Here is a 57,671-nt window from a genome sequence, read left to right as displayed (position 1 = left end):
TTCTGCCGCCACTTCCTGGTCAGGGGCAGTAATCTTACTTATTAAATGCTCCAACACCTGTTCATTATTCATACAACCAGCACTTCCTTCATCAAAATATGGGTTGCCCCGCTTCATTTAATCGATGTCCCGCCGCAGCAGCAGTTGAGGTATGGCATGGTCGGGATGAGAGACAATCGCGGGTTTGACGCGAAATATGTCCTGGATGTTCTCATCGTTGATCAACGTATGAGGTGTGCCCTTTCCAACCGTCAATCCCTCACGCAGCGCCAGAATGTGATCGCAAAATAACGCGGCCAGATTCAGATCATGCAGCACAGCCACAATCGTAATGTTATTTCTCTGTCGCCATGCCGATAACAATTCCATGAATTGCAATTGATATTTAATATCCAGAAACGTGGTCGGCTCGTCCAGCAGCAGTAACCTCGGCTCCTGAGCCATAACTTTGGCTAGTGCGACCCGCTGCCGTTGCCCGCCGCTGAGTGCATCCAGCGGTCTGTCCGCCAGCTCTGTCAATCCAAGGTCTTCAAGCACCCTGTCCACTACAAGTGCCCCATCGCCCACTTCCCGCCCCAGCCAGTTCTGGTATGGATATCGCCCCATCTCCACCACGTCTCGCACGGGATAGGAGATGGCTGGTAAGCCATCCTGCTGCAATACAGCGATCATGCGCGACAGGTCCTTACGGCTGTAAGAGCCGATGTCTCGACCATCGATACGAATCTGACCTTTGCTTAACTGTTCCGTTCCGGCAATAAGCTGGATCAGGGTGGACTTGCCGCTGCCGTTTGGTCCAACAACTCCCCACCAGTCACCTTCGCCAACATGCCAGTCTACATTGCGCAGTGCCTGATGATTGCCATATAACTTCCCTGCTCCCTTAATGGAGATAAGTGAAGTTGAGTTGGAACTGGTACTGGAATTCATGGCATCATCCCCTTCTGCAACTTTTTGTTCCGGTGCAGCAGGTAAGCAAAGAACGGCGCACCAACAAAGGCGGTGACAACACCGAGCGGAATTTCAGTTGGCGCCAGCAACGATCTTGCGATGGTATCTGCCCACACCATGAAGATCGCTCCACCAATGGCAGACAAAGGTACCAGCAGTCGGTAATCCGGCCCCACCAGCAGCCGCAACATATGCGGGATCACCAATCCAACGAATCCGATGACACCCGATACCGAGACAGCCCCTGCGGTTAGCAGTGTGCCGACTGCCAGCACCGACAGCTTGAGCCTGTCCACTCCGATCCCGATATGTGCCGCTTGACGTTCTCCCAGTGCAAGCACATTCAACGAGCGTGCACGGCTCCAGAGAAAGACCAGTCCTAACAGAAAATACGGGAAAAGGATGGCCGTATACGACCACCCACGCAGAGCCAGACTTCCCATCGTCCAGTATATAATTTCATTAATCGTCTGTTTCGACATGGTCGACAGGAAGGAAACAACTGCGCCCAGGAAACTTTGCATGACCACACCAGCCAGAATGAGGCTATGTGTAGGTATTTTACGCCCTTCACGAGCCAGTGCCATAACAAACCATAACGTGATTACACCCGTCAAAAACGCCACCAGTGGCAACGTCCAGATTCCGATCAGTGCATACTGCAATCCGAAGAAAATCAGAAAGGCTGCACCCACCGAAGCACCGGATGATACGCCCAGGGTGAACGGGTCTGCCAGCGGGTTCCGAAGAACCCCCTGGAATCCCGCACCGGCAATCGCCAACGATGCGCCCACGAGCACGGCAAGCAGTACACGTGGGAATCTGACTTTCCAGATAATCTGTTCGGCTGCCTTGTTCCAATCCGGTGTAATCCAATCGCCCACCCAGGGAATTTTGTGAATCAGGATGCCTGCAATATCACGGATCGGCAACGCTACTGAACCAATGCCCGTGCAGATGAGCACGGTGAGCACCAGCAGCACCATGCCCATCGTTCCGAACAGGATCAGCTTTTTACTCATTGGAACAAGTCAGGGTAGATCGCTTTGGCTACTTCTTTCAACCCTTGGGTTACACGTGGACCCGGACGGCTCAGCAGGTTGGCATCCAGGCCAATAACCGCGTCATTTTTCACAGCCGTAATTTGATCCCAGCCGCTGCGCGCCTTGATGATCTGATCCAGTGTTTTGGAGTTTTCGTCAATGACATCATTAGCATACAAAATCACATCCGGGTTGGAGGCGATCACATTTTCTTCATTGATCTGGTACCAGCCTTCTTTGTCCGAAGCAATATTGGTTCCTCCGGCTACGGTGATCAGTTCGTCCATGAACTCACCTTTACCTACCGACCAACCTGGGGAGAATTCAACGTATACTTTTTTCTTCTCTTCCGGTTTAACTGCCTTCACCGCTTCGGTTACATCCGTCACGTCCTGTTTCATCTGAGTGATGATTTCTTGTGCTTTTTCCTGATGATCGGTAATTTTACCGAAGGTTTCGATATTGTTCATTACATCGTCAATGGATTTAGGATCCGTTTTGAAAATGGTAATGCCCAGCTCACGCAGTTTCTTCACTGCATCTTCGCTCATGGAGATACCTGTGAAGACGATGTCGGCTTCAGCTGCAATAATAGACTCTTCATTGGGCTTGGTGATACCGCCCATTTTAGCTTTGGTTGTTGCCGCTTCCGGATAATCGTCATAGTCGGATACACCAACGATCTGATCGTCCAATCCAAGGGCAAACAGGGATTCCGTCTCAGCCGGAGACACGGATACAATTTTGGCAGGTGCCTTTTCAAAGGTGAATGATTCACCCGTTGCATCCGTAACTGTCAGTGGATATTGTGTTTTGAGGTCCGTCTGCGCTTGGCCTTGGGACTGCTCCTGTGCCGGTTGCTGTGAAGTACCTGTGCCCTCGTTTGTTGTTGCATTGCCACATCCGGCCAAAGCCAGTGCAAGTGCCGCTGCACTTAGCAGGGACGCTACGCTTTTCCAATTTTTGAAATTCATTCTGTTATTCTCCCCTTCTCTATTTGTACTATTTTCTTGCATCATGCTCGAACTCTTACTTCCCATGTCTTGGTGTTCCTGTACAAGTTAAACCCATCAATTTCACACAAGTCCACTCCGATTGCAGCACCATCTTCCGATCGCTGTTATCCCCAGATTTTTTTGATTCCCTTTTCGAAAGGGAAAATCCGGGGATAAGCGTATGCTTCCGATGTAGCTTTCTTGTAGAAAGCTTTAAGCGAACACTCCGTTTCTTCAGATCGGTTCTGCACTCTTCGTTAACGTGTAGAAGTTCGGTTTATCTTACATGACAATACAAAATCCCCAATCCTTGGACAAAGATTAGGGATGACGTCTCGCATATGGCGATCTGTACATGTTCAACCAAGGGTTGTCCATGCGCATAGAATAGCCCGAAACGCTGTCCTTTCCTCGAAGGAACACCGGTTTGTACGTCCAGGGCAGGTAACCTGACTTACAGGAATCATCCTGTTTTACAGTGGCGGGACCGTGCCGGATTTGCACCGGCTTCCCCATTTCACCCTTGTGTGTTCATGACTCGTACTAATTTGCCATGAAAAGACAGCCTTCACACGCGGGACCCTTGGTCGCTGATATGGTAAACCATTGCCGTGTAATTTCTGCATACTACATACTCGTTCAGGCTTCACACCTGCAGCGTATCTGTATCCATGCTGAAGTCACACTTCTGTTGTGATTATAGGGTATATTGTACATCCTTACAACCCGATCGGCGGAAAAGTCATTCTGCTGCCAAACCACTCATTCCCCTGTTGTTCAAGCTGAACCTGAATCGCCTGTCCCGGTACGACATGTGTATCCCAGAACCCAAGCCCGGCAATCAGACGGGACAAGGCATATCGGATGACACCACCATGCGTAACCACAACTATGGTTGGCACTTGACCCTCATTAACGTGCGTCGAAGGACAGCCCTCCAACAACATCTGTTGGAGAAAGGAGTCCAACCGTCCGGTAAACTCCTGCCACGATTCCCCGCCGGGCGGAGTGACCTCCTGCGGGGTATCAATCCAGTTTCGGTACACAGGTTTATCCTTAAGCTGATCATACGTCAGCCCTTCCCACTGTCCAAAATCATTCTCGCGCAGACGCGAGTCGAACTTCACCTGTCCGATGGCATCAGGAAGAATCTGTTCCAGCGTCTGTCGGCAGCGAAGCAGATCACTGCAATATACCTCATTCCACGAAACACCGCTCAATTGTTCATGAAGCGGAGCCAGTTCTTCTTTGGCATTTGGCAGCAGACCAATGTCGGTATGCCCCAGGTATCTTTTTTCCACATTCCACAGCGTTGTCCCATGACGGACCCACAGAATGTTTCGTTTCAGCGGCTCAGGCTGATTCGTATGTACTTCATTGCCTGCATTCCCTTCATTTATGACCATAACAGCCTACCTCCTGCCAGCCACACACCCAGCGTTATGAACAAGCATAGTACCACAAAAGCACCTGCCGACCAGAACATCAGACGTGACGTTTGCACAATATCCTCGGCTTCCATCGGCCGTGTGGCTTCACCCATGTAGGCACGAAATGAAGCAACGCCGTGATACACGTTATGTCCGCCAAGCCGGATGCCCAGTGCTCCAGCCACCGCTGATTCGGGAAAACCGCTATTCGGACTTGGGTGTAATCTTGCATCCCGTGCAACCATGCGTGCTGCTCCTTTGGCGTCCAGCTTCATGACCCAGGCACCCACGATTAACAGAATCACGGTCAGCCGGGCAGGTATCCAGTTCGCCACATCATCCAGACGGGCCGAGGCCCAGCCAAGATGCAGATACTTGTCATTTTTATATCCGACCATGGAATCCAGCGTGTTGACGGCGCGATAAGCCATGGCAAGCGGAGCTCCTCCAATGAGCGCATAGAATAACGGGGATACAATGGCATCCACGATGTTTTCAGCAACCGTCTCTACCGTTCCCCGCACAACCTCGGGTTCATCCAGATGCGCTGTATCACGTCCAACAATCATGCCCAGTGAACGTCTGGCCGCCGGCCAATCCTGCTGCTTCAGATGACGATACACTTCCATGCCTGCATCCTTCAGCCCTTTTGAAGCAATGGTCGTTGCAATGAGCACCACTTCAGCTGCCGCTGCAATGACAGGGTGGATTAGTCCAAGCAGATATACGAATCCCCACGTGATGGCAAAAGAACTCCCCGCGATCACCATCGGGAATAACAGCCCGGCTCTCTTCAGCCCCGAATCTGTGCGCACACGTGAGCGAATGACTCGCTCCAACGCCGAGATGCCTTTTCCCATGCCAATCACCGGATGGGGAATCCAGCGTGGATCTCCGATACATCGGTCCAACAGGTACGCAATTATAATAATCCAGGCTCCCGCCATGCCTGTCCAGAACGGCCAGGTCCATAGATGCTCCACATCAAAAGTCATTTGTACCTGATCCTCTCTTTCCATAACAGTCCGGCCTGAAGGCTCTCTGTCACCGTGTCGTATACCAATCTGCCAATCGCTGCCCCTGCCGTAGTCGCTGTTCCGGCATAAGTGATCATCGGATGAGGTTCCTCCACTGCCATTGCCTGACCTACTGCAATCACAATGGCATCGGTTGTGGTGCCGGTGGCGGGCAACCCGTTCTCCGAATCTAGAACACCCGCATCCGCCAGCGCTGCCGCTTTGGCTTCCACCGCCGTCTGTACCGCATTCACCATCGCCCCGGTGGTCATGCGTCCATTCAACCAGAGCATGATGTTAATTGTACCCGGGACATAGGGGTGAATCGTTAGATTCCGTGCTGAAGGAGCAGAGCGCTCCCTGCCGGAAGACATCGTCTTATTTCCCGCCGCATCAAATACCGTTCTCTCCGACCCCGCGCGTGCGGCATTCGATACGCCCGCAGTGGTGCAGCACAAAAGGCCAAATTCATTACTTGTATATTCCTGAATGGAGGTATGCTCCAGTCTGACGGCCGTCAATAATCCGGCACATTGATCACGCGGCTCTTGCCATTCGTTCAGCGCTTGTTCGATATCACGCGGCGGATCATCACAGCGGTAATGCCTGTCCACATAGATGTTAAATATGCGATCCAGTTCAAGCATCCCGCAGCCATATACCGCACTCGACAGCGCTTTGACAGCCCTTGGGCTCTGTGCTTTGATATGTCTTTCATGTGCGGATATGTTCAGTCCGGGCCAGGAAGAGGAAGCATATTCATTCTCTTCTGTTTCTCCATTCGTAAAGTAGTTATAAAACGGGAGTGTCATTGCCGCTTCCCTCCCTGTTCCTCATCTTTCGTCTGATCAATATTCGGATATCCCTTGGTTTCCAGTACGCTGCCCAGCACTTCGAGTAATGTAGCATTGGCATCTGCATCCTTGACCGCGAAACGTACATGCCCTTTGTCAAGCCCCGGATACATGGCACAGCTGCGAATCAGAATACCTCTTCGGCCCAGCGCCTCCTGCATTGATGCCGCTGTCCAAGAGGCCGGCACACGTGCCAAAATAAAATTCGCCTCTCCCGGTGTCACCGCACATCCGTACGCCTTCAGTCCTTCGATGAGATGACCCCGTTCCCGCATGATCTGTGATATGCTCTCCTGTTCGTACCGTTCTCCGCTGCGCAGACAGGCTTCACCTGCCATGAGCGCCAGACCGTTGACACTCCAGGTCACCTGTTTCTTTGTCATCGCCTGAATGTATTCGGCACGGCCCAAAGCATATCCGAGACGCAAGCCCGGAATGGCATAAAACTTTGTCATCGAGCGAATGATGATCACATTAGGATAGTCATTCAGATGTGCTGCCAGGGACTGACGCCCGGCTACCGGAATAAAATCCATAAATGCCTCGTCAATGACAAGTACGGTTCCCGTTTCTTCCGCTTTGCGGGCAAACCTTTGTAATACCTCAAGCGGATATTGTACACCATTTGGATTGTTGGGCTGGCCAAGGAAGAGCAGGTCTACCTTTTCCATGAGCTGCTCGATGTCCTCGGGTTCCGCTCGCCACGCCAGTTCTTCTCTTCCTTCCGTATGCACAACCTCGGCACCGAATTGTCGTGCCAACGCGCGGTACTCCGAAAATCCCGGTTCCACCGTACCCACCTTGCGCGGGGCAAGCCCCAGCAGAATGAGCGCCATGCTTTCGGCTGCGCCGTTGCCCACGGAAATCTGCTCCTGCATCACACCAAGACGCTCGCTCAGCAGCGCTTTGAATCCCCGATGCGCCGGATCGGGATACCGAATCACCGACTGCAATCCTTGCTGTATAGCCTCCAGCACCCCTCCCGGCGGACCGAGCGGATTAATGTTGGCACTGAAATCCAGAAAATCAGCGGCTTGCCTCCCAAATCGTGACGCAGCCGTCTCCACGTCCCCGCCATGTCCGAACACTTCGATATAACCGGTCATTCTTCCGTCATCCTTTCTGTATGTCCTTTTTATTATGGATGGCACGGGAGGTGTGGGTCAATCCTGTTTTCTTTGTGTCCCAACCATAATTCGTTTACAATAGAAGAGGAATTTCGGTTCCTTTTGATATACAAGGTTCACTACATAAGGGACTAGCAATCCCTCACATACATTAATGGAGGAATGACCATGCTGTTTGTAGACAACCAGGGCATTACAGATCCTTCTGTAAACCTTGCCATTGAGGAGTACATTCTGAAGCATCTGCCGATGGAGGATGACAGCTATCTGCTGTTCTACATCAACCGTCCGTCGATTATCATCGGAAAGCATCAAAATACGATTGAGGAAATTAATATCGAGTACGTTCAGGATAACGGTGTGCAGGTCGTTCGTCGTCTTTCGGGAGGCGGAGCGGTATATCACGATCTGGGCAACCTGAATTTCAGTTTTATTACAGCGGATGACGGTCAATCCTTCCACAATTTCCGCAAGTTCACCCAGCCTGTGGTTGAAGCTTTGCACGAGCTTGGTGTAAATGCCGAGTTGACCGGGCGTAATGATCTGCAAGTCGGCGAAAAGAAAATTTCGGGCAATGCCCAGTTTTCCACACGTGGGCGTATGTTCAGTCATGGCACATTGATGTTTGATCTGAATCTGGAGCATGTTCAGGCTTCCCTGAACGTCAATCCCGAGAAGTTCAAATCCAAGAGCACCAAGTCCGTCCGCAGCCGGGTCGCCAACATACGGGATCTGATTGACACCAACCTGACGATTGAGCAGTTCCGCGATGAGCTGTTACGTCACATTTTCAGAATGGAGCCACAAGACGTCCCGCAATACAAGCTGACTGACAAGGACTGGGACAAAATCAAGGAAATTTCCGCTGAGCGTTATAACAACTGGGACTGGAACTATGGCTTGTCTCCGGAAAGCAATGTGAAGCACACTCGTAAATTCCCTGTGGGCATCATCGATCTGCGCATGAACATCAAGGATGGACGCATCGAAGATATCAAAATCTTTGGCGACTTCTTCGGTGTAGGCGATGTGGCGGATATCGAAAATATGCTGCGCGGCAAACGGTATGAAGAAACCGAGGTGCGTACAGCACTTGAGGGCCTGGATGTAAAACATTACTTCGGCAACCTTGAGCTGGAAGACTTTATTGGCCTTGTTTTCCTGGAAGAGTAAAATTTAGATGTAAGTATAGTTTTAGAACGAAGTCTAAAATTACACGTTAACGGAGAAGACAGAATTCATCGGGAGAAGCGAAGCGTTTGCTTAAAGCTTTTTGAAAAAAAGCTACATCGGAAGCATACGCTTATCAACGGATTTCCCCTTGGGGAAATGGAATCAAAAATCCGGGGATAACAGCGATCGAAAGATGAATCTGTATTCGGAGTGGCCTCGTGTAAAACTTTATTTCTTCGTTCGTTAATATAGATACAGATAAAAAAGGAGAGAAACACAGATGAGCTACAAATTGATTGCAATCGACATTGATGACACCCTGATCAACGACAACAAGGAAGTAACCCCTGCCACACAGACTGCACTGGAACAAGCGGTTGCCCATGGTGTAACTGTAACGCTGGCGACTGGACGTGCTTATGCTTCCGCACAAGCGCTTGCTCGTCAAACCGGACTTAACGTTCCGATCATCACGTATCAAGGCGCATTGGTGAAAAACCTGCTGGACGAAAAAGTACTTTATGAGCGCTACGTTCCACAGGAAGCTTCCCGCAAATTGTATGATTACTGCCTGGAGAACAATCTCCACCTTCAAACATACATTGACGACAAGTTGTATGCCCGTGAGGAAAACGACAAGCTGCGTGATTATGCCAAATTAAACGGCACCCAATATTACATCGAATCTGATTTCATCAAAGTCATCGAACAAAAGACACCGAAGCTGCTTATTATCGATGAGCCAGACTACTTGGATAAGGTTGCCGTTGACCTGCGTGAATTGCTCGGACCACAAGTGCACATCACAAAGTCCAAACCTTACTTCCTGGAAATCATGCACAATGAAGGAACTAAAGGTCATGCCCTGACCTTCCTGGCTGACCATTTCGGTCACCAGCTCAGCGAGTGTATTGCCATCGGCGACTCCTGGAACGACCATGAGATGCTCGAAGTTGCTGGTCTTGGTGTAGCGATGGGGAATGCCATCCCTGCCCTGAAAGAGCTGGCAGACTACATTACGGCAAGTAATAACGAAGATGGTGTAAAAGAGGTTATTGAGAAGTTTGTGCTGAACGCAGAGTAATTAAGATCAACGAACAGCCCAGTCGGCGAATTTCGCCGACTGGGCTGTTTTTTTGATTTTAAAAATATGTTCATTATCCTGTTTAAACGATTATATTAGGTATATTTCTCTCTTATTTTTTATGTTTTGAGAGCAACAATGCGCTGACTTTCACGCACCTCGAATTATTATCTTACTTGCTCATGGCATGCTGGAAAGACTCCAGCAGTTTTTTGATTTGCCCATCAAATTCCAGTTGAAATGACGGAATGATCTCATCTATTCTTTGCTGAAACAGCTCCGGATCTTGGACACCAAGCTCCGCTCTTAACTCCATTTCTTCTTCGGAACCATTGTCGTTCAGGATCATGTTCAGGATTTCACCCTTAAAGTATTCACTTGGAGGAAGGATTAGAGCATTCATCAGGAACTGGGTAAAAAAGAGATGTTTATTATTTTCCTGACTCGCCTTTTTCATCGCCTGCTTAGTAAACAAGTTTATATACTTCTGAGCAAACGCAACCCCTTTCATTCGGGAAGGCCCAACATGTTCGACCCCTTTCCAACGCAGATCAGCCACAGAACTAAGCCACCAGGCCGGTTCAATAGCCTGCTGCATACGAAGCAACACTTGGCGCTCAAACTGCGGCTCAGGATGCATTCGCTGCTCATCCAAACATTTTCCTATGGTCTCGGCTTCAATTGCAGCGACCGTCATGCCTTGACCATGGATCGGATCGAAGCTGCAAAATGCATCGCCAAGGACAAGTAATCCGGAGGGCCAATTCTCCATCAGTTCAAAATGTTGACGAACAGACTCGGAAATACGGTATCCACGAGGCCCTTGAAAAGGCTCCAGCTGGTCTGCCAACGCTACGATTTCATCCGAAGCAAACAGATGTTTGATTTGCTCTTGGAACTCATCCGGATGGGTTGAAGGATATTCATCTCCTCCTGCGTTGAACAGTAACAGTCCAGCGATATCATTTTCAATTCGCCACAACATGCCTGCACGAATTGCTTTTACAGGATCGGACTCTGTTATCACCGTTCCCCAGTCATTTTGAATAGAGGATGGTATTTTATAATAGCGGGTGCTGTAACCAAGAGACACCTTCAGCACTTCCGGCTCAGGCACGGACAACCCTATCTGTTCAAGCCGTCTGATCAATTTGGAAGAACGCCCCGCGGCATCAATAACCATATCTGCTGCAAGCATTTCTTCCCGGTTATCCCTACCTCTTATTTTGGTATACACGCCTGTAATCGAACGCTCATCTTCTGATGCCATTAACCCGGTAACTTCCGTGCTCGTTAAGAAGCTTATATGATCTATGCTCTGGACTCGCTGACGCAGTACCCACTCCAGCAGGGCTCTGCTGCTCGATGCAATTTTGAATGAGGAAGCAGCATTCGCTTTATTAACTAATGTACCGTAGCGATTGGCAATCATAAACTTCTCTTCTTGTGAAGGAATGGCACCAAGCGCGACCAATTCGTCATTGTATCCGGGAAAGTAATGTTCCAGAATAAGTCCGCCGCGCGGTAATACACGATGTGGATGAAAGGATTGAGGCACACCCTGCCGATTCGCCGGCTCAGAAGGCAATTCATCTCGCTCAATGATACATACCTCATCATAATAATCAGATAACATCCTTGCAGTGATTAACCCTGCAATACCTGCCCCAATTACCACAGCTTTTTTCATGTCGGACATCGCCACTTCATCCTCTCTAATCCATCATATTTTATCTACACTTGTAGCCCTATCAAAAAATTACTTATAATACCAATATACACTTGAAATCTCGTTCCATGTAAGAATCAATGTGTTGATACTATATAGCTAAACTACAATAAGGAACTGATGTAGATGAAAATGATTGATAAAAAGGTGGATTTGAGAGTTACCCGAACTCATAAATTGTTAACGATGGCGCTACTCGATCTGTTATGTGAGAAAGGCTACCTATTTTAAAACAGATTCGGAAGCCTGCACTGTCATCCTCGCACGACTTCTTTTCTTCAACCAGCCGCTCACCTTCTCATTCATCGCCAGCAGACCTGAAACGACCAGCACTACACCGATCCATGTAACCCAGCTGACATGCTCACCGTAGACAACAGCACCAAGCCCTACGGCAATGGGTGGTGAAATGTATAACCATGTTGCTGGAAACAACGGGTTGGTACGCGACATAATCCAATAGAACAGACTATGCCCCACCATGGAGCCGATGACAGTCAAATAGATGACCGACGAGACGGCAGGCACCCAGTCCAGAGCAGACATACTCCACGATTCCGTTCCGACCGAGAGCAGGGATAACAGCAGTCCCCCATACATCATCTGCACCGCATTGATCGCTACAGGACTAGCCTCCTTGAACTGATGAATGACCTTTTTGGAGTACAATGCACCTGCTGAATAACAGACCTCCCCCACTAGTACCGCGATACAACCCCACATGAACAGGGAACCTGCACCAAGCGATACACCTGGCAACACAACCAGTACCACACCGGTGAACCCGATCAGGCAGCCCACAATCATACGGGCAGATGTTTTTTGCCGTAACAGCGCCGTCTGCATCAACATAATCATCAGCGGCCCTGTCGCTGACAGAATGGCACCCACACCCGAGCTCACATGCTGTTCAGCCCAATATAATGTGGCAAAAGTGCCGAAGGTCAGCCCCGCTCCCGTTAACAACATCTCCTTGCGGAACAGGAGCGACCAGCTCACTTTGCCCTTCATCCTCATCCATGCAAACATCAGCGCTCCCGCGATTAAAAATCGCAATCCGGCTGACAGAAAAGGCGGCATGCCTGCCTCTACTCCAATTTTAATAGCCAGAAATGTTGTACCGAAAATAAGACACATAACCGTAAATGCAATCCCCACCATGATAACCACTCCTTTATCTGTTCTCCATCATATCTCATGGTCTACAGAACAGAATGAACAAAACAGAACAGTTTTCTCCCATTAGCTGTTACAATAGAGTTCAAAAGGAGTGTGAGCCGGGTGGGCAGAACCATGATGATGACAGATAACAGCCTGAAATTATATGAGCAAGTAATCCATTATCTCGTTGTACGTATAGAAGCGGGAGAGTGGGCTGAACATGAAAAACTGCCATCTGTACGAAGCCTGTCCGAGCTACTCGGCGTACATCGCTTGACCGTATTCAAAGCCTATCAGGAGTTAAAAGAACGTGGGAATGTTTATGTGAAGGATAAGTCTGGCTATTATGTCAGCCCAGCGACTCCATTCTCAGTAACGGATCAGGCGGATGATCCCGCCGTGTCTGCCTGGCTGCATTGGGATTCACTAGCACGGGTACAGTCCCTTGAAGCAGAATACCAGTTTTCCAAATCGTTAATCGATCCCTCTCTGCTGCCCAACCGTTATTGGGGAGAACTAATGCGTGATCTTCTAGATCAATATCCCCGTTTGCTCGGAACGTATTCCACGATTCAGGGAGATCTGGAATTGCGAAGTGCGCTGGCAAGCCATCTAACGAAAAAAGAACGCTTCTATCTCTCCGCAGACGAAGTGCTCATTACTTCGGGGGCGCAGCAAGCGATTGATGTCATCTCGCGGACGCTGGTCAAACCCGGGGATCGGGTGTTGATGGAACGGCCTACGTATGGACCAGCAATGGAGATTTTCCGTAAACAAGGTGCTCGTCTGATCTTTACGGATATTCACTCGGATGGGTATGATCTGGAGCAGATCGAACATCTGATGAAATCGGAGAAACCACGCTTATTCTACACGACGCCAACTTTTCATAATCCAACCGGCGTTAACGTTCCAGTAGAACAGCGCAAGCAGTTACCTGAACTAGCAGAACAGTATGGTTGTTTTCTGCTCGAAGACGACAGCACCTATGATATCTATTTTAAGGAGAAACCTCCTGCACCCATTTTCACCTACGACACCACTGGGCATACCCTGTACATCCGCAGTTACAGCAAGTATGTTGCACCCGGGCTACGGATTGCAGCCATCATATGCCGTCAGCGTTTCATGCCAGGACTACAGGCTGTAAAATCACTGACAGATAACGGATCGCCCCTTCTGAACCAGAAGCTTTTTCTCCGTTATTTTCAGTCAGAACGTATGCATCAGCATCTGTCCAAGCTGCGGACCGCCATCCAGCTACGGATGGAAGTGATGGAACAATCTCTGCTGGAAACGGACTGGACGTGGACCCGGCCGGAGGGCGGACTCAACTTTTGGGTAGAGCTTCCTGAGGGTGTGGATACAGGGAGACTGCTTCACCGATGCATGGAACAATCCGTTGCCTTTGTACCCGGAACCGTATTTGATTCTTCGGATAATTCAGCCAGTCGCAAGCTGCGCCTGTCCTTCTCTTATGCACATGAGCAGCAGATTCGGGAAGGCATGAGCAGGCTTATTACGCTTGCAAAAGAAATGTAAGGTTTGGTTATAAATCGAAAAAAGCCCGGAAGGTCACATGACCTTCCGGGCTACTGTTATGAGCTGGATATGACCTTATCCACCAATCCATATTCGACTGCTTCAGCAGCGGTCAGGAAATAATCTCGATCCGAGTCCTTCTCAATCCGCTCAATTGACTGTCCTGTATGGTCGGCTAACAGCTTGTTAAGACGTTGACGGTGCTGAATGATGCGGTTAGCATGAATCAACATATCCGACGCCTGCCCCCGCGTACCGCCATGTGGCTGATGGATCATGATCTCACTGTTGGGCAGCGCCATACGCTTGCCTTTTGTTCCACCTACCAGCAATATCGTACCAAAGCTTGCTGCCATCCCTGTACAGATCGTGGAGATATCCGGCTTCACAAATTGCATCGTGTCATAGATCGAGAATCCCGCAGTCACCGACCCACCAGGGCTGTTGATGTACATCTGGATATCCTTCTCCGGGTCCTCTGCAGTCAAAAACAATAACTGGGCCACGATGGCATTTGCCATCTGATCCTCGATCTCTCCGGACACCATAATGATCCGGTCTTTGAGCAAACGGGAATAAATATCATAACTCCGCTCTCCGCGAGCAGTTTGTTCCACTACATACGGCACTACATTCATATGTGTCGCCTCCTCGGTTTAGGCAACCATGTTGACCGTGTATCCGCCTCCATACGACATCGAGTTCATGCCAGAAGTGGAGTACCCGTACATCATTGGCTGCGTGGATGGAGACGGCAAAGTCTGCTGCAAAATCGTCCCCGCCACAGCCATCGGATCATCAGTCCGATTCAGGCACAGATCAATGATTCGGGCTGTATCCCCATTACGAAATGCCAGCAGATAGCTGCGCAGTTCCTCCCGATTGTCCTCCACTGCGCCTTCCTCATACTGCAATTCAGCGTCCGATTGTCCCAACCTGTGCCTCACTTCAGCTATGGCAGAGCGTGCACGACTTAACGCTGCTTTCACAGCACCTTCTGTCGTATCCAGCATTTCCGCAGTCTCTGCCGCCCTATAACCCATTAATTCACGTAATACATATATCACTCGCTGCCACGGTGGTAGCTTATTTACAAGAAGTTGTACGGCAGACTCCAATTCCTCGAATCGCCTTTCCTCCTCCATCTCGTGTAGGAGCGGCTTCAAGCTATCCAGTTTATAAGCCAATCTCTCCCGCTGACGTAAGATATCAATCCAGCTGTTGCGTGCAATACGGATCAGATAAGCTTCCCAGTTTATATTTTTATTCATCCCGGAAGATCCAACCACACTCGACGACAATACTTTGAGACAGGTCTCCTGAACCAGATCTTCCGTCTCTGGAACTGATTTCGTCAGAGATAGACAATACGCATACAACGAACCCATCAGATCGGGTAATACGGCATGAATGCTTTGGTTCAATTGATTTTTTCTATCGTTGCCATTGAATTCAATATCGAATTTATCTTGTTTACCATCATCATGTGGTCTGTTGATTCTGCAATCCACGGACTTCACAAAGGCCATCTTGGGGGCCCCCCCTTTGCTGGTTCCTGATTGATTTTGACTTACACTATGTAAACGAAGAACCCCTTGTAAAGGATACGCTCTTCTGAATTTATTTTTATTACGCTATATAAATTGAACTAAAGAATATTTACACTGCACACTCCGATGACAGAACAACCTTCCGATCGCTGTTATCCCCAGATTTTTTGATTCCTTTTATAAAGGGGAAATCCGGGAATAAAGGCGAACGCGCTGCTTCTTCAGGTCCTTTCTGTCCTCTCCGTTTTGTGTAAATGTTTAGTTCAATTTATATAGTTAAATTGGGTTACGCATTCGTTTCCAGCTTTAATGTTCCCAGCGGCACCTTCATCCCGGTAAGGGCAATCGTAATACCTTGATCCAGATTATCATTCTGCCGTACATCAACGTCATGAGACATATGTGTAAAATAGGTATGGCCCGGCTTCAGTTCCCGCAGCAACTCTTGCGCCTCGCGCATATCGTACACGGAACGTGTTGAGAATTCCGCAAGTTCATGCACAAAGCTCGTTCCAAGCACCAGCAGATCCAGTCCGTGCAACGGCTCTTTTTCGGATGGCTTCAGGTCAATGGTATCTGAACAGTACGCCCAGCTATACCCTTCCCGTACGAGTCGATACGCATAGGAATAACCGTTTTTACCGTGGCAGACCTTCCATGAATGTACCTTCCAGCCGCCCAGTTCAATACCGTCATCCGTTTCCAGAAAGTCCATATGACGACCCAACCAAGGAAACTGTCCCTGAATCGTAACAATCACTTCACGTGGCGCATACAAACGTCCCTTCACGCCCAGCCAGCGACACGCATCCGCCCATTCCGGTAATCCTCCAATATGGTCAAAATGCGCATGAGTGACAAGTAGCGTATGCACCATACGCAATCCCTGATCCTCCATCTGTGATCTCCAGTCTGGTCCGCAGTCAATCATGAACTGTTCGTTAGCACCATCACCGTCAATCAGAACAGAAGAGCGTTTCCGTTTATTCTCTCCCGTAAGCCTCGCCTCTGTACATACGTCGCAATCACAATACACACGTGGAACGCCCATCGCATCGCCTGTGCCCAGAAATGTTAGCTGATCCAATCCGCATTCCCCCTGAATTAATGATATGTAGATTGTAATCGTCAACCTCTGTTTTTGCAAAAAAAGACCATCCCGCTGCAGTTCTCCACTGCAATTCGGGACAGTCTGTCGTCTGACCGTTCACCGTCAGACTTCATCTCCATGTTTTGCTCCATAGGAGCTTACGCTTCGTCAGCATGTGGTGCAACCTTATAAGCGGGTCATCCGCATGAAGATCAGGACTTACCTTTTAAACAGGCCACGACTGATTAATTCGAGTCACATCCACTCGGCGCTGGAACTATACCAGTGCCCGCAGCTTCAACGTCAGTTCCTGACCCGCAGGTACATCCTTCGAATCCGTAATCACCCAGTTCGACGCAAGCCGCTTCGCCAGTACCTCTGCCTGCTCTTGTTTTAACTGCAATCCGGTGATGATTCCTTCACCCACTGTGAAGTCTCTCTCTGGCTGTACCTTGAAGGCCTTTTCCAACCAGATTCCGAGTCCACCACGTGTGTTAAAGGTAATCCGGTACCCATCTTTTACTGCTGCCTCCAGATTTTCACCATGCTCGTCCGCATACGAGAAAAATTCGTTATATCGGTATTCCTCTTCAGACACGGCGTCAAAAGCGGAAACATCTTTGGCTTGAATGGCTTTTAATATTTCTTCCTCAGGCATACCCTTACCGCGGGCCTGCTCCAGTCTAATCGCTGTACTTTGGGATAATTTGATCTCTGCACTCATCCAACTCACACCTTCCTGCACTATGTAACAATCATGGTCTAGTATACCTCTATTATAACCTTTTGGCAGTAAAAAACCTCCATCTCTACTTCCATTGAAATGAAGGTTTAGTATCCACATGTTCGGTCACCTATTCGATTACATCAGCAATACTCATAATCCAGCGAGCACCTGATACCACACGCCGCCTTTGGAGTACAACGTGCTGCGTACCTCATCCCATCCACCCAGATAGTTGATATCAAATAGTCCTTCTGGCGTTGGGAATGTCGACTCGGTCTGTGCAAATACATCAGGATCTACTGAACGAAAACCATGCTTGGCAAAAATGTGCTGTGCTTCTGGTGTACGCAGATAGGCGACAAAAGCTTCCGCCAGTTCACGATTCCCATGTTTATCGGCATATTTATTCACCACAACTGCCGGGTTTTCAATCAGGATCGTATTTTTCGGAATGACGATGTCATAATCTACACCTTTGGCGATCCGGGCAAGCAATTCATTTTCATACGTGACGATTACATCACCGACACCATACTCGAATGCCGCCATCGAAGAGCGCCCACTCTTGTCCAATGATTCAACGTTACGATGTACCTGTTCGAGAAAAGCCTTGGCTGCGGCAGGATCTTTCTTCCCCTCTTGCTCCTCCGACAGTTTCAATCCGGCACCATAAATGGCATTAATGTCCCATTGTGCGCCTCCGGATGTCTTTGGATTGGGGTACAGTACCTTCACTCCTGGCTTGGTTAAGTCCTGAAAATCACGAATACCGAGCGGGTTGCCCGCTCTTGTGCCCAGAACAACAATTGAACGGGTGATCATGCCCTCATTAGGGGTCTGTTTCCAATCGGAGCTAACCAGATCGGCTTTGACCAGCTTCTCGATATCACTCTCCATCGCGAGCAAGGCCACATCAGCCTCAAATCCACCAACGATGGCTCTTGCCTGTGTACCCGAAGCTTCGTAGGACTCCTGGAAGTTAATCGTCTGTCCGGTTTTTGCCTTCCACTCCTCCTGGAACTTGGGCAGCATTTCGCCTACAGCATCTTTCGCTACACTATAAGCACCAATCACCAGCGTATTGGATGAATCGTTACCAGCGGGCTCGTTCTGTTCGCTTGCCCCCTCCTGCTTGCTGCATCCAGCGGTCATGCAGACGAGCAGAAGCATGAGGGCAACATATAAGAGTATGGCTTTCTTCTTCCTCGTCTGCATGGGCAGCCCCTTTCTTCCACTTGATCTAAATCATCACCGGCATCGGATCTTCCTTCAGTCGGTTCTCTACCACCCAACTGTTGGAGTCATTGAACAGGTATGCACGGTGTACAAGGACTCGAATTTGTTGACCGATCTCCAATGTCGTTTTCTCCAGGGAACGATACGTGATTAACTTGTGACCCTGTACGTCCACCTCTACCATCCATTCACTGCCGCGGAAATGAAGATGTTTGACTGTACCTTTTTCGGTTGCAGACAACATGGTGAATTCGTTTTTCAAGCCGATCTCAATATACTCCGGTCGAATCAGCGCTCGTGTACTTTCACCCTCAACCGCATGTTCGAATCCTTTCAGCTGGGAGGCATCCTCCACAACCGTAGACTCCCCGATAAATGTAGCGACAAACGGTGTCTGCGGGTTTTTGTAGATATCCCAAGGTGTGCCCTTCTGTTCGAGACGACCTTGGCTGATAATCATGATTTCGTCCGCCACTTCAATCGCTTCATCCTGGTCATGCGTTACAAATATCGAAGTAATCCCTACCCGTTCAATCAACTCACGCAACCATGAACGCAGTTCCTGACGGATCTTGGCATCAATGGCCGCGAACGGTTCGTCCAGCAATAACAGCTGCGGCTCCGGGGCGAGTGCTCTGGCAAAAGCAACACGCTGACGCTGCCCACCAGATAACTGATGTGGATAGCGCTGTTCGAAACCTTTTAACCCGGTCAGTTCAACCAGTTCCATCACCCGATCACGGATCTGGGCTTTTGGCGTCTTCTTGACCTTGAGTCCAAAGGCGACATTCTCAAATACCGTCATATGTTTGAACAAGGCATAGTTCTGGAATACAAATCCGATGCCCCGCTCCTGTGGAGGCAGATGGTTCACGACTTTTCCGTGAAAGCGAATCTCACCGGAACCCGGATTCTCCAGACCTGCCAGCATCCGCAGAATGGACGTTTTCCCACCTCCGCTGGGTCCAAGCAGACCGATCAGATGGCCTTTGGCAATATCGAATGAGACATCTTTTACCGCATGAAAATCACCGAAATGTTTGTTCAAATCACGGACTTCTACATGCATATCAATGCACTTCCTTTCGCTTCTTGGCCCATTCCATCATAAGCAGCAGCCCGACGGAGAAGGTGACCAGCACCAATGCCACACCATTTGCGGCAGCCACATTAAAATTCTCAACATCCTGATACACCAGGGTTGTTGCGGTCTGTGTTTTGTTCATGATATTCCCGGATACCACCAGCACTGCACCGAATTCCCCAAGCGAGCGCGCAACCGTCAAGACTAAACCGTACACTACCGCCCAGCGGATCGAAGGCCAGGTCACACTCCAGAACGTTCTCCAGCCGTAGGCGCCAAGTGTAGATGCAGCCTCTTCTTGCTGGGAACCGAGTTCCTGCAGGACAGGCATAACCTCTCTGACCATCAGTGGAAAGGTAACAAATAACGTTGCGATCACCATACCCGGGAAGGCATAGACCACATTGAATCCAATCCCTTCAAAAAAAGCGCCCATAATGCTGTTAGGTCCCAACATCAACACAATCATCAAGCCGCCAATGACAGGAGATACGGCATAAGGCAGGTCTACAATGCTGTTCAGCAGCCCTTTTATCCGTTCACTCAGCCATCCGGCACGAACCAGATACAGAGCCATCATGATGCCAAACAATGTATTTAACAGGGTGACCACCAGAACCACCAGTCCGGTCATCATCAAGGCATGTAGCGCCTCAGGGCGCATTAACCCTTTCAGGAATCCACCTGCCCCGTCTTCAAATGCACCAATAAAAATGCGTCCAAGCGGGATGATCAACAGTACAATAAATACTGCAAACGTCAGTCCGATTAACAGTCGTCTCATCGTCTTCTCCCCCGCATCTGCACCAAATTGATCAGCCAGAGGATCAGGAAGGAGAGCGTCAGGAGCAACACGGATACAGCAGCAGCTCCCGTTGGATTATCACTTTCAATCTCCCCGTAGATAAATACGGAAGCAGTCAGTGTTCTTCCCGGAATGTTACCAGCCACCAGCACAACAGCCCCGAATTCAGCCAGTCCTCTCGAGAAAGCCAGCATCCCCCCACTGATCATGCCAGGTGCCATAGAAGGCAGAATAACCTGCATGAACGTGCGAGCCTTGGAGGCCCCCATCGTGTACGAGGCCTCTTCCTCGGAAGGATCAATTTCTTCCAGCAAAGGCTGCACCGCACGGATAACAAACGGAAACGTGACAAAGGTCATCGCGATAACAATGGCCGGCTGGTGAAATACAATCTCAAATCCCATGGATTCTGCCAGTTTCCCGATGACACTGACCGGACCCAAAAGCAGCATAATCATCAAGCCGCCCACCGCTGTTGGCAGTGCAAACGGGAGATCAACCAGACTGTTGAGAAACGATCGGCCCACAAAGCGATACCTTGTCAACACCCAGGCGATCATCGTGCCCAAAACTACATTAATCAGCGTGGCAATGACGGCCAGCCGAATGGTCAGCAGTACGGCTTTCCACGCGATGGGGTCCATAATGCTCTGAACAAAGTTGCTCCATCCTTCGGAGAAGGAATTGACGTACACACCGATGATTGGAAGTACAATAAGTACGATAAAATATAACAATACGGTACTGCGGAATCCCCAAGTCCATCCCTTATGACGAAGAACGGTATTCATTGCTGCGTTCCCTCCCAGCCTCCGGCTTTAGCTCCAGTCGGCAGTCTTCCTGGCTTAATACGACATTTTTCCTAAGTTGGATGATATTACTTTAATATTATTCCCATTAGTCTACTTGGTTTTGCTTTTCTGATACTTTACCAGTTTGCAGTGCTAATCGTCAATGCTTTTATTGAATATAATTGGGCCACATATGAGATTAATTAATTAAATAGCTTCAGGTTATTTCTGCTCTCTCCGTTATGATGCGATTTGCTTTTTCACCTTGCATATGTGGTTTGTTTGGTATGTAGTGGTTAAGGTACAATCGAGGGTAAGAAATGAGATCCTAAGGAGTGATTTAACATGTTACACAAGAAGAATATATCCACTTCCATACGAGACGAAATGAAGGATATCACATGGGATGTAAAGCAGGTTGTCCAGAGTAGCGGGGTGCAGAATGGGACGGTGCTTATCTACTGTCCACATACGACGGCGGGTATTGCCATCAACGAAAATGCAGACCCGGATGTGAAACATGATGTCTTGTTGCGCCTTGATGAAGTGTACCCTTGGGAGCATCCCGAATATCGACATGCCGAAGGCAATACAGCCTCTCATCTCAAATCGATTACAACAGGGCCATCACAAACGGTGATTATTCACGAAGGCAGGCTGCTGCTTGGCCGCTGGCAAGGCATTTACTTTTGCGAATTCGATGGACCACGTGAGCGGGAGTACTTCCTCAAAATCATGGAAGGTTAGTTAGGTCCAATAGGCCTGCCACCCACTCGTTCATTTTTGATAAACACAAACAGGCGGTCCACCCTCATTCCGGGTCGGAGCCGCCTGACTTGGTTTGCTGCGCATACTAACTTTCGCGAGACAACGTTATAAAGAATTAAAGTTATGACAAATCACCGCCCTGAAGTGTAGGGGTGCAACAACAGCGCCATTATTGGTCGCCAGGCTGCTGACCCAGATTGCGGCACAGCACTTTGACATGAGACAGCGCAGACGATTCAATCTCCACAAACGTTAAACGGTCCTGAATGTAATAAGAAATGAATCCGTGCATAGCCAAAAATAGCGTACGCGGTACCCTTTGAATATCCTCTTCCGTACAGTTCTCTTCATTCATATACTGCCTTATAATCGATGCAAACAATTCGAAGCAACGTCCCTGTTCGGTACGACAATAAGACAACAGTTCTTCGTCCCTGATCATAAACATAATTTCGTATTGATATGGGTTCTCCAGACCAAAGCGAATAAACTCCATCATAATGTGCTCTACCTTGCTCACATCATCACGAACCGGCCTGACCATGGCTTGCAGCAGCAAATGCCCCAGATGATTAAAATCTTCAACCACGATGGCATAGAACAGCTCTGCCTTTTCCTTAAAGTGATAATACAGCGACCCATGACTATAGCCCAGATGCTGGCCGATGCTTCGCATCGAAATGGCGCGGTATCCTTTGGTAATAAAAAGGTGCCTCGCCGCCTCCAGTATCCGCTCCCTCGACAACTCCTGTTCGACTGCTCTTCTAGCCATATATTTTATTCCCCTTCAATAAAATAAAGCCGCTGTCCCTCCGTGATCCGGGATTGCCCTTGCGTCAAATCCGTGATCCAGGCTATAAAAGCCTCGGTTTCACTATCCGGCGGAAGACAAGTCAACGTAACCTTATCGGTGAATCCAGTTTCACCTGTACGGACTTCCCGGCTTCTTAACTCATTTTCCACTTTACCCAGCCACGTATAATCCAGTTCAACAAACACTTCACGATGCAGCACGTTGGTAATGGCTTCTCCGGCTTCAATGGCTGCTACAGCTCCATCCGTATAAGCACGAATTAACCCGCCAGCTCCAAGCATAATTCCCCCGAAGTATCGCGTAACCACAATTGCCACATTTTTTAATTTCTGATTTTTGATCACTTCAAGAATGGGTTTCCCTGCTGTTCCACTGGGTTCACCGTCATCGGATTGCTTCTGGATCTCGTCCCGCTCCCCAATCATGTATGCAGAGCAGTTATGAGTGGCATTCCAATGTTTTTTCTTGATCTCATCGATGAAGGCAACAGCTTCTTCCTCTGTCGTGACCGGCATAATATGACCGATAAATCGCGACTTCTTGATTACAATTTCCAGATTGCCCGGTCCTCGAACCGTACGATAACGTTCAATCATCCTAAATCCAACTTTCTGATCTTTTCCTGAGTCCATTTTACAAGAAAGCAGTTCACCGCGCGAACGCGGACGAACTGCCCTGGTTATCTACATCCGGGAACCCTGCCTCTTACACGAACAGTGATTCCCGGTTAGATTTACATTACCTTATTCAACTATATGAGCAGACCGATGAATTATTCGGAAAGTCTCGCTTCGAGCGCTGCTTTCTCTTCTTCAAAGCCTGGTTTGCCCAGCAATGCGAACATATTTTTCTTGTAAGCTTCCACGCCTGGTTGGTCAAATGGATTGACGCCCAGCAAGTAGCCACTGATACCGCATGCTTTTTCAAAGAAGTATACCAGATATCCGAAAGAATATGGAGTCATATCTGGAATGTTCACAATCAGGTTTGGTACTTGACCATCTGTATGTGCAAGCAGTGTTCCTTGGAACGCTTTTTTGTTTACAAAGTCCATGGTTTTGCCTTCAAGGAAGTTCAAACCATCCAGATCGTCCGGATCGGATTTGATTGAGATATGCTCAGCAACTTCAGTAACCTGGATAACAGTTTCGAAAATATTCCGGCTACCTTCCTGAATGAATTGACCCATGGAGTGCAAGTCTGTAGAGAAATCAACGGATGCAGGATAGATCCCTTTGTAGTCTTTACCTTCACTCTCTCCAAACAGTTGTTTCCACCACTCGGATACGAAGTGCAGGGAAGGCTCATAGTTTACAAGAATCTCAGTTCCTTTGCCTTTGCGATACAATGCGTTACGAACAGCAGCATATTGATATGCTTCATTCTCAGCTACGTTCGGGTTGCTGTATTCTTTGGATGCGTCAGCCGCACCTTGCATCATTTCTTCGATGCTGATACCCGCTGCTGCGATTGGCAGCAAACCTACAGCTGTCAGAACGGAGTAACGTCCGCCTACATCATCAGGGATAATGAAAGATTCGTATCCTTCTGCATTTGCCAGTTCTTTCAATGCCCCGCGCGCTTTGTCTGTTGTAGCATAAATGCGTTTGCGAGCTTCTTCTTTACCGTATTTCTCTTCCAGTGCTGCACGGAAGATACGGAAAGCAATTGCCGGCTCTGTTGTTGTACCGGATTTGGAGATGACGTTAACGGAGAAATCTTTGCCTTCAACCAGATCCAGCAAATGAGTTACATATGTGGAACTGATATTGTTTCCTGCAAAATAGATTTCAGGCGTTTTGCGTTTGTCTTTTGGCAGATTGTTATAGAACGAGTGAGTCAGCATTTCGATCGCTGCACGTGCACCCAGGTATGATCCACCGATACCGATAACGATCAGTACTTCGGAGTCGCTTTGGATTTTGGCAGCCGCTTTTTGAATGCGAGCGAACTCTTCTTTGTCATAAGCCGTTGGCAGGTCAATCCAGCCCAGATAATCGGAGCCCGTTCCTGTTCCGTTGTGAAGCTGCTCGTGAGCCAGACGAATCGGTTCTGCGAAATAATCCACTTCGTGCTGATTTACAAATTGCAATGCCGTGCTATAGTCAAATGTCACTTTTTTTGCCATGATCTCAAAAACCTCCTGATTTCGGTTATATTTTTTCCGTATCCGTATTCCATTCTAAACAACTTGCCTTAAGGATACTTCAAATCCACGGGGCTGACAAGCTTGCAGCTCGAACTTTGTCGTTAGAATTCAAGAAGCAAAAAGGGTAAACCGAATCCGCGGGTTGCGGTTCTGCTTACCCTTCTTATGTTATTCCGCCGGGTACGAGCAGACGTAGTCAGTAACGCTGCGTATCTCCAGTTTAAATTTGGATTCGGCAGGCACGTGGAACGTAGCTTGGCCTTGAATCTCTTGCCACTCTTCTTCTCCGGGAAGCAATACTTTCAGATCTCCGGACAGAATCTCCATAATTTCACGGGAATCCGTACCGAACTCATAACTGCCTGGAAGCATGATGCCCAGAGTCACTTTGCTGCCATCCCCCAAAATAACTGTTCTGCTGGTTACCTGACCATCATAATAAATGTTGGCCTCTTTCACTACACTGACTTGATCGAATTGTGACATGCGTACCCGCTCCCCTGAAGTTAATGAAAACAAAAGGCAAAACAGATCAGGGCGATAACAAGTTACCGCCCATGCTCTGCGGAAATAACTTGCTGCCATGGATCAGGACAGCATGACGCCCTCCCAACCATAGCAGCGCTTATGAAGCTATAATTGCGTGTTCAAAAAGTCAGGTTTTCAGTACTTTTCGGCTGAATCCCATATTCGACGCTGATGATGCCGTGAGGCATCCTTCGTAATCAAAAGCAGACTTTTTGAACAACCTCTATTACAGCAGTGCTTTTACGCGGCTAACCACGTTGTCCACTGTAAAGCCATATTCTTGGATAACACGGTCGCCAGGCGCGGATGCACCAAATGTGCTGATTCCGAGAATGTCACCTTGATCTCCAACATATTTCTCCCAGCCCATTGGATAAGCCATTTCAATCGCAAGACGAGCTTTAACATCCGGAAGAAGAACGGACTCTTTGTAAGCTTTGTCTTGTTTCTCGAACAGATCCCAGCTTGGCATGCTGATTACGCGAACTTGGATGCCTTGTTCAGCAAGTGCTGCTTGAGCTTTAACAGCCAATTGCACTTCAGAACCTGTAGCAATGATTTGTGCTACCGCTTTGCCATCTTTTGCATCAGAGACAACATAAGCACCACGTTTCACGTTCTCACGTGAACCTTCAACCGTACCTTCCAGGATCGGCAGGTTTTGACGAGTGAGTACGAGTGCAACCGGGTTGCTCTTGTTCTCAAGCGCATAAGCCCAAGCAGCCGAAGTTTCATTACCATCAGCCGGACGAATAACCGTCAGGTTAGGAATGATACGCAGTGATGCCAGTTGCTCGATTGGTTCGTGCGTAGGACCGTCTTCACCAACAGCGATACTGTCGTGAGTCAGAACATACGTTACAGGCAATCCCATCAGGGCAGCCAGACGAACAGCCGGACGCAGGTAATCGGTAAATACGAAGAACGTACCTCCGAATACTTTCACACCACTGTGCAGTGCCATACCGTTCATTGCTCCAGCCATACCGAATTCACGGATACCGAAGTAGATGTTACGGCCGGAGTAATCTTCTGGTGTGAAGTTCTCCAGGTTGTTCAGGTGAGTCATTGTGGAGCTTTCCAAGTCAGCAGATCCACCTGTCAGTTGTGGCACGTTGTGTGCCAGACCGTTCAGAGCGTTACCGGATGCTACACGAGTGGAAAGAGCTTTGTCTGTTGCTGCATATTTAGGAAGATCACGGTCCCAACCTTCTGGAAGGTCGCCGTTAATCGCTGTTTCGAATTGAGCTGCCAGCTCAGGGAAAGCTTTTTTGTACTCGGCAAATTTCTCATCCCAAGCTTTGTTAGCAGAGATACCACGATCTTTCACTTGTGCAAAGTGATCGCGAACTTCAGCTGGTACGTGGAAGTTTTCTTCGTAAACCCATTTGTAATACTCTTTAGTCAATTTGGCTTCGTCTGCACCCAGTGGAGATCCGTGAGTACCGCCGTGGCCGCCTTTACCTTGTTTGTTCGGGCTACCATAACCGATAACCGTTTTAACTTCGATCAGTGTAGGACGCAGTGTATCTGCTTGACCTTCCTGAATTGCTTTTTCAATTGCAGGCAGATCGTTACCATCTTCAACGCGCAGCACTTGCCAGCCATAAGCTTCAAAACGCTTCGCGATGCTTTCGGAAGAAGACAGATCCAATTTACCATCCAACGTGATGTCATTAGAGTCGAACAACATGATCAGTTTGCCCAGGTGCAGACGTCCAGCCAGGGAAGCTGATTCATGAGATACGCCTTCCATCAAGTCGCCATCACCACAGATTGCGTAAGTGTAGTGGTCAACTACGTTGAATTTGTCTTTATTGTATGTTGCGCCCAGTTGAGCTTCAGCCATCGCCATACCTACAGCCATTGCAATACCTTGACCCAGTGGGCCGGTAGTTGCATCAACACCTGCAGTATGTCCGAATTCCGGGTGACCCGGAGTTTTGCTTCCCCATTGACGGAACTGTTTCAGTTCTTCCATTGGAAGATCATATCCGCTCAGGTGCAGCAAGCTGTACAGCAACATGGAGCCATGTCCTGCAGACAGGACAAAACGGTCCCGGTTAACCCAAGTTGGGTGGTCCGGGTTATGAGTCATCGTTTTTGCAAAAAGTTGGTACCCCATTGGAGCGGAGCCCATCGGCATACCCGGATGTCCGGAATTTGCCTTCTCAATTGCATCAATCGCCAAAGTACGTACGGTAGTAATCGACAGGTTGTCGATTGTAGTGTTCTCGTCCTTTTGAATCGCTTCGTTCTTGTCAGTCATGGTTTGTCCTCCTCATGTCTTTAGATAAGTCGGGTGCGCAAGCGAATCCCTCTCATCATACAAGCAAACCGAATTTCACAATAAGTGAATCCGCTTGAGTGTTTCATTTTGACTTATTCACTTTTGTATTGTATCACTTGGCGTGAAGCTTTTCCATAACCTTCTTTTAGAAGTTCGTGAAAAATTGGTTGTTTGTGATGAATATTCCTTGGCCTATCAAGCAAAAATCGTACTGTACAAGGTACTAAATTCCAAAAGCAGACTTAAGGAGCCTCGCAAATCCATCGCATGAAGTATAACCTTTAACCTGAAAACCATGCATTTTTTAGATATTCATCCTCAATTCACATATAATGTTCCTTAATATGGATTCGAAAGTTGGGCTGTGGTTTACTTTTTTCAGATGTACACGCGTCAATCATAGGAGGTCTCGATCATGCCAGATCCTGCTGCTCACCCATCCCCATCCGTAAAACAATCATTACCCTGGATATCCGGTATTTTAACGGGAATTCTCTCGGGAGTTGTCCTGGGATTTTTCCTCAAATTGATTCAGGCCAACACTGGTGAACAAGTATATACTCTGCTGCTGAATATTGATTTTGTGCCTGGTCTTCCGCCAACCTTACCCGAATTCATTGAACTTGCTTTGCATCTCATCGTGTCCGTTGTCATCGGTATCTTCTATCTGTGGTGGGTAAGGCATTCAGGCCGCCCTATGATCAAAGGAATTTTACTTGGTGCAGTCTCGTCCCTGCTCTATATCCCACTCTCTCAAATGTCATCACGTGTGCCAGACCTGTACGATGTGTCCGCCATTCTCTACTGGATTGCAGGACATCTGCTATTTGGTATTGTGCTTGGCTTGTGCGGAAAATATATCAACACAACAAAAAAAGCGACTCCCGTTTCGTAAACGAATTGGGGTCGCTTTTTTGTTAGTCTATTACGTGGTTCCGAATCAACCTTGCACAGTATTAAAGCGTGAGCTTAAAATACAACGGTTTTATTTTCGTGAACAAGAACACGGTCTTCGACATGCCATTTCACGGCACGTGCGAGCACAACACGCTCAATGGTACGTCCAATACGCTTCAGCTCGGTTACATCGTCCCCGTGGCTTACACGCTGCACGTCCTGTTCGATAATTGGTCCGCCATCCAGTTCTTCCGTAACATAGTGCGCTGTCGCACCGATAATTTTAACACCACGGTTGTACGCTTGCGCATACGGTTTACCGCCCACGAAGGCTGGCAGGAACGAATGGTGGATATTAATGATTCGATTACGGTAGTGCTCAATGAACATGGGAGAGATGATCTGCATGTAACGAGCCAAAATGATCACATCCACATCGTTGCCGATGACGTCCAATTGGCGCTGTTCCGCTTCTTTTTTCGTATCTGCTGTAACTGGGATATGATGATATGGAATACCGAATGATTCTACATAGTCTTTCATGTCCAGATGGTTGCTGACCACAAGAGCAATATCGGCATCCAGATCGCCTGCCTGCCATTGCCACAATAATTCAACCAGACAGTGATCTTCTTTGGATACAAAGATAGCCAGTTTCTTCTTGCGGCTAACCGCAGATAACGTCCATTCCATTTGGAAACGGCTTGCCACTTCTTCAAAATCAGCTTCCAGTTTCGGCAAATTGACCAACAATTGCGGAAGATCAAACTCAATTCGCATAAAGAACATGCCGCCAGCAGGGTCCATGGTATACTGGTCCGACTGAACAATGTTTGCACCATGCTGGTGCAGGAAATGAGATACGGCAGCTACAATTCCTGGACCATCCGGACAGGAAATAAGCATGCGCGCACGATCGGCGCGGTTTTTAGAATCAGGGCGTACTTGTTTAGCGTGGATCTCCATCGGGTTATTCTTCCTCCTTCAATTAAGCCATGACCTGCGGGATTAACCCGCAAGCCATGCAATCAAGCGATGATTCAGTTGTTCTTCATTCAAATGCGGGAATAGTGCAGCTTCAGTCACCATGTCATAGAGGCGTTCCAGCGGTTCGCGCGGATCTGCCTTTTTGGCTTTGGCATCATTTTTGAGCAACGTCCACACATCCAGAATATACGAACGAGACTCAATCTCTTTACCTTTGAAAAAGTGTTGCAACTGTTCTACTTCTGTTAGGAAATCCTGGCCGAATCGACCGGCAACATCCCCACGAAGCAGGGCAATCTCCACCTCATACATTGGACGCTGTGTCTTGGCCTCTTTGCCAATCCAAGGTGTCTCCAGAATAAATGGACGTCCTTGAAGCTTCTCATGGTTAACGATGCGGTTAATCGCTTCAAACCCGATCCAGCCAGAGCCAATTGGTGTATGACGGTCCTTGTGCGCACCCACAGCATTCTTACTATCATTAATATGCATTACGGCAATGCGGTCAAGTCCTACCGTACGATCGAATTGTTCCAGTACACCGTCAAAATCATTAACGATATCATATCCGGCATCATGAATGTGGCATGTATCCATACACACAGTCAGGCGCTCGTTATACGTTACTTTCTCAATAATCTGAGCGATTTCTTCGAAACTGCGACCCATTTCCGTACCTTTGCCAGCCATGGTTTCCAGAGCGATGTTTACATCCGTCTCTTTCACACCTTCCAGCACTTCATTCAACCCTTCTGCGATCCGTCCGATCCCATAGTGGGCATCTTTGTCTGTAAATGCGCCGGGATGTAATACGATGTTTTTCACACCAATAGCATGTGTCCGACGAATCTCTTCCTGAAGGAAATCTACAGCCAGTCTAAACGTATTATCTTTGTATGAGCCAAGATTAACAATGTACGGTGCATGGACAACGATATCTTCCATTCCACCCTCTTGCATGGCAACCTTGCCTTCTTCAATATACATGGACTCAATTGGCTTGCGACGTGTATTCTGTGGTGCACCCGTATATATCATAAACGAACTGGAACCGTACGAGGACGCTTCCTTCGTTGCACTCAATAATCCCTTGTCCGAAAAGGACACGTGGGAGCCGATTTTCAGCATTATTGATCCCCCTTATTCTGAATTATCCCTTATTCTAACGCGATTATCGAAATAAATCTAGAAATGCGCTATAATTCGGGATAGAGGCTATTTTTGACAGCTAATATGTGGAACATGGGTAGGCGGAATCCGTCTTTCCGTGAAAATCAATGAACCGAGGTGACTCCGCAATGATTTTCGACTCCTACGCGATGATACTGACCAGCAGTTCCCCCAGCAATTGGTTTATGAATACGATCGCATTCTGGACTTTTTTATTGCTTGGCAGCATGTGTATCGGTGGATTTTTTATGATGCGCAAGTTTTTGAAAGTGCTACCAAAAGCGGACGGAAAGTCCAAACTGGATTGGCAGAATTATTGGGTTGAAACCAGCCGTCACTTATGGACAGATGAAGCCAAAGCTTTTTTGGATCAACTAGTGGAGCCTGTGCCCGGGCCATTTCGTGACATCGCCAAACATTCCATTGCTGCAGAGATCGGTAAGATTGCAGTCGAAGACAATGCCACGGAAGTATCGAGAGATCATTGCATCAAAGGATACATTATTGCCACACCGAAGCGGGATAATAAGTTTTTGGTAAAATTTTTGGAGAAAAACAAAATCGATTATTCCCCTTATCAACATTTGATTAAATAAAATAAAAGATGAGTTAAGTGGCATATAGATTTGGTTAATTAGATACAGATATGCTCCGTCAGGTAAGTTGTTCCCAACAGGCATTGCTTACCGTACGGGGCTGTTTGTCGATCCAACGGTATATATTAGCGCAGTGAAAATACAGAGAGGATGTTTGATATGAAAATTGCCATTTGTGGAGGTACCGGATTTGTGGGAGGAGCACTTGTAGATTACTGGCTGCAAGCCGGGCACCATGTGAAAGTTATTACACGAAAACTGCCTGACTTGCATAATCCTAGTAAAAATCTTACATATATATCGTGGGAACAAGTCGAAGAACAACCTCACTTGCTGGAAGGTATGGACGCTCTCGTTAACCTTGCCGGAGAAACGCTGAATCAACGTTGGACAACCAAGGCGAAGCTGGAAATTGTTGAATCCAGAGTCACGACCGTAGCGCGGGTAGCCCGATTGGTGGAGTCTCTGGAACAAAAGCCGGAAGTGGTCGTTCAGGCTTCTGCCATGGCCATCTATGGAACCTCCCCTAACGAAACCTTTGACGAGAGTAGTCCGCAAAAGTCAATGAATTTCCCATCCCGGGTCTCAGAACAATGGGAAATAGCTGCAGATGCCATCAAGCATGTCAGACTCGTCAAAATCAGGGTTAGCCTGGTACTTGGCCATAAAAAAGGAGCCTTTCCATTGATGAAACTCCCTTACATGCTCGGTGTTGGCGGCAAGATCGGCAGTGGCAAGCAATGGACCAGCTGGATTCACATTATGGATATCGTAAGGCTGATTGACTTTAGCATTCAAAATAAACAAGTGTCAGGTCCGGTCAATGCTTCCTCACCGAACCCTGTCACCAATGATGAATTCGGTCGTACGGTCGGTAAAGTGTATCATCGCCCTCACTGGTTTCCCGTACCCAGCTTCCTGATTAAAACCTTGGTCGGCGAACTATCCGTTGTCGTGCTTCAGGGGCAGAGAGTCATTCCGCAAAAAGCTCTCGACCACGGATTCCAATTCACTTTCCCTACCTTAACCCAGGCACTGGAAGATCTGAAGCATCGCGGCTTATCTGACTGATTGAACTATGTCTTATCCAACCGACCGATAAGTGTAGACTGATTCCGCAAGTGTAAATGTGTCTCCATCCGCCAATGGATACTCCTTATACGGAGCAAGAATATTGCCCTGAAGAATGGTGCCATTGACGGAACCCAGATCCTTAATCACATAGCCCGATTTGTTCCGGCTCAATTCCACATGAGCACGGGACACGCCGGTCGCTGTGTCCACCCACTGAACCATGTCTGCTGATCTTCCGATGACAAAAGATGCTCCTTGCACATCCATCCGTTCATGTTGGTCACTGCTTCCCGAGCTTCGTTCAAGATAATAAGACGCCATCACCGGGCCTGCCCCTGTAACATTACCTCCACTCAGATTCTGCAAATTCACGGTTGCTTCTGCAACTGCATCCTGTCGAATTAGCTCTGAAGTTGAAGCTACCGTTTCCACATGGCGCTGAACGAACGGTGATTCGGAGTGTTCAGATGTCATATGCAAATTTTGATAACGGGAATGCTCGCTACCACCTTCTGAGGCGGATGCAACCATTTGGTTTATGCGTTCCTCTTTCCTATCAGCTGTATTCCAGCGCCAACTTTCCTGAAATTGTTCCTCTTCAGCTTCCATTTGCTTGCCTTTGTTCTTACCTAAATTGAATGAAAAAGACCGCTTATTTTCTGAATCATTATGAGGGCTTCCCTTACGTTTCCACGTCCATCCTGCTATACCAAACAAGCCAAGGCTTAGTACCATGCACAGGATCATCTGCGTCTGTCCCGGTTGCTCCATGTAAATAAATCTCCATACCAATGCCATGGCAACCATACAGCCCAATATGATATAGGTTACTTTGGAAAATCCGGGCTTCTCCTCCACTTCCATATCAACACGCTCTAGCGAATCATACGGGTTACTTCCTCTCTTATCCATACTATTTGAACTCTCTAATGAAGATTGCTCAGGTGAGCGCCTGCCTGGAAAGGTTCGAGATCTCACCGGAATGTCTTCCACCTCAGATTCACTCGTTTTCTGCGGCTGACGGAAATTTAGTTGCGGCCCCACAGGAGCATTTTGAACGTGAGCACCGGATTGATATGGCCGAGAAGTACCAGTGGCTAGCCTGCTATCTCGCTCAGAAATCGACGAATGAAGATCACCTCTAGAATCATTGGGTGTTTCCGAAGTTCTGGACGAGAGAAATGCTGCGCCTCCTCCATTCTCTTGCTCATCAGCGTATAATTCCAGCAGAAGCTCTCGCAACTGCCTGATATCCCAGCGTTCGTTGTCACATAACTGCAAAACACGCTGAATGCCTTCTCCCTGCAGTTCCTGTACATGTGCCATCAGCCTGATCACCAGCTCACGGAATTGCTGAGGCGTTGGATCAACTTCAACCGTATCCATGATTGGTACATATACCATCCCAAGTTCACCCTGTTCAAATGAACCATTAATGAACAAGTACTCCTCCTGAATCAATAATTTACGAGGTTCCAGCATGTATTGCCGGCATTCCGTGAAGGCATCAGCTAGTTGGAACAACAAACCATACAGAACACGTAACTTGATTTTGCTTGACTTTAACATCTGGGATAACATCTTGTACCCTGATATGTCGTACTGCAAAGTTACATTTCGATCGACTTCCCGAATATGAACAGGAAGAAGTCGCGGAATCTGATTGGAGGACAACATCCCCATCTGTACCCGGCTCAATTCCTCGATTCGTAACCCTTCTGCTTTCTCCAAAACCATGAACGCTCCGCCGTTACGAATAAAATCTCTCGTTAATCCATACATGCCAATCCTCTCTTTCCATTGTTATTTAGGTCAACTAAAGAAAGTTACACTGGGAACTTCGATGACAGAACAACCTTCCGATCACTGTTATCCCCAGATTTTCTTGATTCCCTTTTATAAAGGGAAAAGTCCCGAGACAAGCACCGTGATAAATCCAGGTAACACCGCCAGCATAAACGGAAACTTCAATGTCTTCTCCTTGTTCACCAGCTTGAGGGAACCAAGCATGAAGAACCCCGCAAGATTGCCTGCCATGCCTCGAATCCGTTTCGCTGAGTCCTTTCGGAATAGAAGTATCACTAGACCAATTGCGCCCGCGTACAAAACGGAGTAAATAATGACATGAATGCCAAAAGCAAGTCCCGTCCATGCGCCAATCCCACCAAACAATTTCACATCTCCTGCCCCTACGGCTCCAATCGCATACATCAGAAACAAAATGCCAAAACCTGCTGCAAATCCAGCGGCTGAGAACAAGAAACCATCCCAACCTCCCCATATGATATGGGCCAATACGCCAGCAACAGTCACGGGTAAAGTCAATCGATTTGGAATTTTCATGGAACGAATATCTGTAATAAAAGCTGCAATAACGTATATGCAACAGGCAATATAAAACCACTCCACCTCCATCATCTCCTCACTTATTTTCTGGAGGCCACGTTAAACGTAGTCTCCGTCTTGGCACCGTCCCCTGTCTCGACAACAAAACTCCATGTTCCTTCTGTTGTCCGAGTACCAACAAACCAGGTCCATTCAATAATTCCATTCTCATCTGCGGTGGCCCAGCCAATGTGCTTCGCAGAACTTTCACCTGACTTGTAAAATATCGTTAAGTTGGCTGTCGCTCCTGGTTCTACCTTCACCTTAATCGTTGCATTGTTGCCTATGTATGCCGGGGCAGGCTTCGACAGTACCGTTGCTGAACCCGCAGTATCCCCGTCCCCTGCGCTGCCATCTGATCCTTCTCCGGTATCTCCAATCCATACCCGTTCTGCCGCAGCAGCCTGAATCCGAAGCGGTTTACTGAGAAAGGGGACTTTTATAGGCAATTCATAACTCAGTTCAAGTCGGAAATATGGATTTGTTTTGTTTTTGAGATCAGGTATCGAAATACCATTCACATGAACACGTTCCATATTAAGCAGCGTTGGCTCGATAAAAGGCTGAAGCAGCGGTTTTACCGTGGGATCAAGTACGGTTTCCAAGACGGATGTTTTGATCTCCTGTAGTGGCTGTTCACCACTGGCCGCCGCTGAACGTACCCAATCACTTAAAGGCTCGGGTAGAGAAGAAGCATAACCTTCTGCCCATTCCGTCAGTGATAACTCTGGTATCTTCCAGCCCCCTCCTGAACCTTCTCCGCCGGCAGAATCAGAAGGTGTGAATGCAAGCGAAACGGGATATATTTTCGTTGACAATTGCTTCACCGCTTCACCCGCCGTGCTCTGTAACGCTGTGGAGATTAGAGTCATTTGCACTATGAAGATGAGAAACATGATAAAGAATAGAAAGACAGGTAACACCAGTGAAGCTTCCAGAACCATGCTACCCTGTTCCTTTTTTGGAGAACATATCTGCTTTTTGAGAGACTTCAAACGCTGCAATCTGATTATTCGTGTTAAACGAATCTGCTTTTGTGCGCTTTCTTTTTCATAATGTTGCTGCTTATCCATAATCCCTCCACCGAAACGATCCTGATCATTCAATAGGAATAATCCGCCTTCCGCTCAATGAAAAATCGTCCATCTTCAACTTGGTCCGCACTACCCATAACTGCACCTATGCTTCTAACCACCCCTGGTAAAAACCACAACTCGATGCTACTACGCATGTTACCCGAAGCATACGTCTGTTTCTCATCTGGATTCACACCAGTATTCAATCGAATTAGCGCCAGCATTCTGGACATTTTGCGTTCATTGTTGCTATGCATCAATAGGAACAATCGGAGATGGTCCCTGTACGTCAGTTTGACTTTGATATACTTGGACAATTCCACACTGCCCTCTTTTGCTAGTTTCACCATATCCGTGATGGCGTTTGTAATCCCATATAAGATTGCCGCCGATAATACCAGAAGTGGATTCCCAAGCTTGCTGTGCTCAATTAACCCTTCTGCCGTCCGAATTGCCAGCCGCATCCCAAATATCTCCGCATATGCCGCAGCGATATTACCCGAAGGATTATGAAACCCGTAGACGATATACTCCAGTTCCTGATTCTCCAGTTTGAAAACATCACCAGCATCTCCATCACCTTCAGTCCAGGTAAATAACTGACCAAAATCCATGGAATTGAAATAGGCTAAAGCATATTCATTCTGAAATAATTCGTCGCCAAGACTGTCCAGCAGATCGGACATCCCGCCAAACAAACTATCCATTCCCTTCATGGCATCGCCACCAGAGTCGTAGGGGTCACCCGCAATCTCTGTCTTTTGGGCTTCCTCACGACTAGCCTCATTAAAAGAAATATTAGCGTTGTAATATTCCTCCAACTGTTTGAAAGCGTCCATGGAACCCGAACTTCCATTCTTAATCTGCGACAAGATTCGTTTGACTTCCTTCAATTTCCCTTTGGATTCTTTGTCATTTGCTTTGCGCTGGGCATCCGACCCACGACCACTCTCCAGCTGCTGCTTACTTTGGAGGATGAGATTGGCAGGACCGCTACGTACATAGGTGTCCATATATCGTTCCGTAACCTGACTTGCCTGTCTGACCGCCGGTTTAATCGGAACACCGCTCATGGCCGTAACGCTGCGAAGCTGATTATTCAATTCCATGTTGTCTCTTCTGACGTTAGAAAAGTCCGAATTCTGTGAAACAACCCGCGCCTTCAATTGATCAAATAGGCTATCTGCCCTCACAAGCTCCGAAGCAAGAGAACGTGTACTTTTAGCTTCAGTGCCTGATCCAGTAGATGCAGGACTCGTCCCAGGCAAATTCGAGTTGCCAACGTTGTCATAGCTCGCATTCTGCGAACGGTTCTCCCCCTCCGCGATCACACGTTTCATTTCCTCATTAATCTTGCGTGCTTCTTCGATTTTGGACTGCGCTTCCTCCAGCTTCGTTTGATGGGCCTGTAACGCGGGCTGTATGATCATGCTGATGCCTGTCACCACATTACCAACACCAGTCCGATAACGAGCCAGTTCCAATATGTATTGTTGCTCTCTGAACGGCAGTCCCTCATCCGCCTGTTTCTTGTTCAGATAATCTGCATAACGTGCAGCTGCCTCGGCAGCTGTCTCTGGTGTATCTTCCAGCATCTCTTCATAGATGGCCGGTGAAGGCGGGTCCATGATCAACTTCGGAAGATTCTTCAGTTTCTCCGCGGATTCCGTCTGATTAGCAATGGCTTCATCCAGTAATTCTTCACGTTTGTCATATAACTTCTGTAATTTTTTCAGCAAGTCTACCGTGTGTGCAGCTTCCTTCATCTCGTCTGATATCGGTTTGAACCGATTGATCACTTCAAGGGTAAAATCAACCGGAGCCCGATACTTCATATCCTCCTGAATCTGGCGATTAAATATATCGTATCTGCCCAGTTCACGCTCCATGCTCAGCGAAGTTGTATCCCACTGGATATCCAGAATGGGAAATCCATCTTTTACAGCTGAAGGCTTTACGCTATCATTCAACACTTTAGCCATAATTGCATCCCCACTGCTGTCCCCATACCCGAATAAACCATACTCCCGGAGTGATGTGTCATAGGCTGACATGACGGATCTCATCGCAGCATGAGTCATGCGTTCGGTCTGCACCTTGAATGCCACTATACGAGCGTAATCAATAAATATTGCGACAAACATATAAACTCCGGCCAATATTAATATTAAAAAAAGGGTTACGGCTCCCGACTCACCGTCTTTTTTTCTAAACAGCTCCGCCCTCCTCCTTTTCTCACTTTTTGCTTTTGCCAAAATGCTGCACAACCTGTCCGGCTTCTGCCGCTGTACTGGTCGCCGCACCGCCTTTGCCTTTAAACTTGGCTGCGTAATAACGGACCAGATCTACCGTTCGAATGAATTCAACCGGTTCAACAACTGCGGACGATCCTTGAGTGAGGACACGGTTACCTGAATCGAACAAAAAAGAAGGAAGAGGCAAAGAAATTACTTGTTCCAGCTTGGTTGTTATTTTCCGCTGAATCAGAGAATTCTGATACTCAATCGTTCCTTTCATAGCTGAGGGCATATGTTGCACCGCTTGTGATAATTTCTGTTCCGAGAGATTTCCGCCTTCACCAGCAGGTATAGAAACGCTAACCTGATTATCCGCTCCCGCCCAGCCAAACAGCGCTCCAAGCATACGATCGTCCATCAGTCTCCAGTACAGATTGTCATGTTCTCCAGCGACAAATTCACCCGTCATCGCCTGTTTGTGGCTGTTTTCCCAGCTATAGGCTGCACGTTCGGAAGCTGCATAAGCATGTTGATTCAAGAATGTCTTTTGATACATGTACATGGTAAAGAAGAGCAACAACACAAGAATAAACAGCACGACAGGGAAGATCAGGGAGGCTTCAACGGTGAAGCTCCCTTCTTCCTTCTTCAGCCTGTTAACCCGGGAAAAATTCATTACTTTTTGTATCCACTTTGCTAAGAAGAGACTTGATTAGTGCCGTTATTTGGTCTTTAAAAATCAAAGCAATAATGATAATAACCCCGATAATCAGAATCAGCTCCAACGTGCCGAGTCCGTCCTCTTCCTCCCAAAATACATTTACCTTGTTCTTCAATACTTCCATCATCCCAATTCCTCCTACATATTCATCATCATAAAAGCAGGTGCCCCGATCATGACCACAATCGTAAAAAAGATCAGTACCATCGGAAACACCAGTTTGGAAGAAGCCTGTTCTCCCTTCGCCCGACTGACAGCCTTGCGTTTCTCCCACAACACATGTGACAGATCCCGCAGCGCCAATACAAAGTCACCTCCCCCACGCCGGAAATTCAGTAGCACTGTTGTCGTAAAAATCGTCACTTCCTGTACACCGCAGCGGCGACTGAACTGTTCAAATGATTGTTGAAACGAGTAACCATTATTCCAATCTCCCACCGTCTTTCTGAGTTCGTTGTACAGCGGATGATCCCGTTCCCCCTGGCTTGTGACACAGTGAACGATAGCACGTTGCACGGTCTCCCCTGCGCCAACCAGCAGTACAATTCGGTTCAGCAGCTCAGGCAGTTCCATAAGAATATCCTGGTCTCTTCGCTGCACCTTTGTATTGAGGTCTTTGTAGAGCGCAAAAGGCAACGCTGCACCGAGCGCGAGCCCACCCACCATACCTCCGATGCCCATATCTCCAACGAGTGATAACAGGCAGCCCACCAGCAGCATGAGCCATGTATAAGTCAACATTTCAGCGCAATACAGCATCGTTTTCTCTCCGCTGTGCTGTATGCCGTACATTTTCTGAATGGCATGTTGCATTCGAAACATGAGCACTGGCAATCTGCGTCCAATCTCGAACTTGTCCAATATAAACAGGAAGGGACCATGCAATTTTTTCAGTCGTAATCCTTCCATATCCAGCTTGCGCAGATGCCGGTAGGTCTGCCCCCGGGTTCGATCCAGCACCAGCCATCCCGCTCCGAGCATCCCTGCGACTATAACGGGAAGCAGCATCGTTTCAGCTCCTTATACTTTGATATCCATAATGCGATTAATCCACAGATAACAGCAGGCGAGTACTACCAATGCTCCACTAGAGATGAGGTACCCCATCCCGCTATATAACGGCTCCATAAAGTCCTTGGCGGTCAGATTGAGGAATATCAGAAAAATAAATGGAGCGGCAAACATCACCTTTGATTCGAACTTTTTCTGCGATACCGCGACCATAATATCCTGCTGAATGTCCAACTTCTCACCAATCACCGCAGAGGTACGACGCACAACCTCAACCAGATCCCCGCCAGTTCGTTTGCACGTAATGAACACATCTGCAAAGTTCGTAATATCTTCAATCTGCGCCCGATCCGAAAAATCCTGTAGTGCCTCTTCGATTGGTTGTCCATACTCCATCCGTGTCCGCAAGATCGTGAACTCACGAATCAGGTCAGTATCGGCTTCCGGGTTCAACATCCGCAGATCCTCCACGGATTCCTTGAATCCATTTTCCACCGATTTTCCTGCGGCCAGTGCCGAAGATAATGCATATAATGCTTGCTTAAAATGTAAACTGAGTGTCATTCTTTTTCGTTCCAACAGCACTTTAGTCCAATGTTTTGGCACCCATATGCAACCCGCAGCCAGGATCGCTCCAGCCAACCAGTGATGGTAGAACAGAATTCCGATGCCAAAAAACAGCAGACCACTAATCAGCATACAGACCATTCGTTGTCTCCGGGAAAGCGTATATACGGTGTAATCCGTCAACATCTGTCTGGCTTCACCCAACAGTAATCACCTTCCAATGTCTTTAATTCACGTTGTTATCTGATGAATCTGTTTCAACACTATATTGTTCTATGTATTCATCTAGCCATTCCCCAAGCCCAGCCATCTGAATTTTATCCACCTGATTCAACTTTCCAACCTGCACTAACCCGCCAATAATTTTGCCTTCACACTCTTCTTGTTCCTGGAAACGAAACAGTGGATTCAGCATAACCTCACCGTCCTGCATGCCAATCACTTCACTAATCTCAGTCACCCGCCGTGAACGATCTCGTAGCCGGGACAGATGTACAAAAATATCGATTGCTGAACTAATCTGCTGCCGTACAACCACAATCGGAAGATCCGCACCGCTGAGCACCATCGTTTCAAGTCTGCTGATCATGTCGGAAATCGTGTTTGCGTGCCCTGTAGACAATGATCCATCGTGGCCAGTGTTCATGGCCTGTAACATATCCAGCGCTTCTGCGCCCCTGACTTCCCCAATCACAATCCGGTTTGGACGCATCCGTAAGGAAGATTTGATCAGATCCCGAATAGATATCTGTCCCTTGCCTTCAGTGTTTGCATTCCGCGTTTCCAGTGATACCAGATTGGGTACCGTGACAATCTGTAACTCAGCCGAATCCTCAATGGTAATAATCCGCTCATCGGCAGGGATGAACTGTGATAATGCGTTCAGAAAGGTCGTTTTTCCCGATCCGGTCCCACCTCCAATGAAGATGTTGTATTTGCTCCTTACCAACTGCTGCAATAATTCTGCCGCTTCTTCATGCAGGGCTCCCTTTTCAATCAGATCGGACATCTTCATCGGTTCACTGGGGAATTTACGAATCGTCATTGTGGGGCCTTTCAAGGCAATAGGAGGCAACACGATATTAACCCGCGAACCATCCTTTAAACGGGCATCTACGATTGGAGAAGACTCATTCACAATCCGGTTTACCCCGGACACAATCATCTGGATAATATCCTCGAGTCGTTCCCTCGACTCAAATTCAAGGGTGATCTGGCTGACTTCACCTTCCTGCTCCACAAAAATCTCCTTGTGACTATTGATCATAATTTCCGTAATATCGGGATGATCTACAAGCGGTTGCAAAATATCCAATCCACGAAAGGAATCAAACAATCGCTGTACCAGCGTATGACGCTCTCCTGAGGTCAGATCATCCAGCTTGGGGTCGGTGAGAACTTTGCGTTCTATTCCCTGCCATAGTTCATCATCTCCTGCGGAAGAGGTTAGATCGAGGCCAGCCCTGACTTCCCTGCGCATGATCTGAAACTGTTCTTCCCGATCCAGTATTCTATTGGATGAATCCGTCATAGTGCCCACCGATCCTGCTTCTGAATTCGTCCCGTCTGCTTCAATTCTTCTTCGCCATCTTGTACCAGCAAGGCACATAATCTCTTCACTTCACGTTGGAAGATCGGAGAACTAAGCATGACTTCCTCCTGACTGAGTTGCTTCCAAGAAGGGATATAGGGCAACACTGCATCCAGATGCAGATCAGGCCGTGGAAGTGCATTGACGACATTATTCCGATATTTGTTAACCACAAAGCGTGAACGCTCGAGCATACTTTCGTACAGGTCTGGCTTCGTACGCTCAGCATGCTGTAACCATTGTCCCCATCGATGCATGGCAGATATATCATCCTCAACCAGCCAGACAAATGCATCTGCTGCATCCAGCACCCCTTCACTGCGCCCATCCCAACCGGAATCCCCATCCAGAATTAACACGTCATATTGTCCACATTCCGTTAAATAACGAAGCAGATTCGACGTATCCTCACGAGTCATTTGCAACAGTTCTTTCCGATTCGATAATGGCCAGAACACATCGGATTTCAGTGCTTCATGCCGGACCACATATCCATCTATGCCCTTCGATTGCACCTGTAACTGCTTACCGGATTCCTTTCTGCCCACCTTCAGATCGTATAACAGGCGGGACAATCCCGTCTCCGCATCCGGGTGACGCTGCCCACTTCTAGTGAGTCCCTTTTCCAGAAACGGGAGCGTACTGTCCAGCGTCTCCAGATTCAGATAGAGAACAGCATATCCTGCAAGTCCCAATTGCTTCGCCATATGCAGGGCCACTGCCGTTTTGCCACTTCCACCTGAAGCGGATACTACACCGATGGAGAGAGTCTCTTGCCCCGGATGGTGAACCTTCTTACGGCGTGGCTGCCGGCAAGCATGCATCACAGCATCCAGCAAAGCAGGCAAGGGTTGATATTTCATCAGCCGCTTGGCCTCATCCACCTCTTCCATCCCTTCACTAAGCATTAGCCAAGGTACACCTGAACCTTCTCCCCCGTTATTCAGCCAGTCATTCAGAAACTCCGGTTCTGCAATAACCAGATCCGGTAATTCTCGACCTTCTTGCTCTTTCATGTGATCCTTGAACGAATCCCCTTGGGAGAATGCCGTGAAACGCACATGAAGACCAGACGAATTTCCCTGTACATAATCAAGCCAGGCGCTAATGTAATCTCTATCCTTTGAAACCAGAACAACCTTCAGTACAATCAATTTCTCCTTCCCTCCCTGTCAAAAAGCACAAAAAAGCACCGTCCAATAACCGCATGAATGTGCAGTATATGGACGGTGCTTCCGTCACGTGCTATGAATGTATGGATAATATAGCATACAATTTCTGGGGGAGCAAGGGATTTGTTCTAACCCATTTTCCCTTAAGAGTTATACGGTGAATCGAACTCAATAATGTTACGGTCTGGATCAAGTACAAAAATCTGTGCGAATCCAGCCACACTGTCAGGTCTCGCTTCATACTCAATTCCCTGCTGCTCCAGCCAGGCTATAGTCCCTGAATAACTGGTGACCCAGATCGCAAAGTGACCGTCTGTAGTATCAATACCAGCTTCGCGTAACGTGTGACCCTCCGGGTGCTGTAACAGATGAAGCTGCTGGCTGCCGATAGCGTACCATGTACCCGTGGAGCGGAAGGCTGGACGTTCAATCTCCTGCATGCCTAGTAACCCCGAGTAGAACTTCTTCGCGATTTCCAGATCACGTACAGCCAGACTAACATGGTGGATGTGTGCATATTCAATCATCTTTTATCTCCCCTCTCTACTTCAATATGACTATACTATAATACCTTGAACCCTGACCATAATCTCCGCTAAACAGAAAAACACCCCTGATTCTAATCCGGTAAACCTCTCGGCTCGCACAGATCTAGTTCAGAGGTGCCTGTTTTATTTAGCGCTATCCAATGCTTCTTGTGGAATCTTGATCTCTTCCACTTGATCCTGGTTAGAAAATGTACTGTTCATCTTCATGTCCATCGTCATTTTCTGTCCATTCTGTTCCATCTCCATGACCATGGTTACGTCCGTACTTGCAGGCAGATAGGTTTCTTTGTTGATCATGTATTTCATCTTCATGCTGGTGATATTCATCTGATCAAGCATGGCTTGCATCTGGGCATCCGATCCGTTCTGCTCCATCACGGCTTTCGCCAGTTCCTTCACATTATCACCGGATACGTCTGCATTAATCACATAATTGTCGCCTTCTTCGGTCACTTCAGTATCTTCTTCAATCTTTTTGAATTGCTCCAATTCACCTTCCGGATTCATGCTTGCCTTCATCTGCTCAATCAGTTCCTTGGTTTGAGCTTCAGGAATCGCAACCCATTGATCCCCAACTTGAGAGTAGATTTTATCCGAAGTGATATACTGCTTCACGTTCTGAGCTTCCTGTCCCGACATTTCCATTTTCATCTCTTGATAGATCATCATTGGATCTTTGATAATATCCATCTTGAGCGATGTTTTAACCTGTTGATCCTGGGACTGTTCACCAGCATCCAGTTTTAGATTCTGATCAATGTTTGCTTCAGTTGTGAAGCTTTTCATTTCTTTGGTTGCTGCATTGGTTTTGGTAATCAATTCGTCCAGGGTTGGGACCTTTGTTTCCTGCTCCGCAGGTGTATTGCCCTCGTTAGATGTTTCGTTGTTAGTCGCTGGCGGCGTTGCCGTATTATCTGTATCGTTACCGCATGCTGCCAAGCTCACTGCTAATAATGCCCCGATAAATAATGTAGTCCACTTCTTCAAGTTGTTTTCCTCCCAAAATAGATATGATCTGTAGTCATTACCCAATTATTCCCGTTATTAATCACACTCACAAAAATCGATCTTTGATCTCCGGTGTAGGCAACATACACGCTTCATCCTTGCCAAACCAGCGATAACGGTTGCGAGCAACCCAGTTATAGACTGCATTACGAATAAATCTCGGCACAATAATGAACACATATAACAACGGATAAGGAAACTTCAAACCTTTGGCCAATCGCAGTGCGGCGGTTGAACGTGTATAGTATTTTCCATTTTCAATCAGAACAAAGGTGTCCATGCTGTCTGTCGACAAATTGCCCTTCGCCAGCAGTTCCTTGGCTACATCCGATTGGAGCGATGCAAAATGATATTTCCCTTCCGGGTCACGCTTGATAATCCATTTGGTTAAGCCCTGGCAGAAGTGACAGACACCATCCACCAGTACGATCGGATGTCCCTGATGCACATCTGTTTGATTTGCTGTCATATTGGCTGCCTCCTATTGTTGCGGTTAGAGTAACTTACCCAATCTGGGCCTTCTTGTTCACTAATTCTAAATTTATTTCTGGAGGTTGTTCAAAAAGACTGAAAACCGCTCTTTTTGAACACGCATTAATGGGAAATAAAAGAAAAAGAGCGCAGGCACTGTGCCCACGCTCGTATCTGTCCGACAATTACTCCGTAACTGCCTTTTCCATCCATTGGTCATCGATCATCTGTTGATGCAGGTCACTTGCCCACTGGTCCATACATTTGCAAATGAAATCTTTGCGACATACTGGACAAGGCGTTTTCTGCAGACGGCTGATATTGGTCATCTTCCATTCCGGGGAACGGGTGTAGAATACACGGCATTTTGTACCGTCTACCAAATTCATTTTGAATTCATACAATCCGTCTTCCTTGTTACCATAAGCTAATTCTAAATCTGCAATACGCGGTCTATAAGACATGGATATCACCTGTTTAATTCAAATTTGGTTCATGCAATGACACTACTCAGTACTAAGTTATATTAAAGAAAATTCAGATCAATGTCAACTCGCGCATGTCTACCCGCCAAACAGAATATCCAGAATCGTCCCTACCTGTCCCTGTTTTTTCCCTTTCAAGACATCCGGATCAAATACTTCAACATACCCGCAGGAAGCACACGCCACGAACAAGTAGTGATTATGCTGTATATCAAACATCTTGCTCAGGCCTGCTCCTGACATGGAAACTTCCTTAATGTTACAATCTGTACCCCTGCATTTTGTACACACAAATCTCCGCTCGATCATCTCTTCAATACTCATCTTTGTTCCCCCTTTATGGAATGTGTAGCATGAAGTGGGAGTGCAATTATGTAAAATAGTACGCGATCTGGCATCTAATCTCCTGCATCATGTCCTTATATGATAATCAACACAAAACCCTGCCGATTGCCAGCAGGGCTTTGTAGTCGAACAAGGTATCTGAGATACCCTGCTCTATATGTTCCCTTTACTTGCCGGGAGTCAAATCTTAGACTACGTTTAAAACAACATCAATGTTGCCGCGTGTTGCTTTGGAATATGGACAGAAATCATGCGCCTTGCGGGCCAGTTCCTCTGCTTGACTGTGATCCACACCAGGCATACTCACGTCCAGACGAACAGACAGCTGGAAACCGTCATCCGCAGGGTCTTTACCAATGGATACGTTACTTGTAACGACCACATCCTCCAATTTCACACCTGCTTTGCGTGCTACATTGGCAAGGGCACTTTCATAACATGCTCCATATCCAGCGGCAAAAAGCTGCTCAGGGTTAGTACCCTCACCACCGGAACCTCCAAGCTCTTTTGGCATTTTCAGATCATGCTTAAGCACGCCATCCGAAGAAGTCACAGAACCTGTACGTCCACCTTTAACTGTCGCTACTGCTGTATATAAAGCTTCCATTAAGAATCTCTCCCTTATCCATATAGTTTTTTACTGCCTTCCTTTCAATTTAAACTTCTGGCTCATTTTGAAACGCAATTTTGTATCTTTATCAGCTTTTACAACTTTATTATTTTCATGCATTTCAATGCCATGGCTGTATTTTCCCTAAGGTTGGGTAATATACGAAGGGGTATATTCAAGCTACAACCGAAATTTTGTGCTGATACATAAAAGTTGCACTAGACAAAAATAATTGAAGGAGTACAATGTAACAATAAACATAAAAATTTATATATATCATGAGCGGTTTGTACCGCATCAATATCTCCAAATCAATCATTCAAAGTCAGGTGATTATCGTATGAGTAAAAAAAATCCGTTCAACGCTCCTTCAAGAGAATCATTGTCTACTGCGGGCATGGCCCCTTCCCTTGGAGAAGCACATAGTTCCATGAAAGTTCCGCAGAATGCTGCATGGTGGAAGAAATTCCTCGCCTTTGTAGGCCCAGGATACCTCGTTGCCGTAGGTTACATGGACCCCGGGAACTGGGCGACAGATATCGCAGGCGGCTCGCAGTTCGGGTATACCTTGTTATCGGTTATCCTGTTATCGAACCTGATGGCCGTTGTCCTTCAGTCGCTGGCTGGCAAGCTTGGCATCGTCACTGGACGGGATCTGGCTCAAGCCTGTCGTGAACGATTCAGCATGCCTGTTGTCATAATGTTATGGATTCTGTGTGAACTCGCCATTGCAGCTACCGATCTGGCTGAGGTCATAGGTTCTGCCATCGCGTTAAAGCTGTTATTTAACATCCCCATGTTATACGGCGTTATCATCACCGCAGTTGATGTACTCCTGATTCTTGTACTGCAAAACAAAGGTTTCCGCGCTCTGGAAACACTTGTCATTGTGCTGATGGCAACCATAGCCCTCTGCTTCGGGATTGATCTGTTTCTGGCGAAACCGGATATGGGCGGTGTTCTCCATGGTTTTGTACCAAATGTTGAGATTCTGCAAAACCCGGCCATGCTCTATATCGCTATTGGTATTATCGGAGCAACCGTGATGCCGCATAATCTGTACCTGCATTCTTCCATTGTGCAGACCCGTCAGATCGAACAGACCCCACAGGGCAAAAAAGAAGCCATTCGGTACTCGACCATGGATTCTACAATCGCGCTGACACTGGCCCTGTTCATCAATGCAGCCATCCTGATTGTATCTGCAGCTGTATTTCACAGTGCTGGTATGACGCAGGTTGCTGAGATCGCTGATGCCTATCATCTGCTGACACCTCTATTAGGTACTACGGTTGCAAGTATCTTGTTCGGTGTGGCGCTGTTAGCATCAGGTCAGAACTCTACCCTTACAGGTACACTCGCTGGGCAGATCGTTATGGAAGGTTTCCTGAACATTCGAATTCCGGCTTGGCTGCGCAGACTGGTCACACGTCTGATCGCCATCATCCCAGCGGTAATTGTCACAGCGATTGCAGGAGAACACGGCACAGAAGAACTGCTCATTTTGAGCCAGGTCGTGCTGTCTCTTCAATTGCCCTTTGCTGTAATTCCCCTGGTGATGTTCACGAGTGATAAAAAAAGCATGGGTGCATTCGCCAACAAATTGTGGCTCAAAATCATCTCATGGTTCATTGCAGCTGTTATCGTTGTGTTGAATGTATATCTGATCATTCAGACGATTCGGTTATTCTAATCTCGTTCTTATCGACTAAATACTAAAAAGGCTGATCAACTCCGGTATTCTATACCCAGGTTAATCAGCCTTTATTGTTGCAATACAGCAAGGTGTTTCCTTTTATAGTAAAACTCAAACTCCAATAAACAATCATCTAAACCTGATTTGGTATCAGTAACGGCAGGAGTTGATCCAATGAATCAACAGTCCAATCCGCACGTTGGTCATCCGATAGATCTGGTTGGAATCTTCCGTAACCCTGCATAATTCGAATCGTACGCATGCCCAGCTTCCGTGCAGGTATAATGTCGTTATCGATCCGATCGCCGATCATGACGGCTTCCTCCGGTTCACAACCGGCCTGCTTCAAGGCTACAGCGTATAACTCAGGGTCTGGCTTGGACACTCCTTCTTCAGCCGAGCAGGCCAGAACATCAACATACTTCCGCAAGCCGTAACTCTCCAGTCTCTCTTCCGTTCCAGGACTCTGATTGGCAATAATGCCAATGTGATAATGCCGTGACAGCTGCTGAAGAACAGAATCCGCTGAAGGAAAAGGACGTTCAAGATCTTTTTGAAACTTCAGCTTGTCCTGAATCTGTTTCTGGTGTCCCTCGTCTTCAACGAATGTGCGAATCGCCACTCTCATAGGCCATTGCTCATATTTCTGGTAACAGTTCGCGAACAGTTCGCGTACCGCCTCAATCTTCACCGGATACCCCAATGCACAGGCTTCGCGGACGAACTGTCCGATAATATCATCAACCGGCTCCCATTCATCCACCAGCGTATCTCCAACATCAAAAAACAACCATTTCAATCCACCTACATCCGGCACGCCAATTCCTCCTTGTAAGCATAACAAAGAAGACTCACCATCATGCATGAGTCTCCTCAAACTTCCGTTTATCGATACATTCAATTATAACAGGCACCTTACACCTGAGCAATCACAAGCTATGGCATTAACCATTGAGGAGAAAGCCAACTTCCCCATTGAGCGAATATACAATCCGGTCTGCGCCCATGCCCCGATAGATGCCCTTAGGATGACTCTGCTCCGTAATCACGCACAGGGATTTCGATGTCCATGAACGGCAGATCTGTAAATAACGACAGGTCAGATTCAGGCTGTTCTCGAAAATAAACACGTTGCCTACGCTGCCCTGCGGCAAAAACCATTTTTGAGCTGCAGCCGTGTTCATGCGAATGACATGTTCTACTCCGATTCTACGGAGTCTGCGCTCTTCCCCTGCACTGTTGGTTAGAACGGCAAACGGCATTTTTTTATACATCAGCAATTTAATAAATTTGCGTCCTGCTTCATTTGGAGCAGTCACTAAGATCATCTCAGTATCCATCATTCGTTCCTCCCTTGGTGTGAAAAGACAACAAAAAAGAAGCGTGGGGGACCAAGGCCTCCCGAACGCTTCTTAAATAATCCATGGCGAAAACACCATGAACCAGCGTACGGCTTGTTGCCTCTCCCTTTAACGCTTACGAGGTTAGCTGACGGATTCGGGCGCGAGAGTCGCCCTATTTCCGGCTGTCACCGGAAAATTCACCCCATGAATGCCACTGTCCTGGACAGCACATTCCGTTGGTTCCCCCGTTTCCCATTCATCAATGAATGGAAACTCAGCGATTAAAACATCGTTCGTATATCTTAAGGATAAGATCGAGCGATATTATCGTTTGTTTCGTTTTTCAAGTACAATTTTAGTTTAAATTGAAATTACGTAATGAATCATACACCCGTGCCATGTCGGTGTAAAGTCCGCCCAGATCACCGAATCGGCAGATTTTTGCCAATTCCCATCCATAATAACGCTTACAACAAAGTTATACTCTATCTATCTCTTCAAGGCTATCTAATTCTCACTCTAACGATAATCACATCCCAATTCATTCACGTATTCTGCACAACTTGCCTGTTTTGATTCTTTTAACACCATATTAGTTTTGCAATATTTAATTGTAACCAATATAATAGAAGATATAAGAGTAAATAAATGGAGGCGATTTAGATGACAGTCTACGATTACAAAGTGAATACCCTTCGCGGTCAAGAAGTTGAAATGTCCAACTACCGTGACAAAGTGTTACTGATCGTGAATACGGCAAGCTCATGCGGCCTTACCCCTCAATTCAAAGGACTGCAAGAACTGCAAGACAAGTTTCAAGATGCTCCATTTGAAGTTCTTGGTTTCCCAAGCAACCAGTTTGCACAGGAAAAAGGATCTTCCGACGATATTGCCGAGTTCTGTCAGATGAATTATGGCGTAAGCTTCCCTATGTTTGAGAAAATTGATGTGAACGGCTCAAGCGCTCACCCTCTTTTCCAACACCTTAGCACAGAAGCTCCTGGCCTGCTCGGCTCCAAAGCAATCAAATGGAATTTCACCAAATTCCTTGTGGATCAGAACGGACAGGTAATCAAACGTTATGCTCCCAAAACAACACCTGACAAGATTGAAGAAGATATCAAAAACTTGCTGCAAAAATAATACATTGGCCACCCGTAGCCGGAAGGTAGAGCACCATTTCCCCGGTAATGGATGGCCTTTTTTTTCTCAACTTTGATGTCAAACTGTTCAAAAAGACAAAAAAAGAAGCTTTCCATTAATGGAAAGCTTCTTTTTAATCGTTCATATGATGCGGTCGAGAGGACTCGAACCTCCACGGGCATACGCCCACTACCCCCTCAAGATAGCGTGTCTGCCATTCCACCACGACCGCATGTCGTAAATAATCGGCAACAGAATTGATTATACCGGGTTCAGAACCAAAAGTAAAGTATTATTTAATACTTCTTTTTCAGCTAGGTATTTTCATCAAAAATCGCATAATCTCGTCATCTTTACCCATGAACTGCATATGATTAGATTTAATCCCCTCTTTTTCGGTAAGAGCCGATCTTGTTGATTCATTTATATATAGTCCTTCCTTATATATAGTCCACCCTGCACTTCGCCATATAAATAACACAATAAGTTATATAAAATAACACAATATTAAATTATAGATTTAATCCATTAATATTCACGGATACTATTGACAAAAAGCGGACATTTATGGGATGATAACTATCATATAATTCGGATTTCCAAACACAAAGCAAACAAAAAGGAATACAAATGTCACTTTAAGTGACATTTAACGAACACAGGAGGCGAATGATTGTGAACCGTGGGAATAAGCTGCTCGATTATGTCAAACTGCTTGATTCCTCTATTCAGGTCGGAGGGTTCACCCATTCCTTCGGCATGGATATCCACATCAGGGAGGGTACCATTCGTAATGCTGAAGATCTCGAATCATTCATGCGTTGTCAGTTGCATCCCAGCATTGTTCGTCTTGAAGGTATGGCCATTAAAGGCATCTATACCGCAGCAGATCACAAGGATACATGGCGGATAGCTCTGATCGACAAGCTCGTCCATGTTCAGCGAACCCCTGGAGATCTCAGAAAACAAGCTGCCGCGATGGGTAAACGATTAATCAGACTTGCACGCGCTCTGCACCCCTGGATTGAATTCAGCCAGCTCGAACAGATCTTTGCCAAATACGATTCGGTTGGTTGCCTCTCGACTGTTCACGCCTGGATTAACCACCACCTCGACATCCCGGTCGAGGAGGCGGTCCTTGGTTACCTGCATTCAGCCATGAATGCCTGCATAACCGAAGCCTCCAAAGTCATTCCCCTGAACAATGATACAACCAAGGATCTGATGGTCCGCCTGGCCACAGATCTGGAGAATGAATGGAAGACCGTCAGCGCCTCGGCTGCGGATGGACTGGCACAGCCAACCTCGATGTCCATGAAATCGTTTTTCCCCAGTTTCCATATGCTCGGAGCTGGACTTCATGCCTACAGGGCCTAATCCTCTTCCTCCTCATACCTGCTCCCCTTCATTCAAACAAACTAAAAAACACGCGGCAACCTCCTTGCCGACGTGTTTTTTGTCATTTTATTTGTTTCATTTACGTATTTACGCCATTTATCATCACAAAATACACTTTTTTCCGTCTTTTTTAATTGTTAGATGACGAATTTACGTATATAATGAAACATACAGCTCGCATTTCTATATATTCTACATGAAGAAAGGGCGGCTGAATACTACATTCTAACCAGGGGTGAACCCTTTTGAACAAGAAGAAACCAGTTACTCCGTTCGGATGGGCCATCAAACGACGGCTAACCGAACTTCAAGTGGACCAGAAGACCTTTTGTGAACAGCATGGCATCCCACCCTATCGTTTATCCAATCTTATTCACGGCACACGCAAAGCAACCCGATTCAGGCACCTGGTCGCTGATATTTTGGATATTCCAGATGAACTGAGATAAGATTTCTGCCAAAGGAGGGTCTCATCCATGAGACATGTTACATCCGATCTGGAGAGGCTGTCGTTCCAGTCCATACGTCACCAGCTCATCATCGTTGATCACAATTGGATTATCCAAAGTTGTAACCGTGCCTGGCAACAGGGACTCGGTCAATGCTCACCAAACCCGGATACACACAGTAGTTATAGACATTACCTGCATCTGACGGAAGCCTGGGCAAAACGAAGCAAAAACGCTAACATGGCACTTGTCGCACAGAATTTGAAAGAACGCGGAATACCCTTTAATCGAAATCATACATATGACATCTGCGTGTATACTGTATACAACGAAAAGAGGTGGTTTCGTGTAGAACTCACCCCTCTATCTTATGCGAATTCAATTCTGGATACCGATCTCACTTTAATTGCGCACATGGATATTACCGAACAAAGAAAGACAGAACACCAATTGAAGAAGGCATTGTCTGAAGTGCGTACATTGCGCGGACTGCTGCCTATTTGCGCCGTCTGCAAACAAATCAAGGACGAAGAGGAACATTGGAACTCCGTTGAGAGTTATCTGGAGAAGCATACCCATGCCGAATTTACCCACGACATCTGTCCAGAATGCATCCGGCGGTTATATCCGAAATACTCGAATATCCTGGACAAGCGTTCCTGAAACCTCTCTCCACTCGCCGACTAACTACACTATACGGAGAGATGATGTTCAAACTGCGACATATCCAGTTCTTGCGGTGTCCCATGCAGGGTTATGGTTCCTTTGTCCATGATATAGATGTAATCTGCGGCACTTCGTACAAAATCAATACTCTGCTCTACCAGCAGAACCGAGAGGTTCCCCTTTGCCTTGAGCTGCAAAATAACCTGCCGAATGTCCTCCACGATAGAAGGCTGGATGCCTTCTGTCGGCTCATCAAGTAGCAACAACCCCGGACGCGAAGCCAATGCCCGGGCAAACGCCAACTGTTGCTGCTGTCCACCACTCAGATCCCCGCCCTGCCGTCCATACATCGTCGCAAGCACTGGAAACATCGCCAGTACATCCTCCGGGAACGTTTTTACTCCCGGAGCACTTGTCTCCAGACCAAGCAATAAGTTTTCTTTCACCGTAAGCTGCGGGAAAATCTCCCGCCCCTGCGGTACATAACCAATCCCTGCCCTTGCCCGCTTGGCTGTGTCCAAGGTGGATAACTCCTGATTTTGCCACTGAATACTGCCCTTGCGTGTTTTGAGCAGCCCCATTAATGTTTTCATCAACGTTGTTTTCCCTACACCGTTACGGCCCATCAGACACACCACCTGTCCAGGCTGTACATCCAGGTTCACACCACGAAGCACATTGCTTTCCCCGTAGCCGGATTCAATTCGTTGCAGCGACAGCATGGTCATCCCTCCTTTTGCCCAGATACACTTCTGCCACTTTCGGGTCTGCCTGTACCTCCGCCATCGTACCTTCCTTCAGCAGTTTTCCTTCATGCATCACCGTTACCTTGGCTGCGAACTCTCGCACAAACTCCATATCATGCTCCACCACCACAACCGAGCGCTCACGCGCAATCTCTTGCAGAAGTCGCCCGGTCTTATGTGTTTCTTCATCCGTCATGCCTGCGGCTGGTTCGTCCAGCAACAACACCCGTGGCTCCTGCAGAAGCAGCATGCCGATCTCCAGCCACTGCTTCTCCCCATGTGATAACGCTCCTGCGCGAGCATCAACGCGGTCTTGCAGACCAATCTGGAGGGTAACAACCTCCATGGCAGCACTCATTTTCCCATATCTCCGAATGCCGATGGCTTGCAAAGGGGAACGGCGAGTCTCCGCCGCCAGTGTCAGATTCTCCTGCACCGTCAGACCCGCAAAGATCGATGGCGCCTGGAATTTGCGTCCCACACCTTTGCGAACAATCTGGTGCTCCTTCAGTCGTGTTAATTCCGTGCCATCCCCCATCTTCACCGAGCCGGACATGGGTTTTGTTTTGCCACATATCACATCCAGCATCGTTGTTTTCCCTGCACCATTGGGTCCGATCAGAAAATGCAGGTCATGTTCATGCAGCTTCAGATTCATGCCTTTGACAGCAACGAACCCACCAAAGGCCACCGTAATATCCTCGGCTACCAACACCGCTAATTCCTCAGTAGACTTTAGGTTTTTCCCGAGTGACTTGGACATGCGCACTCTCTCCTCTCCGCTTCAGCAAGCGAACGATATGACGATATACACCTACAATACCGTTTGGCATGAACAAAACTACCGTTACAAAGAGCCCGCCAATGACAAACAACCATCCTTCGGGATAAGCCTCACTTATGCCTGTTTTGGCTGCATTCAGCACCACTGCTCCGATGACCGCTCCAATAAGCGTACCGCGACCACCCAACGCAACCCACAGGACCATCTCAATGGAGGGCACAATCCCCATCATCGATGGCGAGATAATACCGACCTGAAGAACAAACAACATACCCGCGATGCCTGCAAGCGCACCGGAAAAAGCAAAAGCCAGCGTTTTATATCCTGCCGGATCATATCCGAGGAATCGTACCCGATTCTCCCCATCCCGCGCAGCTTCAAGCACTTGGCCGAACCGACTGTTCACCATTCGACGACAGAGCATATAAGCGATCACCAGAACAGCAAGCGTTATATAGTAGAGAGCAATCGTCGTTCCAGCGGAATGAAGTGTAAAACCAAAGATCGAATTATATCCGGTAATGCCATTTGTTCCACCCGTCCATTCCTGTTTACCAACAAAGAGTGTTACCGTAATAAGAACCAAGGCTTGAGTCAGGATGGTAAAATATACACCGGTGATCCGGTTACGGAACGTAAACCACCCCAGGGCAAAGGCGAGCAATGCCGGAAGGGCTATCCCCAATAACAGCGCCACCGGGAAAGAACGAAACGGCTCCCAGAACCATGGCAGACCACTGAGACCACTCCATCCCATGAAGTCAGGAAGTGTTGCTCCACTGGCCTGAAGCTTCAGATACATCGCCATCGCGTATCCACCCAGACCAAAGAACACCCCATGCCCAAGACTCAACACACCGCCATAACCCCAGATCAGATCGAGACCAATGGCCAGGATCGCCAGCGCCAAAAACTTGGCTAACAGACTCAGACGAAACTCCGTGGAGATTAGTGGAGCAAGACACATCATGATGAGTACAACCGCCCAGATAATCCTCATTTTCAGACTGCCAGTCTTGAGTAAAGCGGACATGAACTAACCCCCTTCTTCACGTTAATCGAGACTACGTGTACGCATCGCGACCAAACCGCGTGGTTTCCATTGCAGAAAAGCAACGATACATACAAACACAAGCACCTTGCCAATGGAAGCCGATGTATAGGTTTCGAACAGCGTGTTGAACATACCAATCCCCAGTGCACCGCACACGGTTCCAACCAATTTCCCTACCCCACCCAGGACAACGACCATGAACGCATCCACAATATAATACGTACCAAGTGAAGGACCAATCGGACCAATGAGCGTTAATGCACAGCCAGCAATTCCGGCAATGCCCGAACCAATAGCAAAGGTCATGCCATCTACCCGCCGGGTCGAAATCCCAAGACACCCCGCCATGCTCCGATTTTGCATTACAGCCCTCATTCGTCTTCCGGAAGACGTTCGATAGATATAGAGATACATGCACAGCAGCACAACCGCAACCAGTGCGATAATGAAAATTCGTTTATACGGAAATACAATACCATCCGAGATCGCCAATCCCCCATTGAGCCAGGCCGGACTGGATACTCCTACATTTGGCGCTCCGAATATCGTACGGGCCAGTTGTTGCAGCATCATGCCTACACCCCATGTCGCAAGCAGACTGTCCAGCGGCCTGCCATATAGATGCCTGATCAGCACCACTTCAAGCAACCAGCCAATCAGAGCCGCTACAATGAACGCAATCGGTAGAGCCACAACAAAGTAGGCACCAAACCACGCCGCTGGAGCATAGGACATAAACAGATTTTGTGTTACATACGTTGCATATGCACCGATCATGATCAGTTCACCGTGAGCCATATTGATGACATTCATCAGCCCAAACGTTACTGCAAGCCCCAATGCAATCAACAACAGAATTGAACTGATACTCAGACCGTTGAACATCTGCAGGATAAACATATCCATCGCTATCCCCTCCTCCATACCGTGACTCTCGACATTTCACAACTTAAATTAGCGGCAGCAACACTTCTCACATCACAGTAACGCTTTACCGCGATACGGTGAGAGGATGTGTTGTCACACCCTCGTTTATGTGTCGGCTGCTTTGAAGCGAGTTGCCTGTTTTATTGCGAGGTTTCTATGTTATTTAGCGCTGAGGGAAGCTCCCCATTCATACGTTTTCAGATAAGGGTCCGGCTTGACAGGCGCACCAGAATTCCACAATTCCTTGAACTGCCCATCTTCCTGCACTTCACCGATCCGTACGGTTTTGTAGATATGCTGATTCTCTCCATCCACGGTTACCTTACCTTCCGGGGCATCAAACTCCAGACCCTTGGCAGCTGCCTTCACCTTCTCCACGTCGGTTGATCCTGCTTTTTCCACCGCCGCTTTCCAGAGATAAACCGCCACATATCCCGCTTCAATCGGATCAGCTGTCACTCGATCAGCACCGTATTTTTCTTTGTACTTGGCAACAAATGTAGCATTTTCAGGTGTATCGGTTGTCTGATAATAATTCCACGAAGCCAGATGCCCCTTCAATACGTCTGCGCCAATA

Annotated in this window: 60 protein-coding genes, 1 tRNA gene and 2 riboswitches (2 of these 63 running past the window's edge); of the genes, 12 read left to right on the top strand and 49 right to left on the bottom strand. The window is 47.6% G+C overall.

Annotated features, from left to right (window positions below; genetic code table 11):
- From cobT to cobD, 8 genes are all read right to left on the bottom strand, one after another.
- Window positions 1-72, bottom strand: partial view of a nicotinate-nucleotide--dimethylbenzimidazole phosphoribosyltransferase gene (gene cobT, locus MKY66_RS07430; protein WP_076209434.1) — the beginning only. It extends 1,050 nt beyond the left edge of the window; 72 of the gene's 1,122 nt are visible here — the first part of the coding sequence; its start codon is at window positions 70-72; the stop codon falls past the left edge of the window.
- A 45-nt stretch (window positions 73-117) separates the two neighbouring features.
- Complete coding sequence (locus MKY66_RS07425) at window positions 118-930, bottom strand: ABC transporter ATP-binding protein (RefSeq protein WP_076209435.1); 813 nt, start codon at window positions 928-930, stop codon at window positions 118-120.
- Window positions 927-1,973, bottom strand: coding sequence for an iron chelate uptake ABC transporter family permease subunit (locus MKY66_RS07420; protein WP_076209436.1), 1,047 nt, complete (start codon window positions 1,971-1,973; stop codon window positions 927-929). Before MKY66_RS07420 ends, MKY66_RS07425 begins: the two co-directional genes overlap by 4 nt.
- The gene (locus tag MKY66_RS07415) at window positions 1,970-2,968 is read right to left on the bottom strand and encodes an ABC transporter substrate-binding protein (RefSeq protein ID WP_076209437.1); all 999 of its coding nucleotides are present in this window, start codon (window positions 2,966-2,968) and stop codon (window positions 1,970-1,972) included. The genes MKY66_RS07420 and MKY66_RS07415 overlap by 4 nt, the downstream gene beginning before the upstream one ends.
- A 442-nt stretch (window positions 2,969-3,410) precedes the next feature.
- Window positions 3,411-3,529, bottom strand: a riboswitch (cobalamin riboswitch).
- Window positions 3,530-3,708: 179 nt separating this feature from the next.
- Window positions 3,709-4,395 carry a histidine phosphatase family protein gene (locus MKY66_RS07410; RefSeq protein WP_083656940.1) on the bottom strand — a complete coding sequence of 229 codons (687 nt, stop codon included), beginning with the start codon at window positions 4,393-4,395 and terminating at the stop codon, window positions 3,709-3,711.
- Window positions 4,386-5,366 carry an adenosylcobinamide-phosphate synthase CbiB gene (gene cbiB / locus MKY66_RS07405; protein ID WP_076209542.1) on the bottom strand — a complete coding sequence of 327 codons (981 nt, stop codon included), beginning with the start codon at window positions 5,364-5,366 and terminating at the stop codon, window positions 4,386-4,388. Before cbiB ends, MKY66_RS07410 begins: the two co-directional genes overlap by 10 nt.
- A gap of 44 nt (window positions 5,367-5,410) precedes the next feature.
- On the bottom strand, window positions 5,411-6,247 hold the full coding sequence (locus MKY66_RS07400; protein WP_076209438.1) for an adenosylcobinamide amidohydrolase: 837 nt from the start codon (window positions 6,245-6,247) through the stop codon (window positions 5,411-5,413).
- Window positions 6,244-7,395 (bottom strand): threonine-phosphate decarboxylase CobD, encoded by a 1,152-nt coding sequence (cobD, locus tag MKY66_RS07395; RefSeq protein ID WP_076209439.1) that lies wholly within the window; start codon window positions 7,393-7,395, stop codon window positions 6,244-6,246. The genes MKY66_RS07400 and cobD overlap by 4 nt, the downstream gene beginning before the upstream one ends.
- A 189-nt stretch (window positions 7,396-7,584) precedes the next feature.
- Here cobD and MKY66_RS07390 point away from each other — a divergent pair, with 189 nt between their 5' ends.
- On the top strand, window positions 7,585-8,589 hold the full coding sequence (locus MKY66_RS07390) for a lipoate--protein ligase (protein ID WP_036610740.1): 1,005 nt from the start codon (window positions 7,585-7,587) through the stop codon (window positions 8,587-8,589).
- A 280-nt stretch (window positions 8,590-8,869) separates the two neighbouring features.
- The gene (locus tag MKY66_RS07385) at window positions 8,870-9,673 is read left to right on the top strand and encodes a Cof-type HAD-IIB family hydrolase (protein ID WP_036610742.1); all 804 of its coding nucleotides are present in this window, start codon (window positions 8,870-8,872) and stop codon (window positions 9,671-9,673) included.
- Window positions 9,674-9,845: 172 nt separating this feature from the next.
- Here MKY66_RS07385 and MKY66_RS07380 read toward each other — a convergent pair whose 3' ends face one another.
- Window positions 9,846-11,372 (bottom strand): FAD-dependent monooxygenase, encoded by a 1,527-nt coding sequence (locus tag MKY66_RS07380; RefSeq protein ID WP_076209440.1) that lies wholly within the window; start codon window positions 11,370-11,372, stop codon window positions 9,846-9,848.
- A 252-nt stretch (window positions 11,373-11,624) separates the two neighbouring features.
- The gene (locus MKY66_RS07375; RefSeq protein WP_036610747.1) at window positions 11,625-12,563 is read right to left on the bottom strand and encodes an EamA family transporter; all 939 of its coding nucleotides are present in this window, start codon (window positions 12,561-12,563) and stop codon (window positions 11,625-11,627) included.
- A gap of 120 nt (window positions 12,564-12,683) precedes the next feature.
- Between MKY66_RS07375 and MKY66_RS07370 the strand changes: the two genes are divergently transcribed.
- On the top strand, window positions 12,684-14,105 hold the full coding sequence (locus MKY66_RS07370; protein WP_255319672.1) for a PLP-dependent aminotransferase family protein: 1,422 nt from the start codon (window positions 12,684-12,686) through the stop codon (window positions 14,103-14,105).
- A 56-nt stretch (window positions 14,106-14,161) separates the two neighbouring features.
- Here the strand turns inward: MKY66_RS07370 and clpP are convergent, their stop codons facing one another.
- From clpP to cysT, 8 genes are all read right to left on the bottom strand, one after another.
- On the bottom strand, window positions 14,162-14,743 hold the full coding sequence (gene clpP, locus MKY66_RS07365; protein ID WP_017689971.1) for an ATP-dependent Clp endopeptidase proteolytic subunit ClpP: 582 nt from the start codon (window positions 14,741-14,743) through the stop codon (window positions 14,162-14,164).
- Window positions 14,744-14,761: 18 nt separating this feature from the next.
- Entirely contained in the window at window positions 14,762-15,634 is an 873-nt protein-coding gene (locus tag MKY66_RS07360) for an RNA polymerase sigma factor (RefSeq protein ID WP_083656941.1), read from the bottom strand.
- A 307-nt stretch (window positions 15,635-15,941) separates the two neighbouring features.
- Window positions 15,942-16,742: an MBL fold metallo-hydrolase gene (locus MKY66_RS07355; RefSeq protein WP_076209441.1), complete on the bottom strand. Its 801-nt coding sequence runs from the start codon at window positions 16,740-16,742 to the stop codon at window positions 15,942-15,944.
- 280 nt (window positions 16,743-17,022) lie between these two features.
- A complete protein-coding gene (locus MKY66_RS07350) occupies window positions 17,023-17,469 on the bottom strand; it encodes a hypothetical protein (protein ID WP_076209442.1) in 447 nt (148 codons plus the stop codon).
- 153 nt (window positions 17,470-17,622) lie between these two features.
- Entirely contained in the window at window positions 17,623-18,687 is a 1,065-nt protein-coding gene (locus MKY66_RS07345) for a sulfate ABC transporter substrate-binding protein (RefSeq protein WP_076209443.1), read from the bottom strand.
- Between the two features lie 25 nt (window positions 18,688-18,712).
- On the bottom strand, window positions 18,713-19,777 hold the full coding sequence (gene cysA, locus MKY66_RS07340) for a sulfate ABC transporter ATP-binding protein (protein ID WP_076209444.1): 1,065 nt from the start codon (window positions 19,775-19,777) through the stop codon (window positions 18,713-18,715).
- 1 nt (window position 19,778) lies between these two features.
- Window positions 19,779-20,576, bottom strand: coding sequence for a sulfate ABC transporter permease subunit (locus MKY66_RS07335; RefSeq protein WP_017689977.1), 798 nt, complete (start codon window positions 20,574-20,576; stop codon window positions 19,779-19,781).
- On the bottom strand, window positions 20,573-21,388 hold the full coding sequence (gene cysT / locus MKY66_RS07330) for a sulfate ABC transporter permease subunit CysT (RefSeq protein WP_076209445.1): 816 nt from the start codon (window positions 21,386-21,388) through the stop codon (window positions 20,573-20,575). The genes MKY66_RS07335 and cysT overlap by 4 nt, the downstream gene beginning before the upstream one ends.
- A 345-nt stretch (window positions 21,389-21,733) precedes the next feature.
- Between cysT and MKY66_RS07325 the strand changes: the two genes are divergently transcribed.
- Window positions 21,734-22,135 carry a secondary thiamine-phosphate synthase enzyme YjbQ gene (locus MKY66_RS07325; RefSeq protein ID WP_076209446.1) on the top strand — a complete coding sequence of 134 codons (402 nt, stop codon included), beginning with the start codon at window positions 21,734-21,736 and terminating at the stop codon, window positions 22,133-22,135.
- 190 nt (window positions 22,136-22,325) lie between these two features.
- Here MKY66_RS07325 and MKY66_RS07320 read toward each other — a convergent pair whose 3' ends face one another.
- From MKY66_RS07320 to tkt, 5 genes are all read right to left on the bottom strand, one after another.
- Window positions 22,326-22,928, bottom strand: coding sequence for a TetR/AcrR family transcriptional regulator (locus MKY66_RS07320; protein ID WP_076209447.1), 603 nt, complete (start codon window positions 22,926-22,928; stop codon window positions 22,326-22,328).
- A gap of 5 nt (window positions 22,929-22,933) precedes the next feature.
- Window positions 22,934-23,566: a YigZ family protein gene (locus MKY66_RS07315; RefSeq protein ID WP_036669098.1), complete on the bottom strand. Its 633-nt coding sequence runs from the start codon at window positions 23,564-23,566 to the stop codon at window positions 22,934-22,936.
- A 176-nt stretch (window positions 23,567-23,742) separates the two neighbouring features.
- On the bottom strand, window positions 23,743-25,098 hold the full coding sequence (locus tag MKY66_RS07310; RefSeq protein WP_017689982.1) for a glucose-6-phosphate isomerase: 1,356 nt from the start codon (window positions 25,096-25,098) through the stop codon (window positions 23,743-23,745).
- A gap of 189 nt (window positions 25,099-25,287) precedes the next feature.
- Window positions 25,288-25,605 (bottom strand): pyrimidine/purine nucleoside phosphorylase, encoded by a 318-nt coding sequence (locus tag MKY66_RS07305; protein WP_017689983.1) that lies wholly within the window; start codon window positions 25,603-25,605, stop codon window positions 25,288-25,290.
- 268 nt (window positions 25,606-25,873) lie between these two features.
- A complete protein-coding gene (gene tkt, locus MKY66_RS07300) occupies window positions 25,874-27,916 on the bottom strand; it encodes a transketolase (RefSeq protein WP_036610788.1) in 2,043 nt (680 codons plus the stop codon).
- Window positions 27,917-28,352: 436 nt separating this feature from the next.
- On the opposite strand from tkt, the gene MKY66_RS07295 reads away from it, so the two are divergent.
- Window positions 28,353-28,832, top strand: a complete 480-nt coding sequence (locus MKY66_RS07295; protein WP_076209448.1) for a hypothetical protein — start codon at window positions 28,353-28,355, stop codon at window positions 28,830-28,832.
- 74 nt (window positions 28,833-28,906) lie between these two features.
- On the opposite strand, the gene purU is transcribed toward MKY66_RS07295, so the two are convergent.
- Both purU and MKY66_RS07285 read right to left on the bottom strand, forming a co-directional pair.
- Complete coding sequence (gene purU, locus MKY66_RS07290) at window positions 28,907-29,800, bottom strand: formyltetrahydrofolate deformylase (RefSeq protein ID WP_076209449.1); 894 nt, start codon at window positions 29,798-29,800, stop codon at window positions 28,907-28,909.
- Between the two features lie 42 nt (window positions 29,801-29,842).
- A complete protein-coding gene (locus MKY66_RS07285; protein ID WP_076209450.1) occupies window positions 29,843-30,949 on the bottom strand; it encodes a deoxyribonuclease IV in 1,107 nt (368 codons plus the stop codon).
- Between the two features lie 170 nt (window positions 30,950-31,119).
- Between MKY66_RS07285 and MKY66_RS07280 the strand changes: the two genes are divergently transcribed.
- Window positions 31,120-31,587: a DUF2621 domain-containing protein gene (locus tag MKY66_RS07280; RefSeq protein WP_076209451.1), complete on the top strand. Its 468-nt coding sequence runs from the start codon at window positions 31,120-31,122 to the stop codon at window positions 31,585-31,587.
- A gap of 159 nt (window positions 31,588-31,746) precedes the next feature.
- Window positions 31,747-32,658, top strand: coding sequence for a TIGR01777 family oxidoreductase (locus MKY66_RS07275; RefSeq protein ID WP_076209452.1), 912 nt, complete (start codon window positions 31,747-31,749; stop codon window positions 32,656-32,658).
- A gap of 12 nt (window positions 32,659-32,670) precedes the next feature.
- Here the strand turns inward: MKY66_RS07275 and MKY66_RS07270 are convergent, their stop codons facing one another.
- From MKY66_RS07270 to MKY66_RS07195, 16 genes are all read right to left on the bottom strand, one after another.
- A complete protein-coding gene (locus tag MKY66_RS07270; RefSeq protein ID WP_076209453.1) occupies window positions 32,671-34,443 on the bottom strand; it encodes a DUF6382 domain-containing protein in 1,773 nt (590 codons plus the stop codon).
- Window positions 34,444-34,557: 114 nt separating this feature from the next.
- Window positions 34,558-35,076 carry an A24 family peptidase gene (locus MKY66_RS07265; RefSeq protein ID WP_076209454.1) on the bottom strand — a complete coding sequence of 173 codons (519 nt, stop codon included), beginning with the start codon at window positions 35,074-35,076 and terminating at the stop codon, window positions 34,558-34,560.
- An 11-nt stretch (window positions 35,077-35,087) separates the two neighbouring features.
- A complete protein-coding gene (locus MKY66_RS07260) occupies window positions 35,088-36,152 on the bottom strand; it encodes a pilus assembly protein (protein WP_305956039.1) in 1,065 nt (354 codons plus the stop codon).
- Window positions 36,149-38,266: a hypothetical protein gene (locus tag MKY66_RS07255; RefSeq protein WP_083656942.1), complete on the bottom strand. Its 2,118-nt coding sequence runs from the start codon at window positions 38,264-38,266 to the stop codon at window positions 36,149-36,151. The genes MKY66_RS07260 and MKY66_RS07255 overlap by 4 nt, the downstream gene beginning before the upstream one ends.
- 91 nt (window positions 38,267-38,357) lie before the next feature.
- Complete coding sequence (locus MKY66_RS07250; RefSeq protein WP_076209455.1) at window positions 38,358-39,035, bottom strand: TadE/TadG family type IV pilus assembly protein; 678 nt, start codon at window positions 39,033-39,035, stop codon at window positions 38,358-38,360.
- A complete protein-coding gene (locus MKY66_RS07245; protein ID WP_076209456.1) occupies window positions 39,016-39,207 on the bottom strand; it encodes a Flp1 family type IVb pilin in 192 nt (63 codons plus the stop codon). Before MKY66_RS07245 ends, MKY66_RS07250 begins: the two co-directional genes overlap by 20 nt.
- 11 nt (window positions 39,208-39,218) lie before the next feature.
- Entirely contained in the window at window positions 39,219-40,088 is an 870-nt protein-coding gene (locus MKY66_RS07240; RefSeq protein WP_076209457.1) for a type II secretion system F family protein, read from the bottom strand.
- 12 nt (window positions 40,089-40,100) lie between these two features.
- Window positions 40,101-40,844 (bottom strand): type II secretion system F family protein, encoded by a 744-nt coding sequence (locus tag MKY66_RS07235; protein ID WP_076209547.1) that lies wholly within the window; start codon window positions 40,842-40,844, stop codon window positions 40,101-40,103.
- Between the two features lie 40 nt (window positions 40,845-40,884).
- Complete coding sequence (locus MKY66_RS07230; RefSeq protein WP_076209458.1) at window positions 40,885-42,189, bottom strand: ATPase, T2SS/T4P/T4SS family; 1,305 nt, start codon at window positions 42,187-42,189, stop codon at window positions 40,885-40,887.
- Window positions 42,186-43,403: a hypothetical protein gene (locus tag MKY66_RS07225; protein ID WP_076209459.1), complete on the bottom strand. Its 1,218-nt coding sequence runs from the start codon at window positions 43,401-43,403 to the stop codon at window positions 42,186-42,188. Before MKY66_RS07225 ends, MKY66_RS07230 begins: the two co-directional genes overlap by 4 nt.
- Window positions 43,404-43,564: 161 nt before the next feature.
- Window positions 43,565-43,948 carry a VOC family protein gene (locus MKY66_RS07220; RefSeq protein WP_047842030.1) on the bottom strand — a complete coding sequence of 128 codons (384 nt, stop codon included), beginning with the start codon at window positions 43,946-43,948 and terminating at the stop codon, window positions 43,565-43,567.
- Window positions 43,949-44,092: 144 nt separating this feature from the next.
- Window positions 44,093-44,956, bottom strand: coding sequence for a DUF6612 family protein (locus tag MKY66_RS07215; protein ID WP_076209460.1), 864 nt, complete (start codon window positions 44,954-44,956; stop codon window positions 44,093-44,095).
- A gap of 67 nt (window positions 44,957-45,023) precedes the next feature.
- On the bottom strand, window positions 45,024-45,446 hold the full coding sequence (locus MKY66_RS07210; RefSeq protein WP_076209461.1) for a thiol-disulfide oxidoreductase DCC family protein: 423 nt from the start codon (window positions 45,444-45,446) through the stop codon (window positions 45,024-45,026).
- Between the two features lie 187 nt (window positions 45,447-45,633).
- Complete coding sequence (locus MKY66_RS07205) at window positions 45,634-45,912, bottom strand: hypothetical protein (protein ID WP_036610814.1); 279 nt, start codon at window positions 45,910-45,912, stop codon at window positions 45,634-45,636.
- Between the two features lie 99 nt (window positions 45,913-46,011).
- Complete coding sequence (locus MKY66_RS07200; RefSeq protein WP_036610816.1) at window positions 46,012-46,257, bottom strand: zinc ribbon domain-containing protein; 246 nt, start codon at window positions 46,255-46,257, stop codon at window positions 46,012-46,014.
- 208 nt (window positions 46,258-46,465) lie between these two features.
- Complete coding sequence (locus MKY66_RS07195) at window positions 46,466-46,885, bottom strand: organic hydroperoxide resistance protein (protein WP_036610819.1); 420 nt, start codon at window positions 46,883-46,885, stop codon at window positions 46,466-46,468.
- Window positions 46,886-47,285: 400 nt separating this feature from the next.
- On the opposite strand from MKY66_RS07195, the gene MKY66_RS07190 reads away from it, so the two are divergent.
- Window positions 47,286-48,581, top strand: coding sequence for an Nramp family divalent metal transporter (locus tag MKY66_RS07190; protein ID WP_076209548.1), 1,296 nt, complete (start codon window positions 47,286-47,288; stop codon window positions 48,579-48,581).
- A 136-nt stretch (window positions 48,582-48,717) separates the two neighbouring features.
- On the opposite strand, the gene MKY66_RS07185 is transcribed toward MKY66_RS07190, so the two are convergent.
- Window positions 48,718-49,401, bottom strand: a complete 684-nt coding sequence (locus tag MKY66_RS07185; RefSeq protein WP_076209462.1) for an HAD family hydrolase — start codon at window positions 49,399-49,401, stop codon at window positions 48,718-48,720.
- A 127-nt stretch (window positions 49,402-49,528) separates the two neighbouring features.
- Entirely contained in the window at window positions 49,529-49,927 is a 399-nt protein-coding gene (locus MKY66_RS07180; protein ID WP_235193755.1) for a hypothetical protein, read from the bottom strand.
- Between the two features lie 115 nt (window positions 49,928-50,042).
- Window positions 50,043-50,217: riboswitch (cyclic di-AMP (ydaO/yuaA leader) on the bottom strand.
- Window positions 50,218-50,590: 373 nt separating this feature from the next.
- Between MKY66_RS07180 and MKY66_RS07175 the strand changes: the two genes are divergently transcribed.
- Complete coding sequence (locus MKY66_RS07175) at window positions 50,591-51,070, top strand: glutathione peroxidase (protein WP_076209463.1); 480 nt, start codon at window positions 50,591-50,593, stop codon at window positions 51,068-51,070.
- A 149-nt stretch (window positions 51,071-51,219) separates the two neighbouring features.
- Here MKY66_RS07175 and MKY66_RS07170 read toward each other — a convergent pair.
- Window positions 51,220-51,302: transfer RNA gene (locus tag MKY66_RS07170), tRNA-Leu, on the bottom strand.
- Between the two features lie 443 nt (window positions 51,303-51,745).
- Between MKY66_RS07170 and MKY66_RS07165 the strand changes: the two genes are divergently transcribed.
- The 3 genes from MKY66_RS07165 to MKY66_RS07155 all read left to right on the top strand — a co-directional run bounded on the left by MKY66_RS07165 (window position 51,746) and on the right by MKY66_RS07155 (window position 53,580).
- Window positions 51,746-52,447 (top strand): urease accessory UreF family protein, encoded by a 702-nt coding sequence (locus MKY66_RS07165; RefSeq protein ID WP_179088491.1) that lies wholly within the window; start codon window positions 51,746-51,748, stop codon window positions 52,445-52,447.
- Window positions 52,448-52,713: 266 nt separating this feature from the next.
- Window positions 52,714-52,917, top strand: coding sequence for a hypothetical protein (locus MKY66_RS07160; RefSeq protein ID WP_017690011.1), 204 nt, complete (start codon window positions 52,714-52,716; stop codon window positions 52,915-52,917).
- Window positions 52,918-52,944: 27 nt separating this feature from the next.
- The gene (locus MKY66_RS07155; RefSeq protein ID WP_076209465.1) at window positions 52,945-53,580 is read left to right on the top strand and encodes a hypothetical protein; all 636 of its coding nucleotides are present in this window, start codon (window positions 52,945-52,947) and stop codon (window positions 53,578-53,580) included.
- Between the two features lie 29 nt (window positions 53,581-53,609).
- On the opposite strand, the gene urtE is transcribed toward MKY66_RS07155, so the two are convergent.
- From urtE to urtA, 5 genes are all read right to left on the bottom strand, one after another.
- Window positions 53,610-54,305: an urea ABC transporter ATP-binding subunit UrtE gene (urtE, locus tag MKY66_RS07150; RefSeq protein ID WP_076209466.1), complete on the bottom strand. Its 696-nt coding sequence runs from the start codon at window positions 54,303-54,305 to the stop codon at window positions 53,610-53,612.
- Entirely contained in the window at window positions 54,283-55,092 is an 810-nt protein-coding gene (gene urtD / locus MKY66_RS07145) for an urea ABC transporter ATP-binding protein UrtD (protein ID WP_076209467.1), read from the bottom strand. The genes urtE and urtD overlap by 23 nt, the downstream gene beginning before the upstream one ends.
- The gene (gene urtC, locus MKY66_RS07140; protein WP_076209468.1) at window positions 55,055-56,146 is read right to left on the bottom strand and encodes an urea ABC transporter permease subunit UrtC; all 1,092 of its coding nucleotides are present in this window, start codon (window positions 56,144-56,146) and stop codon (window positions 55,055-55,057) included. The genes urtD and urtC overlap by 38 nt, the downstream gene beginning before the upstream one ends.
- Before the next feature lie 21 nt (window positions 56,147-56,167).
- Complete coding sequence (urtB, locus tag MKY66_RS07135; protein ID WP_036610830.1) at window positions 56,168-57,073, bottom strand: urea ABC transporter permease subunit UrtB; 906 nt, start codon at window positions 57,071-57,073, stop codon at window positions 56,168-56,170.
- A 180-nt stretch (window positions 57,074-57,253) separates the two neighbouring features.
- Window positions 57,254-57,671, bottom strand: the 3' end of a protein-coding gene (gene urtA / locus MKY66_RS07130) for an urea ABC transporter substrate-binding protein (RefSeq protein ID WP_076209469.1). The gene runs 833 nt beyond the window's last position; only the last 418 of its 1,251 coding nucleotides appear in the window; the start codon falls outside the window, past its right edge; it ends in the stop codon at window positions 57,254-57,256.

It is taken from the genome of Paenibacillus sp. FSL R5-0766 (assembly GCF_037971845.1).
Classification (GTDB): domain Bacteria; phylum Bacillota; class Bacilli; order Paenibacillales; family Paenibacillaceae; genus Paenibacillus.
The sequence above is the reverse complement of the archived record's forward strand: the minus strand, read 5'-3'. Positions and strand labels throughout refer to the sequence as shown.

Bases quoted from the DNA above. Each gene is read 5' to 3' on its own strand.
- MKY66_RS07425 (WP_076209435.1), bottom strand. From the start codon at position 930: ATGAATTCCAGTACCAGTTCCAACTCAACTTCACTTATCTCCATTAAG.
- MKY66_RS07420 (WP_076209436.1), bottom strand. From the start codon at position 1,973: ATGAGTAAAAAGCTGATCCTGTTCGGAACGATGGGCATGGTGCTGCTG.
- MKY66_RS07415 (WP_076209437.1), bottom strand. From the start codon at position 2,968: ATGAATTTCAAAAATTGGAAAAGCGTAGCGTCCCTGCTAAGTGCAGCG.
- MKY66_RS07410 (WP_083656940.1), bottom strand. From the start codon at position 4,395: ATGGTCATAAATGAAGGGAATGCAGGCAATGAAGTACATACGAATCAG.
- cbiB (WP_076209542.1), bottom strand. From the start codon at position 5,366: ATGGCGGGAGCCTGGATTATTATAATTGCGTACCTGTTGGACCGATGT.
- MKY66_RS07400 (WP_076209438.1), bottom strand. From the start codon at position 6,247: ATGACACTCCCGTTTTATAACTACTTTACGAATGGAGAAACAGAAGAG.
- cobD (WP_076209439.1), bottom strand. From the start codon at position 7,395: ATGACCGGTTATATCGAAGTGTTCGGACATGGCGGGGACGTGGAGACG.
- MKY66_RS07390 (WP_036610740.1), top strand. From the start codon at position 7,585: ATGCTGTTTGTAGACAACCAGGGCATTACAGATCCTTCTGTAAACCTT.
- MKY66_RS07385 (WP_036610742.1), top strand. From the start codon at position 8,870: ATGAGCTACAAATTGATTGCAATCGACATTGATGACACCCTGATCAAC.
- MKY66_RS07380 (WP_076209440.1), bottom strand. From the start codon at position 11,372: ATGTCCGACATGAAAAAAGCTGTGGTAATTGGGGCAGGTATTGCAGGG.
- MKY66_RS07375 (WP_036610747.1), bottom strand. From the start codon at position 12,563: ATGGTGGGGATTGCATTTACGGTTATGTGTCTTATTTTCGGTACAACA.
- clpP (WP_017689971.1), bottom strand. From the start codon at position 14,743: ATGAATGTAGTGCCGTATGTAGTGGAACAAACTGCTCGCGGAGAGCGG.
- MKY66_RS07360 (WP_083656941.1), bottom strand. From the start codon at position 15,634: ATGGCCTTTGTGAAGTCCGTGGATTGCAGAATCAACAGACCACATGAT.
- MKY66_RS07350 (WP_076209442.1), bottom strand. From the start codon at position 17,469: ATGAGTGCAGAGATCAAATTATCCCAAAGTACAGCGATTAGACTGGAG.
- MKY66_RS07345 (WP_076209443.1), bottom strand. From the start codon at position 18,687: ATGCAGACGAGGAAGAAGAAAGCCATACTCTTATATGTTGCCCTCATG.
- cysA (WP_076209444.1), bottom strand. From the start codon at position 19,777: ATGCATGTAGAAGTCCGTGATTTGAACAAACATTTCGGTGATTTTCAT.
- MKY66_RS07335 (WP_017689977.1), bottom strand. From the start codon at position 20,576: ATGAGACGACTGTTAATCGGACTGACGTTTGCAGTATTTATTGTACTG.
- cysT (WP_076209445.1), bottom strand. From the start codon at position 21,388: ATGAATACCGTTCTTCGTCATAAGGGATGGACTTGGGGATTCCGCAGT.
- MKY66_RS07325 (WP_076209446.1), top strand. From the start codon at position 21,734: ATGTTACACAAGAAGAATATATCCACTTCCATACGAGACGAAATGAAG.
- MKY66_RS07320 (WP_076209447.1), bottom strand. From the start codon at position 22,928: ATGGCTAGAAGAGCAGTCGAACAGGAGTTGTCGAGGGAGCGGATACTG.
- MKY66_RS07315 (WP_036669098.1), bottom strand. From the start codon at position 23,566: ATGATTGAACGTTATCGTACGGTTCGAGGACCGGGCAATCTGGAAATT.
- MKY66_RS07310 (WP_017689982.1), bottom strand. From the start codon at position 25,098: ATGGCAAAAAAAGTGACATTTGACTATAGCACGGCATTGCAATTTGTA.
- MKY66_RS07305 (WP_017689983.1), bottom strand. From the start codon at position 25,605: ATGTCACAATTCGATCAAGTCAGTGTAGTGAAAGAGGCCAACATTTAT.
- tkt (WP_036610788.1), bottom strand. From the start codon at position 27,916: ATGACTGACAAGAACGAAGCGATTCAAAAGGACGAGAACACTACAATC.
- MKY66_RS07295 (WP_076209448.1), top strand. From the start codon at position 28,353: ATGCCAGATCCTGCTGCTCACCCATCCCCATCCGTAAAACAATCATTA.
- purU (WP_076209449.1), bottom strand. From the start codon at position 29,800: ATGGAGATCCACGCTAAACAAGTACGCCCTGATTCTAAAAACCGCGCC.
- MKY66_RS07285 (WP_076209450.1), bottom strand. From the start codon at position 30,949: ATGCTGAAAATCGGCTCCCACGTGTCCTTTTCGGACAAGGGATTATTG.
- MKY66_RS07280 (WP_076209451.1), top strand. From the start codon at position 31,120: ATGATTTTCGACTCCTACGCGATGATACTGACCAGCAGTTCCCCCAGC.
- MKY66_RS07275 (WP_076209452.1), top strand. From the start codon at position 31,747: ATGAAAATTGCCATTTGTGGAGGTACCGGATTTGTGGGAGGAGCACTT.
- MKY66_RS07270 (WP_076209453.1), bottom strand. From the start codon at position 34,443: ATGTATGGATTAACGAGAGATTTTATTCGTAACGGCGGAGCGTTCATG.
- MKY66_RS07265 (WP_076209454.1), bottom strand. From the start codon at position 35,076: ATGGAGGTGGAGTGGTTTTATATTGCCTGTTGCATATACGTTATTGCA.
- MKY66_RS07255 (WP_083656942.1), bottom strand. From the start codon at position 38,266: ATGTTTGTCGCAATATTTATTGATTACGCTCGTATAGTGGCATTCAAG.
- MKY66_RS07250 (WP_076209455.1), bottom strand. From the start codon at position 39,035: ATGAATTTTTCCCGGGTTAACAGGCTGAAGAAGGAAGAAGGGAGCTTC.
- MKY66_RS07245 (WP_076209456.1), bottom strand. From the start codon at position 39,207: ATGATGGAAGTATTGAAGAACAAGGTAAATGTATTTTGGGAGGAAGAG.
- MKY66_RS07240 (WP_076209457.1), bottom strand. From the start codon at position 40,088: ATGCTGCTTCCCGTTATAGTCGCAGGGATGCTCGGAGCGGGATGGCTG.
- MKY66_RS07235 (WP_076209547.1), bottom strand. From the start codon at position 40,844: ATGTTGACGGATTACACCGTATATACGCTTTCCCGGAGACAACGAATG.
- MKY66_RS07230 (WP_076209458.1), bottom strand. From the start codon at position 42,189: ATGACGGATTCATCCAATAGAATACTGGATCGGGAAGAACAGTTTCAG.
- MKY66_RS07220 (WP_047842030.1), bottom strand. From the start codon at position 43,948: ATGATTGAATATGCACACATCCACCATGTTAGTCTGGCTGTACGTGAT.
- MKY66_RS07210 (WP_076209461.1), bottom strand. From the start codon at position 45,446: ATGACAGCAAATCAAACAGATGTGCATCAGGGACATCCGATCGTACTG.
- MKY66_RS07205 (WP_036610814.1), bottom strand. From the start codon at position 45,912: ATGTCTTATAGACCGCGTATTGCAGATTTAGAATTAGCTTATGGTAAC.
- MKY66_RS07200 (WP_036610816.1), bottom strand. From the start codon at position 46,257: ATGAGTATTGAAGAGATGATCGAGCGGAGATTTGTGTGTACAAAATGC.
- MKY66_RS07195 (WP_036610819.1), bottom strand. From the start codon at position 46,885: ATGGAAGCTTTATATACAGCAGTAGCGACAGTTAAAGGTGGACGTACA.
- MKY66_RS07190 (WP_076209548.1), top strand. From the start codon at position 47,286: ATGGCCCCTTCCCTTGGAGAAGCACATAGTTCCATGAAAGTTCCGCAG.
- MKY66_RS07180 (WP_235193755.1), bottom strand. From the start codon at position 49,927: ATGATGGATACTGAGATGATCTTAGTGACTGCTCCAAATGAAGCAGGA.
- MKY66_RS07175 (WP_076209463.1), top strand. From the start codon at position 50,591: ATGACAGTCTACGATTACAAAGTGAATACCCTTCGCGGTCAAGAAGTT.
- MKY66_RS07155 (WP_076209465.1), top strand. From the start codon at position 52,945: ATGAGACATGTTACATCCGATCTGGAGAGGCTGTCGTTCCAGTCCATA.
- urtE (WP_076209466.1), bottom strand. From the start codon at position 54,305: ATGCTGTCGCTGCAACGAATTGAATCCGGCTACGGGGAAAGCAATGTG.
- urtD (WP_076209467.1), bottom strand. From the start codon at position 55,092: ATGTCCAAGTCACTCGGGAAAAACCTAAAGTCTACTGAGGAATTAGCG.
- urtC (WP_076209468.1), bottom strand. From the start codon at position 56,146: ATGTCCGCTTTACTCAAGACTGGCAGTCTGAAAATGAGGATTATCTGG.
- urtB (WP_036610830.1), bottom strand. From the start codon at position 57,073: ATGGATATGTTTATCCTGCAGATGTTCAACGGTCTGAGTATCAGTTCA.